Consider the following 52,642-nt stretch of genomic DNA (forward strand, 5'->3'; position numbering starts at 1 on the left):
GCACCCGCCGTTTTGGCGGGATGGGTCTCGGCTTGTTCCTCGCGTACAACATCGTCCGTGCGCACGGCGGTTCGATCACCGCCACGAGCGAGATCGGTCGCGGGAGCGTGTTTACCGTGCGCATCCCGCTCGTTAGTGAGTGACTCCACGCACGTGACGTTTGAGCGCGTTTTCCGCGTCGATTGTCAGTGCTGCCGGTCCGCCAAACAGCGTGAGGCCCGACGGGTCGCGCGCTTGGAGCCACACCGCGGCGGCTTGATCGGTTCGATCCCCCAAGATCAGTGGCTCGCGCCTACCCGCTAGAAACGGACCGGCCACGAGCGCGTCGACGAAGTTGACGCCCGACGCGATCCCAAGGCCGGTCCCGCCGAGAATCCCCTCCACCTTTGCCCACCCGGCGACTTCGCGCGCGGTCTCGTACCGGTCGCGTCCGGCGACCCGGGTCGGTGCTGGAAGCATGGCGGCGACATGCCGTGAGATCGCGAGTTCGCCGCCGATAACCATGGTGCGCTCGGTGCCGATTCCAACGAGTGCGTCCCGTGTCGTCTGCGGAAGCGCGTCGGGACGCGTGAGCAGGATTGGAGTGCCGTTCGCGGCAGCGGCAGGTGAGGCGGCCAGTGCGTCTGGCCACGCGACTCCAGACGCGACAAAGACGCGTCGGCCCGGTAGGCCGGTTGCGGCCGCAACGCGCGCGGCTATGAGTGCCGCGGTCTCGTAGCGATCCTTCCCGGCCACACGCTCTATTTGAGCTGAAGGGAGCAGCGAGCGTATCGCGGCCTCCACCGCAGGAGAGAGGGCGGCACTTCCACCGGCGATCACGACGCGTCGCGGTGAGAATCGCAGAAGCGCGTCGCGGGTCTCGACTGAAAGCCGATCGGGCCTCGTGATCAGCAGCGGTCCGCCGAGAGCGTACGCGAGCGGCCCGCCGGCGAGCGCGTCAGGCCAGGTGACGCCGCTGGCGAGCACCACACTTTCGACCGGGCCTGAGAATCCTGCTGTCGAGACGAGAGCGGCGGTCGCGTAGCGATTGCGGCCACCGAGACGTTCACTTGCAAGCGGAGCGCTACCGGAGGCGGTCTCGACGGAGATCGTCGTTGTCTCGGAGGGCCAACGGTTGGAAGCGTACGCACGGACCCATAGGTTGTTCGGGCCGTCGCGCGTGACGAAAAGTCTGGCCGAGCGTTGGGTGGTTGTGTACGTTGGACCGGGGACACTGCCGTACCGGTAGAAAACACCGGCAGCGCCTGTAGGCGCACTCCAGGAGAGTTCGTACTCAAATCCGCCGATCAGGGTGGCCCTGGCTTCGAGCGCGGGCATGGTGCTGATGCGCGAGCGCACCTCGTGTAGGGCCGCGAACGCGTCGATGCGTCCATGTCCCGTCTCAACGTCGAATCCAGGGAGGCTCCCCACTGAGCCATCTGCCGTTTTCACAAGGATGTCTGCGACCTCATCGGCGGAAAGACCTGGCATGAACGACCAGATAAGGGCCGCGGTCCCTGAAACGAGGGGTGTAGCGTGTGAAGTGCCGCTGCGCTGAGATATCTGGTCGTCCGCTCCGGCGGTCCAAAGACTGACACCCGGTGCGGCAAGGTCGAGCTCAGGACCGAAGCTCGAACTGGACCACCGCTTGCCAGCGTTGCCGCCCGTGTGCTCGATTGCGCCCACCGCAAGCGCACCCGGCGACGCCGCTGGATAGAAGACCCCGCGTGTTCCCGTGTTGCCCGCAGCAGCGACCACGATCGATCCTCGCGCGAGACACGCAGCGACTGCGGCGTCGAGAAGATCACGCTGCGCGGCGGTGAAATCGCTATTCGCGGGCGAGATTCCAAGCGAGAGGTTGATGACTCGCGCACCTCGCGAGGAGGCATCGAGCATCGCTTCGATCGTCCACGCCACGCTTCCCATACCCGTTGCTCCGAGCGTCTTATACACGAGGATGCGGTTGGTTGAGGCGTCGAGGACTCCCGCGATTCCAAAGGCGTTGTCACTCTGCGCGCGGATGATCGACGCTACGCGCGTCCCGTGACCAAGATCGTCGAGGGGCAGGTTGTCGGCGTTCACGTAGTCCCAGACCATGACGTACTCGCCGGTCTCTTCTCGCAAGCTTGGCGTGACGCCCGAGTCGATGACGGCAACCGTGACTCCGTCACGTTCTTGCGCAAGGGAGTGGACCCCCGTGCCAAATGCCGCTTCCCACACCGGCTCGATGTTGATGGCGTGCGGGTGGATCGATGTGGGGCCGAGGTACGTCCGCTGGCCAGTATTGGAGAGCAGTGCGGCTGGATAGTAGGGATCGTTAGGAGGGCTGAGCGCTGAGAGTTCGAAGTCGGGGGCGGCTGCGACGACATCTCGGCGAGCGGCTATCCGGGCTGCGAAGCGGCCGGGGTCGATGCCGTCAGGTGTCGTGACGAGCAGCATGCCTTGGCCGCGGAGTGTGACATCTTCGCTCGCAGCGCCGAGTGAGGCGATATCCTCAAACGCCCCGCGTGAGATGTGACCGTCGGAAAACAGAACGACGACGCGGCCGGCATCCCCGCCGGACGGTCCGCTTCCGTGTGCCGGTTGCTCGAGCCCACTCGTTGCATCCGGCGTGACGATCGGTCGCGCGCCCTCGGCAGGAAGCGCTGGAGCCGCCATCGCGGCGCACAGCAGCGCAATCGCGGCCCGCCTTCGTACATCCTTCACGCTGTTCCTTTCGACTCGAACTAGCCCTCTTCTCATCGCCCCAGATGACTGGTATCGTCTGAGGCGACCTTTTAACCCGGTCCCGTGAGGCCGGCAAGGGAATCATACCGATACACGTCACGAGCGACCTTCGTGCCGAATGTGGGTGTGCCTGCTTGCCGCCTCGGTGAGCAGGCTTATTTGTGCCTGGGACCTGACACGCATACGGCGCGCGGAGACTCCGCGCACGAAGGGAGGCGCATCGAACATGGCGTACCGCACGAAAGCGGTTGTCATGGACGGACCCGCAATCGACCGGGCGCTCACGCGCATCGCCCACGAGATCCTCGAAGCGAACAGTGGCAGCGGCGCCCTCGCGCTCGTCGGCATCGTGACTCGCGGGACCGTGGTGGCCACTCGGCTCGCCGAGCGGATCGAGCGGATCGAGGGCTCTCCCGTTCCCGTGGGAACCCTCGACATCTCGTTTTACCGGGATGACGTTGCTATGCGGCTCTCTCCTGAAGTGCATCGCACTGACATCCCCTTCGATGTCGAGGAGAGGACGATCGTGCTCGTCGACGATGTCCTCTACACCGGCAGGACTATTCGCGCCGCGATGGACGCGATCATGGATTACGGTCGTCCGCGCTCGATCCAGCTTGCCGTTCTCGTTGATCGCGGGCATCGCGAGCTGCCCATCAGGGCCGACTATGTGGGCAAAAACGTGCCCACCGCCCGAAAGGAACGGGTCACGGTCATGCTCTCGGATGTTGATGGAGCTAACTCAGTCGACATCCAGGAGGAGGTGGACAGCGAGTGACAGCGCTCTCGACCCGCCACATCATGACGATGGATGACCTGACCACAGACGACATCATGCTCATCTTGGACACGGCTGATTCGTTTGCCGAGGTAAACGAGCGCCGCATCAAGAAGTTGCCCACGCTGCGTGGGCGCACAGTGGTCAACCTCTTCCTCGAGCCTTCGACCCGAACCCGCACGAGTTTCGAAATTGCGGCAAAGCGCCTGTCGGCCGACGCGATCAACATGAGCGGCTCGGCGTCCGCGACCGTCAAGGGCGAAAGCCTTCGCGATACCGCTGCGACACTGTCGGCTATGGCGTGCGATCTGATAGTGGTACGCCACGCCTACGCGGGCGCCCCGCAAATTCTTGCTGAGTGCATGGACACGCACGTCGTCAATGGCGGCGATGGAATGCACCAGCATCCCACGCAGGCGTTGCTCGACCTGTACACCATCCGCAGACGTGCTGGTCGCCTCGAAGGCCTCACCGTGGGCATTGTGGGCGACATCAGCCACTCGCGGGTTGCGGGCTCCCTTGTGCCCGCCCTGCGCAAGGTCGGGGCGCACCCGGTCGTCATCGCTCCGCCCACACTTCTGCCCGCGCGGCCGGATGTGCTCGGCGCGGAAGCGGCGACCTCCCTTGATGACGTGCTGCCCGGCCTCGATGTCGCCTACATGCTCCGAATCCAGATGGAGCGCGCTGAAGGAATGCCGTTCCCGAGCTTGCGTGAGTACGCGCGGTTTTACGGCATGAACGCCGAGCGTCTTGCCGCGGCCCGGCCTGAGATGTTTGTCATGCACCCTGGACCGATGAACCGTGGTGTTGAGGTTTCCTCAGAGGTTGCGGATTCGCCGCGCTCCGTCGTGCTCGACCAGGTCAACGCGGGCGTCGCTGTCCGCATGGCCGTCATGTACCTGCTGTTGGGGGGCGAGGACCATGGCGCTGCTGCTTAAGCACGGACGCATCGTCGATCCGCAAACCGGGATCGATATGGTTGCCGACATGGTCATCCGGGACGGGCGGATCGTCGAGATCGGCCCCGATCTCACCATCTCCAAAGGTTCGACGATAGAGTGCGCCGAGAAGGTCATCGTACCCGGACTCGTCGATGTTCACGTGCACCTTCGGGAACCTGGCCGCGAGTACGCCGAGACGATCGCGAGCGGGACGAAGGCCGCCGCTCGCGGGGGCTTTACCGGTGTGTGCTCGATGCCCAACACGACTCCCGTGACGGATACCGGCTCGAAGGTGCGCTTCATCGTCGAGCGGGCAGCCGATCAGGGCGTTGTGCGCGTCCATCCACTGGGGGCGCTCACCAAGGGGTCAGCCGGCGAGTCGCTCGCGGAGATCGGAGACATGATCGCCGAGGGCGCCGTGGGATTTACCGACGACGGTCACCCCGTCGCGACCGCGGGGATGATGCGCACGTGCATGGAGTACGCACGTGGTTTCGACGCTGTGGTCGCGAGCCACTGCGAGGATCGCACGCTTGCCGGGAGGGGTGTTGTCAACGAGGGTGCTGTCTCGACTCGGCTCGGAGTTCCGGGACATCCCGCCGTGGCCGAGGAGGTGCAGGTCGCTCGCGATATCCGGCTCGCCGAGCTTACTGGATGCCGACTCCACCTGCAGCATCTCTCGACCGCGCGTTCGGTCGAGCTCGTTCGCGAAGCCAAGGGACGGGGCGTATCTGTTACGTGTGAGGTGACGCCACACCATCTGTTTCTCGACGAGAATGCCCTCACGACGCAGTACGACACGAACCTCAAGATGAACCCGCCGCTAAGGACCGCGTACGACCGAGAGGCGCTCCTCGGCGCGGTGCTCGATGGGACAGTCGATTGCATCGCGACCGATCACGCGCCGCACGGGGCGCACGAGAAGGCCCTTGAGTTCGAGCTCGCGCCGTTTGGAACGACTGGCCTGGAAACAGCGCTGCCGTTGGTTCTGACGCACCTGCTCCACCCCGGCGTGCTCGATTGGTCTGGGGTGATCCGGCTCATGGCGACAGGTCCGCGTGCGGTGTTCGGCCTTCCCGCGGTGCGTTTCGAGCCAGGTGCGGTCGCCGACATCACCGTGATCGATCCTGAGGCGCGCATCGAGGTCACCCGCGAGTGGTTCGTCTCGAAATCGGCGAACTCGGCCTTCTTGGGGGGTACACTCCTCGGAAAGGCAACCGATGTGCTTGTCGGGGGAGAGTTCGCGCTCAGGAGTGGAAAGGTGGTCGGCTGAGTGGCCGGAGCTACGCCAGCACTTCTCGCGCTCGAAGACGGGACTGTCTTTGCGGGTGTTGCGTGTGGTGCGCTTGGAGAGGCCGCCGGGGAGATCGTGTTTAACACATCGATCACTGGCTACCAGGAGGTTCTCACAGACCCATCGTACGCTGGACAGATTATCACCATGACCATGCCGCACATCGGAAACTACGGGGTTAATGGCGCGGACATGGAGTCGAGGGACGTATTCGCGAGCGGGCTTGTCGTGCGCGAGATGAGTGAGGCGGTCTCGAACTGGCGGGCCGAGGAATCGCTTCGAGACTTCCTCGTGCGCCACGGCGTGGTAGCGATTGAAGACGTGGACACGAGAAGGCTTACTCGCCACATTCGTGAGGCGGGTGCGATGCGCGCGGTGATCTCAACTACCGATCTTGACGAGCGTTCGCTTGTTGCCAAGGCTAAGGCGTCGCCTGGGCTTGTCGGCCGGGACTTGGTGGCGCAGGTGGCGGTGGGAGAACCGTACGTGTGGGGTGCCGAGGGCCCAGACGGCGTCTTGCCCGTTGACACGGGGGTGTTGCCCGCAACCCCGCGCTACCGCATCGTGGCGCTCGACTCAGGTATCAAGTACAACATCATGCGCCGGCTCGCTGAGGCCGGGTGTGAGATCATCGTCGTTCCGCCCACACTCTCTGCGCGAGACATCTTTGCCTACGAGCCTGACGGAGTGTTTCTCGCTAACGGCCCCGGGGATCCAGCCGCGGTCGACTACCTCTACGGCACGCTCCGCGAGATCCTCGGTGTTGTCCCAGTTTTCGGGATATGCCTCGGACACCAGATGCTCTCTCTCGCGGTCGGTTGCACAACATACAAGCTCAAGTACGGGCACCGAGGGGGCAACCAGCCCGTGGCGAACCTGCTGTCCGGACGTGTGGAGATTACGAGTCAGAACCACGGGTTCTGCGTTGATTTCGGTTCGATAGGACCGCTTGTCGCCGAGGAGAGCGCTGGACTGCCGTACGAAGCGAACGATCTCGGGGCGTGGGTGAGCGCGGGAGTCGCTCCGGTTGTGCGTTCTGAGGACTTTGGACGCGTCCAGCTCACGCACGTCAACCTGAACGACATGACGGTAGAGGGCGTGCGATTGCTCGATATCCCGGCGTTCTCGGTCCAGTATCATCCTGAGGCAGCACCGGGACCGCACGACTCCCGCTACCTTTTCGGGTCGTTCACCGCGCTGATCGATGGCCGTGACGACTACCTGACGGCGACCGGTTAAGGAGAGAACGGATGCTCAGGAACGTACTCCTCTCCGCCGACCTCACCCCCGAGTTTGCCTACGTTGCGGAGTTCGTGTGCGGCACGGAAGGGCTCGGGGTCAGACGGGTGGTGCTCGGCCACGTGATCGACGCCACCGGGATGGAAGGTCCGGTCATCGCCGCCGAGATTGATCGTGCGCGCGACGCGGTCCATGAAGCTGCGTCGGTCATCGAGTGCGCCGGCCTCGAGATAGAGACGCGCATATCGGCTGGTGACGAGGCGGCCGCGGAAGGCCTGCTCGCTCTCGCGACCGGTAGCGGGGTCGACGCGCTCGTCTGCGGGACGCATGGGAAAGGGCCCGTGGAGCGCTTCATCGCAGGTTCGGTCTCCGAGGAGGTGCTCGCCAACGCGGACCTGCCGGTTTTCATGGTGCGCTACGGACTTCTTCAAAGCGTGCCTGATCGATCGAGGTGCGCCGCCGATTTTGGGCACAGACTTGTGCTCACGACCGATTTTTCCGAGTCGAGCACCCGGGCGTTCATGGAGGTGCTCGAGCTCCCTCCAAGTTGTGTAGGCACGCTCTTCCTGCTGCACGCGGTCGATCCTTCGCTTGATGCTGCCAAGGCGCGCAGGGCCGAGGAGGGCGCGGAGTTTCAACTGAGCAACTGGGCGGCGATGGCCGAGCGCAAGGGGATGCTTGCGCAGCCCGTTGTACGCATCGAAGATCCCACCGCTGCCGCCCTGCGCGAGGTCGACGAGCGGCGCGCGACTGGTGTGGTCGCGGGAACGCGTGGCAGGGGGGCGCTCACGGAGGCCCTTCTCGGCAGTGTGTCGCTTACGCTCGTCCGTCAGGCCGCATGTCCCGTACTGATCGTCCCGTAAGATCCGGTAGCAAGGAGCGACGTGCCCCGTCGAGACGATATCGCGAAGATTCTCGTCATAGGCGCCGGGCCGATCATCATCGGCCAAGCGTGCGAGTTCGACTACTCTGGTTCGCAAGCGTGCAAGGTGCTGCGCGAAGACGGATTCGAGGTCGTGCTCGTCAACAGCAATCCCGCGACGATCATGACCGATCCAGGTTTGGCGCATCGCACCTATGTCGAACCGGTCACGCCAGAGTTTGTAGCGAAGGTCATCGAGAAAGAGCGCCCCGATGCGCTGCTGCCCACGCTTGGCGGACAGACCGGGCTCAACTGCGCGGTTTCCCTCGCCACATCGGGGATTCTCGATGAGTGGGGAGTGGAGCTCATCGGCGCGAAGCTCGACGCCATCAAGAAGGGGGAAGACCGCAAGCTTTTCGCCGAGGCGATGGGACGTATCGGCCTCGACGTGCCAAAAAGCGGCTACGTGTATTCGCTTAGGGACGCGGAGAAGCACGCGGCGGATCTCGGCTACCCGCTCGTGGTGCGGCCGAGCTACACGCTCGGCGGCGCCGGCGGCGGTATCGCGTACAACATCGAGGAGCTGCGCGATATCGTCTCTCACGGGCTTGCGCTCTCGCCAATCGCCGAGGTCCTCGTTGAGGAGAGCGTTCTTGGCTGGAAAGAGTACGAGATGGAGGTCATGCGGGACCGCAACGACAACGCGGTCATCGTGTGCTCGATAGAGAACTTCGATCCGATGGGCGTTCACACGGGGGACTCGATCACCGTCGCACCTGCGCAGACGCTCACCGACCGTGAGTATCAGATTATGCGCGACGCCTCCCTCGCGATCATGCGGGAAGTCGGCGTGGAGACGGGTGGTTCGAACGTGCAGTTCGCGATCGATCCAGCCAACGGACGGATGGTCGTGATCGAGATGAACCCGCGCGTGTCACGCTCGAGCGCGCTTGCCTCCAAGGCGACTGGCTTTCCTATAGCGAAGTTCGCCGCGAAGCTCGCGGTGGGCTACACGCTCGATGAGATCTCCAACGACATCACAGAAAAGACGCCCGCATGTTTCGAGCCCTCCATCGATTACACCGTCGTCAAGGTGCCGCGCTGGGCATTCGAGAAGTTCCCGGGCACCGACACGACGCTCACCACTCGGATGAAGTCTGTCGGGGAGGTGATGGCTATCGGGCGGACGTTTTCCGAGGCGTTTGGCAAGGCGATGCGTTCGCTCGAGAACGGTCGAGGCGGTCTCGGGGCGGATGGCCGCGACTCATTTTCCGAACTAAGGTTCGACGCGATGCTCTCTACTCCCACCGAGCAGCGTCCGTACTATCTCGCCGAGGCGTTCAGACGCGGTTACGCTCTCGAAGACGTGCATGCGCTTTCCCGAGTCGATCCGTGGTTTCTCGCGCAGATCGCACGGATGGTAGCTGTCGAGCGCGAGGTTCAGGCGGTTGCTCTCGCTGACATTGACGTTGCCCTCATGCGTCGCGCGAAGCGGCACGGACTTTCTGATGTCCAGATCGCGTACCTGACAGGTTCACGTGAGGTCGAGGTCAGAGAAAGAAGGCTCAACCTCGGGGTGAGACCGACATTCAAGGCGGTCGACACGTGTGCGGCGGAGTTCGAGGCGACCACGCCGTACTACTACAAGACCTACGAGGAAGAAGACGAGGTTATAGAATCGAACCGCCCAAAGGCGATGATCCTCGGCGCGGGACCCAACAGGATCGGGCAGGGAATCGAGTTCGACTACTGTTGCGTGCACGCCGCATACGCGCTTTCCGAAGCCGGGTACGAGACGATCATGGTGAACTGCAACCCGGAGACGGTCTCGACTGACTACGACACTTCGGACCGCCTCTACTTCGAGCCGCTCACGTTTGAGGACGTGATGGACATCTGTGACGTCGAGAAGCCCTCAGGGGTTGTTGTCACGTTCGGGGGTCAGACGCCACTCAAGCTCGCTCACGCCCTCGAAGACGCCGGTGTTCCCATCATGGGCACGAAGCCCGAAGCGATCGATCTCGCCGAGGACCGCCAGCGTTTCTCGGAAATCCTCGATCGTCTCGGCTTCGCGTATCCCGCGGCGGGAACCGCTTACACGCACGATGAGGCGGTCCAGGTTGCCCGGCGCATCGGGTTTCCGCTCCTCGTACGTCCAAGCTACGTCCTCGGGGGGCGGGGGATGGTGATCGCGTACAGCGAGGAGTACCTGGAGCGCTACATGAGTGATGCGAAGGGAGTGTCGCCGTCGCATCCCGTGCTGCTCGACCGCTTCCTCGAAGGCGCGATCGAGGTGGATGTCGACGCGGTGTGCGACGGTGAGTCCGTCTACATCGGTGGAGTCATGGAGCACATCGAAGAGGCGGGGATTCACTCGGGTGACTCGGCGTGTTGTATCCCGCCCTTCTCGCTTGGCGAAGCGACCGTGGAGACGATCGTGGCCCAAACGCGGACTCTCGCTCTTGAACTCGGCGTCTGTGGCCTTGTGAACATTCAGTTCGCCGTCAAGGACCAACGTGTCTACGTGCTTGAGGTCAATCCGCGCGCGAGCCGCACCGTTCCGTTTGTGAGCAAGGCGACCGGCGTCCCGCTGGCGAAAGTGGCCGCTCGCGTGATGGCCGGAGAGCGCCTTGCGGATATGGACCTTCCTGCCGAGGGGCGCGAGCTTGGCCGCTACTGCGTCAAAGAAGCGGTCATGCCCTTTGGCCGCTTCCCGGGCGCCGACTCGGTGTTGGGGCCGGAGATGAAGTCGACAGGTGAGGTCATGGGGGTCGCCGCTGATTTCCCCGCCGCCTACGCGAAGTCGCAGCTCGCCATCGATTACTCACTGCCAGCTGGCGGGACGGTCTTCATCAGCGTGTGTGAGCGTGACAAGCGAGCGATTGTGCCCGTGGCTCGACACCTGCATTCGCTTGGTTTCGCTGTGCTTTCGACTCGGGGCACGGCGCGTGCGCTTAAGGCGGCGGGCATCCCGGTCACTGAGGTGTTGAAGGTGCATGAGGGCAGACCCAACATCGTTGATGCCATGAAAAACGGCGAGGTCCAACTCGTGATCAACACGCCGTTTGGGCAGGAGACGAGGTCTGACGGGTACCACATCCGCGCGGCCGCCATCCGTCACGGCATCACCAACATCACCACCGTGCCCGCGGCTCACGCCGTCGTCAACGCAATCGAGGCGGTGGTCAGCGGCGATGGCAGACTCGATGTCGTTGCGTTGCAGGACTTCGATCGATGTGAGGATGATCGCTCGTGAGCATGTGCGGTTGCTCAGCACAGGGGGCGTCACCGTCGTTAGAGAACGTGCGCGTCGTCTCGAACGATCGCATCGCCGAGGGGGTGGGCTTACTCATTTTCGAGGCACCTCGTACAGCCCACCATGTCGCGCCGGGTCAGTTTGTGCACGTGAGGATCGCACGTGGCACCGATTTCATCTTGCGCCGCCCCTTCTCGGTCTATCGTGCACACGGCGACCATCTTGAGATTCTCTATCAGGTTGTCGGGCGTGGCACTCGCGAGATGGCTCACGCCCTTCCGGGTACCCAGATGGACCTTATCGGACCTCTTGGATGCGGATGGCGCATCTCCGAGACGATCGCGCACGCGCTTCTCGTCTCGGGCGGCCTCGGGGCTGCGCCACTCGGCATGCTTGCCGAGGAGTTGGCGCGGCGCGGCGTCGCGGTCACCGTGGCGATGGGTGCGCCGTGTGGCGAGAGGCTCGTGGGGCGCGATTTGTTCGAGCGGGTGGCTCGCCGGGTTGAGATCGCGACGGACGATGGTTCGTGCGGCGCCCCCGGTCTTGTCACGGGCGTGTGCCGCGATCTCATTTGCGCTGGCGGATTTGACGCCATCTACACGTGTGGGCCCGAGCCGATGCAGCGCATCGTCGCATCCCTTGCGGCTGAGGCGGGAGTTTCGTGTCAGGTCTCACTCGAGCGGCTCATGGCGTGCGGGATCGGTGCGTGTCTGTCGTGCGTCGTCGATACACGCTGCGGACTTAGTCGCGTGTGTGTCGACGGGCCGGTGTTCTACGCGACCGACGTTGTGTGGGAAACCGCGAACAGCGACGAAGGACCGAGCGGAGCGCACGGTCGCGGCGGGAATGGCGGGGAGAGATGAGCGGACGCGTCGATATGTCAGTGACGTTGGCTGGCATCACGTTGAAGGCGCCGGTGGTAACCGCTTCGGGCACATTCGCGAGCGGTCGCGAGTACTCGGATTTCGTCGATCTTGACCGGCTCGGCGCCATTGTGACCAAGGGTGTCTCATCTGAAGCGTGGCCGGGAAACCCGGGGCCGCGTATCGCGGAGACGGCGAATGGAATGCTCAACTCGATAGGTCTGCAGAATCCCGGCGTCGATTCTTTTTGCGTGAACGACCTCGTCTGGCTAGCTGACAACGTTTCGCAGCTACCCGTCATAGTCAATGTGGCGGGCCACTCGGTTGACGAGTACGTTTCTGTCATTGAGCGCCTCGAGTGGGAGCCGCACGTCACGGGATACGAGATCAACATCTCATGCCCCAACGTCGACGAGGGCGGCATGGCATTTGGCACATCGTGCGTCTCGGCGGCGGAGGTTACGCGAGCGTGCCGGAATGCGACCAAGCGTCCGCTCATCGTGAAGCTCTCACCCAACGTGACCGATATCGCCCAGATCGCGCGTAGTGTGGAGGCCGAGGGCGCCGATGCGCTCTCGCTCATCAACACGCTGCTTGGGATGGCGATCGATGTCGAGACGTTTCGTCCGAGGCTTGCGCGTGGAACCGGAGGGCTCTCGGGTCCCGCGATCAAGCCCGTCGCGGTGCGCATGGTGTGGCAGACCGCCCGTGCGGTGAAGATACCTCTCATCGGCATGGGTGGCATCATGACGGCGGCTGACGCCATTGAGTTCCTGCTCGCCGGGGCAACCGCGGTTGGGGTGGGTACAGCAAACTTCGTTGACCCTACGGCGACCATCCGCATTATCGACGGGATCGCCGAGTTCTGCCGCGCACGCGGTATCACTCGTGTGAGTGAGCTGACAGGTGCTCTGCGCGCATGACAGGAGATGTTGGGAAACACGGTGCGGCACAGGGAAAGGCGGGTTGGCTCAGTGCGTGACGCGATCATCGTCGCACTCGACACAGACGCCCACACGGCGCTCACGCTTGCGCGTACTTTGCGTGGGCACGTCCAGTGGCTCAAAGTGGGGATGACCCTGTACTACGCGGAAGGCCCGGATATCATCGTCCGCCTCCAGGCGATGGGGTTCCGGATATTTCTCGACCTCAAGTTGCACGACATCCCGCACCAGGTTGAAGGCGCCGCACGTCAGATAGCCCGTTTGGGTGTGGCCATGTTCACGGTTCACGCTTCGGGTGGACAGATGATGCTTGAGGCGGCGGTTCGAGGGGCGTGCGAGGGGAGTGGTGAGTGCGGTATCGATACGCCAGACGTGCTCGCGGTCACGGTGCTCACCAGCATGGATGCTGCGACGTTAGCGTCCACGGGGGTCATGTGCTCTCCCCGCGAACAGGTCGTCCGTCTTCTGTCGATCGCGCGCGATGCGGGTGTGCAGGGGGTGGTGTGCTCGCCGCACGAGGCGGCCTCAGCCCGGGCCGCGATCGGTCCGGAAGGGCTCGTGGTGACGCCGGGTGTCCGATTGCCGGGAGGCGACCCGGGAGATCAGAAGCGGGTGGCCACTCCGGTCGAGGCGCTTCGAGCGGGCGCGTCACACATCGTGATCGGGCGACCCGTCACGGGCGCCCCCAATCCGGTCACAGTCGTGCATGAGATGATCTCCAGCACCGAGAGCTAAACGAGGAGGGTACTACCTGATGCGAGGATTCGCTACAGACGCCAACGCCATGAGTGAACTCGATGTACGTGCGGCCTTGGAAGAAGCCGGCGCCATCCTGCGGGGTCATTTCCAGCTAACGAGCGGCCGCCACTCCGATACCTACGTGCAGTGCGCGCGCATTCTTGAAGATCCCGCGCTCACCACACGGCTCGCGGCGACTGCCGCAGCGCGTGTCGCTGATCGTGAGATCGATCTCGTCGCTTCGCCCGCGGTGGGAGGCATCGTAATCGGATTCGCTGTCGCGCAAGCCCTCGGGGTCAAGTTTATCTTCAGCGAACGCGTCGAAGGCAAGATGCAGTTCCGGCGGTCGTTCGATGTACCTGCTGGAACCCGGGTACTTATCGTAGAAGACGTGGTCACGACGGGTGGATCCGTTGCCGAGGTGGCCGCTTGCGTCCGGGCTTGCGGAGGCGTTGTCGCTGGCGTTGTGTCGATCATTGACAGGGGTGGCGAGAAGGCGTTTAGCGATGAACTCATCCCTCTGTTGAGACTTGAGGTCGAGTCTTGGGAGCCTGATGAGTGTAGCTACTGCGCCTGCGGATCCCCGATCGATGCGCCCGGCAGCCGCGGGTTGACGTAGGCACTTGGCATCTTCGCAGGTCAGGCGTAACATCTTCAGAGTGTCGTGGTTGTAAGCGGTACCAGGATGTGCGTACAATCGTCCGGTGTCGTACAAGCTCCGCCAAAGTTGACGAGGAGGAACGATGGCACTTCCCAATCTGTCGCCCGAGGATCGCCAGGCGGCCCTGAAGAAAGCTGCCGAGGCCCGGCAGAAGCGAGCCGAGCTCCGCGCGAAGATCAAGGCAGGCTCGTTGTCTTTCGCCGACGTGATGGCCAAGTCGGACGATCCGATCGTCGCCCGCATGAAGGTATCGACGCTTCTCGAGAGCCTTCCCGGCTACGGCAAGGCCAAGGCCTCAAAAATCATGGGCGACCTGGAGATTTCTGAGAGCCGTCGTATCCAGGGTCTCGGAGCCCGTCAGCGCGAGGCGCTCATGGAGAAGCTCGGCTAGGTGCCGGTCGATCATCTGACCGATGTTCAAGAAGAGGCCTGCCGGCATGAACGCCCAGGCGCTCTGTTCATAGTGTCCGGTCCCTCTGGGGCCGGTAAGGGAACCCTAGTTCGGGCGTTGCTCGACAGGGTTCCCGGCGTCTGGCTTTCGGTGTCAGCCACTACGCGCGGTCCTCGGCCGGGAGAGGTTGATGGCGTCCACTACGTGTTCCTTGCGGCCGAGGAGTTCGATCACCTTGTCGAGTGTGACGGTTTACTTGAGTGGGCCGAGATCCACGGTAACTGTTACGGCACGCCCCGGGAACCCGTCGAGGCGCATGTCGCTGACGGCAAGCTGGTCATGCTCGAGATCGACCCGCAAGGCGCGGCGCAGGTGAAACGCGCGTGGCCGGAGTCGGTGCTCGTCTTTATCGAAGCGCCGAGTATCGATGTGTTGCGCGACCGGCTTATCAAGCGCGGGAGCGAGTCACCTGAGCAGATCGAGCGGCGGCTGCGCACCGCGAAAGACGAGCTTGCGATTGCGGGCGCCTACGACTATGTGATAATTAATGACGATGTCGAGCAGGCAACAGACGAGCTCGTCGCGATCGTCACCACTTGTGCTCGCCGAGCGCATCCGGACAGAAGGACTGAATCTCTCCCATGGTAATTAATCCTGAGATCGACGTGTTGCTCTCCAAGGTCGACTCGAAGTACACCTTGTGCATCCTGGCCGCGAGGCGGGCCCGCCAGATCAATGACATGCTCCACGGAGTGCGTGATCAGGCGCTCCTCACGATGGCACCTTCACAGATAGTCCAGCTGACAAGCACCAAGCCGCTGTCTCTCGCGCTCGATGAAATCGCGGCTGGCGATGTCGGATACGAGCGGGTACAGGACAGCTACAAGTAGAGGGTGCGCCATGTTCGAGCGCGCCGCCCTCATCGGCTACCACGAGATCGGTCTCAAAGGCCGCAACAGGGCTGTGTTTGAACGCCAGCTTCGCGACAATCTTGATGCTGCACTCGCACACTACGATGTCACAGGCGCCGAGCGGTTCTCCAGCCGTCTCCTTGTGCGCGTGCGTGACCGCTCGCAGCTCGACGACGTCTGTGCGAGGGCCGCAGACACGCCGGGTGTGGCGTACGCGGCGGCTGCGTACATCACCTCCCGTGAAGCTCGAGACATGGACGCTGCCGCGTTGCTGGCCGTCCGGGAGTCGCCGGAAGCGCAAACGTTCGCGGTCGAAGCGCGCCGCTCCAACACTGATCACCCCGTTCGTTCGATGGACATCAACCGCCGCGCGGGTCAGTACATCGTCGACGCGACCGGTCTGCGGGTAGACCTGTCTCGTCCCGATGTCCGAGTCCATATCGAGGTCGTTCAAGGTGCGGCGTACGTGTTCAGCGACAAGCGCCGAGGAGTTGGTGGCTTGCCCGTAGGCACCGCCGGGATCGTGATATCGCTCATCTCGGCGGGGATCGACTCTCCAGTGGCCACGTGGCGAGTGATCAAGAGGGGCGCCGTGGCGGTGGGCGTCCATTTCTCGGGGCGGCCGCAGACCAACGACGCTTCAGAGCGTCTCGTCCGGAAGATCGGCGATAGGCTGTCGCGCTACGGAGGCATCGCACGGATCTACGTGGTGCCCTTTGGCGAGTTGCAGCGCGAGATCTCACTAGCGGCACCGCCAGACCTGCGCATACTGCTCTATCGCCGCCTCATGATACGCATCGCCGAGAAGTTCGCCGCAGTGGAGGGTGCAAAGGCGCTCGTGACCGGCGAGAGCCTCGGGCAGGTCGCGTCTCAGACGCTCGACAACATCGCGGTGGTTGACGACGCGGCGGCGCTGCCGGTCCTGCGCCCGCTCATCGGTACCGACAAGCTCGAGATCGTGACCGAGGCGCGCTCTATCGGCACGTACGAGCTTTCCATCGTCGAGCACACCGATTGCTGCACGCTCTTCATGCCGCGCACCCCGTCGACTCACGCAAGCGTTGCGGAGGTCCGCGCCGCAGAGAAGGCGCTCGACATCGACCGGATGGTCACCCAGGCGGTCTCATTGGCAGAGTTCTACGAGTATCCGTGCGTGGCATACCGCGCTCCAAAGCGGCTGCCGGAGGGTGTGACCCCAGCCGGACGAGCGTCTCGGTCGCGGGTTCAAGTAGAGAGTGAGGGTTCATGATCGAGACGATCGCAGGTGAGCTGGGAACTTCGCAGAGTGTCGTATGGCTACTGATTGGTGCGGTGTTTCTCCAAGTCGCGGTCCAAGTCACCGCCCTTATCGATCTGGCGCGCCGGCCGCGGGTCCGTTTCGACATGAAATGGGTGTGGGCGCTCATTATCATGGTGTTGGGCAACTCGTTCATCGGTCCGATCCTCTATGTGGCCTTTGGCCGGAGTGTGCCTGCGCAGGTGGACACCGCCGCTCCTTCGACCGGCTCGGCTGACGCATCACAACGCACCCGCCGCGCGGTCGACACTCTGTACGGCCCCGGTGAGGAGAAGTGAACGCCGCTGTCGAGATTACCGGTCTTACCAAGGTCTATGGAGTCGTTCGCGCGCTCGATGGAGTCGATCTGACGGTCCCGGAAGGATCGATCTTCGGGTTTCTCGGCCCAAATGGGGCGGGCAAGACCACCACGCTTCGCATTCTCATGGGGATGGCCCGGCCCACGTCGGGCGGCGCGAGGATTCTCGGCCACGATGTTGTTCACGCGAGTCACGAAGTGCGCTCACTCACCGGGTTCTTGCCTGACGTGCCTGGTTACTACCCGTGGATGACCGCCGAGGAGTTCGTGCGATTCGCGGGGAGGCTTGCGGGGGTCAAGGGCGCTACGCTCGACGCGCGCGTCTCCTCGCTGCTCGAAATGGCCGGGCTCGCTGGAGTGACACGGCGCATCGATGGCTTTTCGCGCGGGATGAAGCAGCGTCTCGGTGTCGCACAAGCGCTCATCAACGCGCCGCGGCTTCTCGTGCTCGATGAGCCCACGAGCGCTCTGGACCCTATGGGCCGCAAGGATCTTCTCGACATGATCTCGGCGCTCAAGGGCAAAACCACCGTCTTTTTCTCGACACACATCTTGACCGACGCAGAGCGCGTGTGTGACACCGTTGCCATTCTCGATCGGGGACGCGTTGTCCGGCAGGCTGCCATGGCCGAACTCAAACGGGAGGGCCATGCACGCAGGCTGGTCATTGAGGTTGCGGAGGGCGCTGAGGAGCTTACACGGGCTTTCGCCGAGCAACACTGGGCGGCGGAGTGCGTTCGTGACCGACAGGTCATCCGGTGCGTTGCAGCTGACCTTGACGCCGCGCGCCGGGCGATTCCCCAAATCGTCGCTGAAAGAAACCTCGCGCTCGTCCGGATGTCTGAGGAAGAGCCCACACTCGAAGAGGTCTTCGTCGAGCTGGTCGGAGGGCGGTCGTGATGCGGGGGTTTGGCGTGTTCCTCGGCAAGGAACTGACTGAGACGGTACGCACCTGGCGCCTGTACGTAATTCCCGGCATCTTGCTTGCGATTGGGCTGATGAGCCCCATACTTGCCGAAGTCACTCCGTCGCTCGTGGGTTCCATGCTTGATTCGGCGGGTAGCGGGATCGTGATCGAGATACCGCCAGCGACGACCGTGGATGCGTACCTGCAGTTCAGTAAGAACGCGATGCAGATCGCGCTCATCGCCGTGATCATCGCTACCGCCGGCGCCGTGGCAGGCGAGCGCAGGAGTGGCACCGCCCAGCTCGTGCTCGCCAAACCGTTGTCGCGGACCGCGATGATCGTCGCCAAGGCCGTTTCGAACTGGTTGCTTCTTTTGGCAAGCGTCGCGGTGGCGGCGGCGGTGTGTGTCGGAGTCACCTTGATCATCTTCGATGACGCGCACATAGTCCGGTTTGTTGCGTGGGCGGCGCTGTGGTGGGTGCTAGCCGCGTTCATCGTGGCAGTGGTCGTTTGCTTTTCTATCATCGTGAGATCACAGGCAGGTGCTGCGGGTCTTGGGATCGGCGTGTACTTCGCCATGTCGGTCGGATCGCTGTGGGAGTGGGCGCGCGATCATACGCCAATCGGGCTGTTCAGCGCCGGTGATCGGATACTGACCGGAGCAGCGGACGTTTCGTGGGCATGGCCGGTGGTTTCGGCCGTGCTAGGGGCAGCAGCTCTTGTGGCAATCGGCGCGGCGGTGTTCTCCCGGCAGGAGGTATAGCGGTAATGCGCATCTGGCCTCGTATCGGCATCAGCACCCTCGGTATGCGAACGCCAAGCCGTCAAGTTCGATGTGGTCGCTCTCGACCGCGCTGACGGCCTCAAACACCTCAGCGATGCGCGCGTTGGTCGCGCGCGTTGCGAATTCGCGGTACAGCCGAGACGCGCGACGCTCGCGCTCGACGGATTCTGCGATGTTGGCGCACCAGTCATCGGGGACATCCAGCGGGATCGAGAGATCGTCAGGTTTTGAGAGGTTGGCAAGCTCGCAGAACAGCTCGCAGTGCTCGGCCTCGATCTTCGCGAGACGCTTGTACGCCGATGCCAGGACGTGATCGTCGGTGTGCGTGGCCATGCCGAGGTAGAATCGCGTGTTGTCGCGCTCGAGCTCGATAGCCGATTCAAGGTCGTTGCGCTCGATCTCGGTTGGCTGCACCTGGTTGATCTGGGCTGGGTACTCCGGTGCGGGGACGATATGTTCGCGGTGCGCCCCGCAAAACGGGCAGTGTGATGGGGTCTCGCTGCCCAGGTAGGTCTCACCGCAGATTCCGCATCGCAACATCTTCATCTTGCATGCTCCTCTCGGAAGAGCCGACCAGCCCAATGGGTGCCGACTCCACATGAATTCCATGCGTAACGCGGCGGACGTATGAGACTATACCCGCTGGCGTTTGCGGGTCTCGGCGCGCGTCCGCAAGAACCCTCCCGTTCCCCTGGCGTGTGAGCGAAAGGAAGTGCTGCGTGGAAGCGATCGGCCGGATGACTCGAGTAGTCACGGACCGGTGGTTCGTGAAAGGCGTGTTCCTCGCCTTTTTTGTGTGGTCGTGCTGGCGGTTGTGGCAGTTCGCCGAGTGGGCGAGGGGACACGGACCTTACACACCACGGCCCGAGTCGGTCGCTGGAATTCTTCCCGTCGGTCACTTCACGAGCTTTTTCGCCTGGCTCAAGGGGGGAGGGTGGGACACGATCCTGCCGGCCGGCCTTGTCATCATCATCGCCGCGATCACGGTGTCGGTTTTGTTCAAGCGCGGGTTTTGCGGATGGATTTGTCCGGTCGGGACGATCTGGGAGGGTGCGTCGGCGCTTGGCAGACGCCTGATGGGCGGGCGAAACGTCCGGGTGCCTCGCTGGCTGGACATGACAGGGCTTGGCTTTCGCTATCTCATCGCCGCACTGTTCTTTGGATGGCTGGCGATCGTCTCTGTCGAAGAGGCGCTATGGTTCCGGGAGCTGCCCTACATGTGGGTGGCGGACATCAAGATACTCCAGGGATTCTTCGATCCGGTGTTCATCGCTGTGGCACTCTTCACATTCGCGTTCTCGATGATGTTTGGGCCCGTCTGGTGCAGGTGGCTGTGTCCGCTCGGCGGACTCTACGGAGCACTCGGTCTTGCCTCGGCGTGTTCGGTTGTGCGCGACGCGAAGACGTGCATCAACTGCTCGAAGTGCGCAGAGGTGTGTCACGCGTTCGTCGACGTCGAGCGTGCAAGTGACGTGCGCGCTGTTGAGTGCGATGGGTGCATGGATTGCGTAAGGTCGTGCCCGGTCGAAGGGTGCCTGACTCCACGAGTGTTTCGCACGGTGAGAATCCCGGCGTGGGTGTGGCCGACCATGGTGGTAGGGGTGTGGCTCATCATCTGGGGTGTTGCCGAGGCGACCGGAAACTGGGACACCACCGTTCCACGCGAGGTGTTCCAGCAGGTCATACGATCGGGCCTGCTCGAGGAGACGACCCCAGGGTTCTTCTAGGCGGTTCGCGCTTCGGGAAGACACAGTTTGTCTCTGTACCAATTGTGGTACACTCTTTACATGAGTGAGCCTGGCGACCAGAAGCCGTCGGCGTCGCGCGGGTGCTGTTCACGGTGGATGGCGGCACAATGGTTCTTCTCCATGGGTTCGTGAAGAAGTCCCAGAAGACGCCTGCTGCGGACCTGAAGACGGCCAAGCAGCGTATGGCTGACCTGCAGAAAGGGTGAGTTCCATGGCCAACAAGCATATCGGTGGGGACTTCGACGACTTCCTGCGCGACGAGGGTATTATTGGCGAAGCTGAGATCGTTGCAGCGAAGCGTGTCATCGCCTTCCAGATCGCGCAGGAGATGGAGAGCGCCCACATCTCGCAGACAGAGCTTGCGCGTCGGATGAAGACGAGCCGCTCGGCCGTCGAGCGACTGCTCGACCCGACGAACCCGTCGGTCACGCTCGCGACGCTTGAGCGGGCAGCAGCTGCCGTGGGGAAGCGACTCAAGATCCAGCTGACCAGCTAGGGTCTCTGCGGTGCCTAAGACGCGCTTCACTTGACGCGCAGGAGGTTGGCGTATCCTGTAAGGGCGAGCCGCGCGAGTTAAGCGCTACATCGTTAGGCAGGACGGTCGCCGCCGGAACACTTCGGCTACACTCGTCGAAGTCGTTGTCGTTCGAGGGGGGATTCGGATGGCGGTATACCAGGACAAGGCGCGCGACCGCATCGCTCGGGGATTGCGGAAGTACAAGAGTGTCGCCCAGAAGGCCCGCGCCAACGGCGCGAAGGAGAGCGACACCCGGATGATCCTTCATCGATCATCAGCGATGCCCTTGGTTGGGATGCGTTCGACAATCTCACTGGTGAGTATCGCATCAAGGGAAGCTTCGCGGACTTCGTTATCCGAAGGGACGGAAAGCACTTCGTCATCATCGAAGTCAAAGCTATCGCGTCGAAACTCAACGACAACCATCTCTACCAGGCGGTTTCCTATGCAGCCAGCGAGGGTGTCGAGTGGGTCATTCTCACGAACGGTGCAGAGTGGCGTCTGTATCGCGTGCTGTTCAGCAAGCCAGTCGCCCATGAACTGGTGTTCGAAGTCAGCATCATCGACGACACGATGAAGCCGAAGGAGAAGACCGATCTGCTGTACTTGTTGACGCCTGAGGCGCAACGCAAGGATGAGCTCGAGGTCTTCTTCCAGCGACAGCGTGCACTGTCCGCCACGAACATCGCGAAGCTGACGCTGTCCGAGTCGGTTCTCACTAAGCTCAGGGCCGAGATCAAGACCGATTCCGGTAACCGTGTTGCACTTGATGAGCTCGCCGAGATCTTGGTGCGGTGCGTGATTCGTGAGGATGCGCAGGGTGACCACGTGGACAAGCAACTCAAGCGAGTCCAGCGGGCAGCGCGCGCCCCACGCAAGACACCGGCAGCGTCCGCTGAAGCGGAAACGCGTTAACCATAGTGCGGGTACCGTAGTCGTCTTGCTGGCAAACGAACAGGTGTTCGTGTATTCTCGATAGGTGGAGCATGCGGCTATCGCGTCGCGTGCCCAGGAGCCTAATAGTATCCTGACGTATCCGTTCGTCGCGAGGGAGTTGGCATCTTGAGCCTGAGTTCGGTCGAGATCTGTTCGGGAGCTGGCGGTCAGGCCCTAGGGCTAGAACTCGCCGGATTCGACCATTCGGCGCTCGTTGAGATCGAGCCTGCGGCCTGCCAGACCCTGCGGCTCAATCGCCCGGACTGGAATGTCATTGAAGGCGATCTACACGCGTTCGATGCTACGCCGTACAAAGGAATCGATCTTCTCGCCGGAGGCGTGCCGTGCCCTCCGTTTTCCAAGGCCGGAAAGCAACTGGGCGCGGATGACGAACGGGACCTATTCCCTCAGGCCATTCGTCTAGTCGATGAATGTCGCCCTCGGGCCGTCATGCTTGAGAATGTACGTGGACTTCTTGACGCTGTGTTTGAGGACTACCGCAACAAGGTCGAACTCCAATTGAAGAGCCTCGGCTATGTGTCGGGATGGCGACTGCTGAACGCATCGGATTTCGGCGTTTCCCAACTGCGGCCACGGGTTGTCTTCGTGGGCATTCGGAAAGACGTTGCGGACCATTTCGAGTGGCCGGTTCCGCAGTCAATCGAGCCACCGACCGTCGGCGAATTGCTCTACGACTTGATGGCGGAGAACGGCTGGCGTGGTGTTGACCAGTGGCGTGAGCGCGCCAACTCCATCGCGCCTACCCTAGTTGGTGGCTCGAAGAAGCATGGCGGTCCGGACCTCGGCCCCACCCGCGCTCGTCGAGCGTGGGAGTCGCTCGGCGTCGACGGCCGTGGGCTTTGGGACGCGGCGCCGGGTCCCGACTTCGTCGGAATGCCCCGCCTCACAACACAGATGACCGCTCGTATCCAGGGATTCCCTCACGATTGGCAGTTCTCGGGTCGCAAGACCGCAGCGTATCGCCAGATAGGAAACGCTTTCCCGCCCCCGGTCGCTCGGGCCGTGGCGAGTCAAATCGGCCTTGCGCTCAACGCTAGTCGTAGCGTCAGGGTTGCCTGATGTACGGGCGTGTCGAGTTCGCAGAGGCCCGCAAGGCGTTCCACCATGCACTGCTGGAGAGTTGCCTGACCATTGACTCCCAGGGCAGGCCCAGCAACTGTGACGGATCCAATCAGACAAGCATTAGGATTGCAAAGGGAATCGCCGACCTTCTGAAAGCTGAGACGGTGGGTGAACGCTCCGCTGGCCAGACTTCGGGTAACCAGTTCGAGGCCATATGCGCGGATTTCGTGGACAGCACATTCCGGCAGCTCGGCCATCTCAGGCCTGGCAATTGGCAGGTCCAGCACGTCAAAGGGCGCAATCGGCTCGAGATCGCACGCTACGAACAGTATTCGCACTTGGTCGCGCTGGATCGCGCCGCCAAGAACGACCCGGAGCTTGCCGCCGCGCTCGGCAGTGATTACACGATTACCCCTGACGTTGTCGTAGTACGAAATGTGGAGAGCGACGCCGCAATCAACAGCCCAATCGTGCTTGTGGATGATAGCGTTGCGACCCTCGCGAGTCTCAGGGAGCGTGAAGGCGGGCTCCCGCTCCTCCATGCCAGCATCTCCTGCAAGTGGACGATTCGCAGCGATCGCGCGCAGAACGCAAGGTCGGAGGCGCTGAACTTGGTTCGCAATCGCAAGGGCCCGCTACCTCACATTATGGTTGTTACCGCAGAGCCCACACCCAGCAGGCTCGCGTCAATTGCCCTAGGGACCGGCGATGTCGACTGTGTCTACCATTTCGCGCTCTACGAGTTGCAGGAGACGGTGGCAGCGCTCGGCATGCATGACGCCGCGGATGCACTCGCCGTCATGGTCGAGGGCGACCGCCTGAAGGACATTTCGGATCTCCCGCTCGATCTCGCCGTTTAGGGCCGGTGCTCATCCGCCATCGCCCGGATCCGTCGGCTTTCACTCGGAAACCTCGGCGACGTCAAGCCTGGGGCGCGAGAGTCTCTACAAGGCGCTCTCGACTGACGGCAATCCTGAGGCGAGCGCATGGCTGTGGGCTTACTTGAGTTCCTCCTCAGGCCACGGGACGCGCCAATACCACTCGGCGATTACGACTCCGAAGGCGTCTGGCATCCACATCCGCAGCGAACTGAGTCATGCGTAAGACGCGCGTCCAGCAGACGCGCATCAGGTAGAATCGACCTGAAGGCAACTGGCGCGCAGCTCATGCGCAAGAGCGTTGGGTGGGCCTGATGGAGTCACCGACCACTGAGTTCGTTAAGGCCGTCGCTGCCCAAGCTGACCGGAGAGATCGCTATCGCCGCCGTCGGCGTGTTGGCCTTGTCGTTGGAGGACTCGTCGCATTCGCATTGGGTGGGATCCTCGCTCTGCTTGTCGGCCTGGTGATAATCGCCATCGCCAGGCACTTTGAGCGGTCGGCCGTGCCCTCGTGGCTCGACTGATGCGCGCGGGTTGTCGCCGACCTGAGTCCAAGTTTGAAGTGCACCGCTTCGATCGCGTCGAGATCGGTCTGCGTGAGGTGAGCCATGCTCTGGCCCTTGGGCAGGTACTGGCGGATCAGTCCGTTCGTGTTCTCGTTCAGAGTGCTGTCTGAGACGTGCAACAAGCATCGCGTACGACGATGTCGCATCCTGGGAGCTCACGGCACGCAGCTCATGCGCTACATTGTTGACGAGGGCGGGTACCTCGCTCCGGCTTGTGTCGAGTTAGCGTATCTGCTAACCTGAAGCCATGCCGTACACCGTCGACTACTTCAGCCATCGCGTCCGCGATGAGATCGAATCGTGGCCGGTTGGCGTATTTGCGGACTACGCACGGCTGGCCGAACTCCTGATCGAGTTCGGCCCCGATGTACGGATGCCGCATTCGCGCGTGATGGGCGACGGGCTCTTCGAGCTCAGGCCACTCCGAAGCGTGACCTTGAGATCGCTCGCAGACGCATGAAGGAGGTTCGCGATGGCCAGAAGTGAATACCGTCCTGTCTCGCACGATCACGAGGCCTTTGTCGAGCGTGCGCGCAAGCGCAAGGGGTTCGATGAGGCCTATGACGAACTTGAAGACGAGTATCTGCTCGTCTGCGAGTTGCTCTCCGCTCGCACTCATGCGGGCTTGACTCAGGAAGAGGTCGCCGCATCCATGGGGACGACGAAGAGCGCCGTTTCCCGCCTGGAGGGTGCCGGTAAGCATTCGCCTTCGGTGAGTACGCTCAAGAAGTATGCTCGAGCAGTGGGTTGCGACGTGGAGATCCGCTTGGTTCCCGCTCCTCGGCGAAGAAAAGCTTCGACCTGACATCCGCGGCCTGTAAGGTAATCTAGATTCGCCGCCGCCAATGGCCGCGGCTGCAGGTCGAGCCGAATGCGTTAGGCGCCCTCGCTTGACCAAGTCCGGAAGGGCGGACACGTGGAAACCATGGACTGGTACGACAGCCTGGCGAAGCCGGTGTGGACACCGTCGCCCAGCTTCATCGGCACGATGTGGACCGTGCTCTACCCAATCATCATCGTGACGTTCGCGTACATGATCTTCCGAGTAGCGCGCGGACAGGCGCCACCGTCTCTGCTCATACCGATCGCCATCAACGTCGTCTCCAACATCGCGTTCACGCCAATTCTGTTTGGCTTGCGCAACCTGCCGCTTGCCTCGGTCGACATCCTCATCGTCCTTGCAACGATTGTCTGGTGTATGGTGGCGTTTTGGCCGCACTCCCGCGTAGCGGCGCTGGCGCTCACGCCCTATCTCGTTTGGGTGGGCACGGCTAGCGTTCTGCAGCTCTCGATCACGTGGATGAACCGCTAGCAGGCAGCGGCGGCGTGCACGTGGATTCCGGATACGTTTCTGCTCATGCCAAATGCCTTAGCGGGACTCTTTGCTCTGCTCGGCGGTATGTAGCCTGATCCAGTCGGCCAATGCGTCTTCCTCGATCTCCTCGGATGCGAGTGCGACGATGGTTGTGACCACGTCGGCCTCGCTCGCAGTGAACTCGAGTCCGTTGAGCCCCAGGAACACCGCCATCACGACAAACGCCACACGCTTGTTGCCGTCGTTATAAGGGTGGTTGCGGGCAAGCCCGTAACCGTAGGCTGCGGCAAGCGTGGCGATGTCCGCACCAGCCGTGTAGGAGAAAAGCTGTCTCGGTCGCGCGAGCGCGGATTCGAGCAGGTTCTCATCGCGCAGACCCGGCTTCCCGCCGTGGGTGAGCAGCATGTCGGTCTGGATGGCGTCGGCAACGACGCGGGCGACCCATCTCGGTTCGCTGACGGGCATCAAGGACGCCTACTTGGCAAGCTCGCGCAGCGCGTTGCGGTAGGTGCGCCCAACTTCAGCGGCTATCGAAAGCGCTTCTTCAGTCTCCGCATCGTAGGGCGTGAGCAGGATGCCGCGCTCGGTCTCGATCGCGATCACCGTATCACCGGCGGCAAGCTTGAGCCTGTCGGCCATGTCTTTGGGCAAGGTGGCGGCGATCGATCCGCCGGCCTTGCGCAGCTTCACTCCCTGGCTCATTGCGTCCTCCGTGTGTGAGGGGTCATGACAAGTGTAGCATAGATGTGCTACTTCGAGCCCACTAACTGCGTGTGACGCGCACAAGCGGTCTGGAGCGCGAGCATTTCGCACCCGCTGCGGTAGCTGCAGCGGTGTAGGATTGGCAGAGAAGCAACACTCGACGCGCAGGAGCGCTCGGGCGCTTCCCGATGACAACGGGCGATGACCTGAGTGCCGATCTTTGGCGGCACTTCCGTTCGCGGAGTGGCAGGACACGGCAGCCACGTTACACATGTGGATGCAGATCGTGGGGAAGAGCCGGGTGGCGTGCGCTCCGTGAGTTGAACCACCAATGGCACGTCACCCTTCACCTGACTTCACGCGGGCTGACGAGTCGGCCGATCCCTTGGCGGGGCGGACGTTCCAGATGGACTTCGATTTTGTTGATCACATGGTCAGCATTCTGGTTTCGGACGGCTTGAAGGAGCAACTGGATCTGCGACCGCGAAGTGTCGCGGAGTTCTACCATGAGCTCATGGCGAAGTTGAAGCGGGTGGGGGTCGCCGTGGAGATACATGGTGTGCCCAATTCTGGGAGGCTTCTCGCGACCTGTACACCTGGCCGAGGAGTGATACGATAGGCAACCTGCTGGCGGTGGACAGAGTGACGGGACCGTCCCTATACTGTCCCAGGCGGCAGGAGCACGCCGCTCGTCCTGGAGCGAGAACCGCATCGTACCAGGTCAGCAACGTAACGGGCTGTGGCGCAGCTTGGTAGCGCACTTGACTGGGGGTCAAGGGGTCGCAGGTTCAAATCCTGTCAGCCCGACCACAGACTTGACGGGGCATGCAAACCGACATGCCATGCACGGAGAACAGGGCGGCCAAGCGGCCGCCCTGTTGTTGTCTTCGTAGAGGTCTCCGCCTGCGGTGAACTTCGGTAAACCTCGGTGAACCTCGGCGAGTCCGAGGTGACTCTGGGAGCCCGATGAGTGGTATATACGGACTGACCACCACGCTCACGAGCCCCGGGCTACGCGTATTCCCGTTCGGCTTGCTGGTTGGATACGTTTCGGGCATGTCGACTGGATCCACATGGGAGGTGCGGTGACGACAGGGCCGGATGCTCGGCACCGGGGAGAGACCCCGGAACACTTTCATGATGTCTGGACCGTGGCAAACATCGTCACGGTGTTGCGACTGCTCCTTATTCCGTTCTTCTTCTCGGTTCTACTTTCCGATCGTTCTGACTGGCTCGCCTTTGCGCTTTTCGCCGCGGCCGCGTCCACCGACTTCATCGATGGCATGATCGCGAGGCGCACCGGAACCGTGACCGCGATCGGTAAGGTCATCGACCCGCTTGTTGACCGCTTACTCATCGCGTCAGGCGTGCTCGGTCTCTACCTGATCGGGCGGTTGCCACTGTGGCTTGTCTTGGTCTTAGTGGCGCGGGACGTCTACCTTCTGTGGGGGGCATACCGCCTCGAGCGCTTTGGCGAGCGAATGCCAGTCACCTACATCGGGAAGGTGACGACAGCCGTCCTGCTGTCTGGGTTCTCACTGCTCATTCTCGGATGGCCGGAGTTTGTAGTTGCGGACCGGGCTATCTACCTGGGCACCCCGGTCATTTGGGTGGGGCTTTTCCTGTCCCTGGTGAGCGCGGCGCACTATACGGTCCTGGCACGGGCGATCGTGCGGGAGAGGACCGCGAGTTCAGCGTAGTGTTGGGCACGATGATCGTTAGGAGGCGGGGCTTGATGAAGGCGGTAGTGATGGCGGGAGGCGAGGGGACGCGATTGCGCCCTCTCACGAGCATGCAGCCCAAGCCGATGGTCCCGATCGTGAACCAGCCTGTGATGGAGCATATCCTCGGACTCGTCCGCCATCACGGCATCTACGAAACCGTCGCGACGCTGGCGTTTATGCCGCGCGTGATTGAGGACTACTTCGGGAACGGGGAAGAGTGGGGCATGTCCATCGAGTACGCGCGCGAGGAGACACCGCTCGGAACGGCTGGCTCGGTAAAGAACGCCGAGCACCTGCTGGGAGACGGTACGTTCATCGTAATCTCGGGCGACGCACTTACCGATATAGACTTGACCGAGGTCATCGCTTTCCACCACGCTCGCGGCGCGGCTGTCACGATCGCGCTCAAGAGCGTTGCCGATCCGCTCGAATTTGGAGTGGTCATCACGGGCGAAGACGGGCGGATCGAGCGATTCTTGGAGAAGCCGTCGTGGGGCCAGGTCTTCTCGGACACGATCAACACCGGAATCTACGTGATTGAGCCCGAGGTACTCGCGCACGTGCCCGCGGGAGAGCCGTTTGACTTCTCCTCTGACCTTTTTCCCGCGCTGATGGCTGCAGGATACCCGCTGTACGGTTGTGTGGTCGATGGCTACTGGTGCGATGTCGGCTCATTCGACACGTACGTCCAGGCGCACCGCGACATACTCGACGGCAGGGCGAAAGTATACATACCGGGGGTGCGCGCTCGCGAAGGCGTTTGGATCGGGGAAGGGTCCCGAATCGAACCCGACGCGGTTATCGGCGACAAGGTGGTGATCGGTCAGAACGTGACACTGCGTGCCGGGGCCGTCCTCAGGGATCACACTGTTGTAGGGGACAACTGCGTCATCGGCGAACAAGCCGAGGTGACGAGTTCGATCGTATGGTCTGACTGCTTCATCGGCCGTCAGGCAAGGGTGAGCGGAGCCGTGCTCTGCCGCAAGGTCGACGTGCGATCGGGCGCTGCCGTTGAGATCGGTTCGGTCATTGGCGATGAGACGAGCATTGGGCAAGGCGCGCGCGTGGCGCCACATGTCAGCGTGTATCCGCTCAAGCGCATCGAACCAGCCGCCGACGTGACGACATCGATCATCTGGGAGAGCACCGTCACCCGCGGACTGTTTGGTCAAAACGGCGTGACCGGGGTGATCGGTGCTGACATTACGCCCGAAATCGCTCTATGGGCGGCGCAGGCGTTCGGGTCACTCTTGCCCAAGGGGTCGCACGTCGTGGTGAGCCGTGATGGGAGCCGGGCCGCGCGGATGCTCAAGCGCGCAATGGTCGCTGGGCTCAACGCGGCAGCATGCCACGTGCGTGATCTACGCGCGGCGGCCCCCGCGCTCACCCGCTTCACCACACGCGACACCCGGTGCGTGGCGGGGATCCACGTCGCAAGTCTCGCCGGAGATCCGCAATCGGTGCGTATCGAGTTCTTTGACGCGAACGGACTCGATATTGCCCAGTGGGAAGAGAAAAAGCTGGAGCGCCTCTTCTATCGAAAAGAGTTCCGGCGCGCGTTTCTCGAAGACGTCGGGGAGATCGCCTACCCGCCCCGGTCACTCGAGTATTACGCCGCTGGCATGGCGCGTGCCGTCGATGGCTGCGTCCCGGCCGACGGCCCCCGGCGGACTGTGATCGCCGACCTCGACCACGGAACCGCCTCGCTCGTCCTGCCGCAGGTGGCGGCATCCTGGGGCATCAACCTGATCGCGTTCAACCCGTTTCTTGACGCCGAGAAGACCCAGGTGTCGCGGGCTGAGGTTGAAGACGCGGGTCGCTTGCGATACGCGGTCGAGCTGTTCGGTGCGGACCTGGGAGTCCGCTTCGACCCCTCCGGCGAACGAGTGGTGCTCATCACCCCGTCAGGACGCGAGCTCGACAGCCAGACCGCCCTGCACGCGGTAGTGGATCTGTGGTGCAGGACCGACACCGATGGCGGAGCGGTCGCGGTACCGTTGACCGCGTCGGTGGTCATAGACCACATCGCCGAGAAGTGCGGACGCGAGGTTCTTCGTCCCGGTATGACGAGACGTTCTCTCGCCACGCTCGTGCACGAAGGTGTGGCGGGACTCGCGGGAGCGGCTGACGGCGGATTCATGTTCGGGCGCTTTCTAGCCGCCTACGACGCCGCCATGTCAGTAGGGATGATCGCGTGCATGCTCGGACGCGCCGGTGTCACGCTTGACGACGTTGTTGACGGATTGCCTCCCTTCCACACGCGGGAGGTGCGCGTAGCCTGTCCCGCTCACCGGAAAGGGACGGTCATGCGGATTGTCTCCACTATCGCGGCGGAGCGTAGGACCGAGGTTTCCGAGGGGATTCGCATCGCGTATGACGATGGCTGGGCGCTCGTGGTCCCTCACTCGCGCGAACCGCTTGTCTACATCTGGGCCGAGGGATCGAGCGCGCCATCCGCTGAGTCAATCATCCGGCGTTGGACGGAGATCGTCGAGAACGCGATCTAAAGACAGACCGAATCGTCAGTCGTCCCCCGACATGGCATCCTACCTGCTACAATATGAATCTCAGCGTCTTGTCCACCAGGTCGTGTGAGAGCGGAAACATGCAGTCGTCCTCGCGTCGCCCTGCACTCGTGGCGGTATTCGCCGTGCTGGGGTTCCTCGTCGCCATAGCGTTTAACAGCACGACTCGCGCCGCCGAGATCCGTCCGGCGGGCCGTTCGAGCGACCTCGTTGCCGTGGTGAGGGAGATGGAGGTCGAGCGCGCCGAGCTCCAGGAGCGTCTCTCTGAGCTGCGAACTGAGATATCACTGCGTGAGCAGGAGGCCGCCGAGGAATCGGGCGTGGACCGCTCGTTTACTCAGGAGTTCGATCGGGTGAGACTCGCCGCCGGTCTTGTTGCCCTCGCTGGTCCCGGGATCGAGGTCACGCTCGCCGATAGCAAGGATGTTCCACAGGGGGCTGATCCCAACGACTATCTGATACACGACACCGATATCTCGGCGGTGGTAAACGCCTTGATGGTGGGGGGTGCGGAAGCGGTTTCCGTGAACGGCGAACGCGTGGTCGCCACCACGCCCATCCGCTGCGCTGGCACAACGATTCTTGTGAACGCGACCCGGCTCGGCAACCCATACGTGATTTCGGCGATCGGGGAAGCCGATGCCCTTGAGGCCGCGCTCGAGGGCGATCCGCACGCCATACTGCTGTTCGATACATACCGCACGCAGTTCGGGCTTGAGGTCTCAGTGATCCGCCGTCCCGAAGTCGTAGTCCCGGAGTTCAGAGGTTCGATGCGTCCGGCACACGCCGTGGCTGTAGGCGGGGGGATGTAGCATGCTCGCACTCGCACTCGCTCTTGCACTCGGCGTAACGCTCGGACTGCTCACCAACGTGAGCGTGCCACTGGCATCCGTGACGTACCTCGGGGTCGCAGTCCTCGCGGCCATCGACGCGTGCCTTGGCGGCATCAGGGCGAGTCTGGAGCGAACGTTTGACGACAAAGTCTTTGTGTCGGGGTTCCTCACCAACACCCTCATGGCCGCGTTCATCGTGTTCATAGGTGACCGGATCGGCGTCCGTGAGTTGTATCTCGCCGCCGTGGTCGCTTTTGGCATGAGGGTGTTTGACAACCTGGGCGCGGTTCGTCGCCTGATATTCCATCGCTGGGGGTGGGAGTGATGCGCGGGCAACACCTCCCGTCGCGCGAGAAACTTACAAACCTTAAGGAAGCGTCTGTCCGTACACTTCACGCGTCCGAAAAAGCGGTGAGCCGCTCATTCAACGAGGCGCGGCTTACGGCAAGCCTCGCGGTGGGATTGCTGCTAGTGGGATTTCTGCTTGTCGCCCAGTGGAGGGGAGTGGCCACATTCACCAAGTCGCTCGAGCGCCAATCGGACCAGAATCTTGCGATCATCATCCAGGAGCTGACCGGAGAGAACAACGCGCTGCGCTCCGAGATTGGTCGGCTCCAGCTCCGCCTCATCGAGTCTGGACAACAAGCCGAGGATCGCACGCGCGTACTCAACGAGGCCGTGAAGGAGATGCGCGCAGTTCGTGTCATCTCTGGAATCGAAGCCGCGTCCGGTCCCGGAATCACGGTCAAGATCGGTGATCCCGATAGAGTCCTTCTGCCTCAGGATTTCGTCAGACTCGTCCATGAACTTCGCGCTGGCGGCGCCGAGGCTATCGCGCTAAACGGCAAGCGCATCTGTGCGACGACCGGAATATCAGGCTCAGACGGAGACATTCGTGTGGGGGACGCGGAGTTTTCGCGGCAGTTTGAGGTGCGGGCTATTGGGGATCCGGGCAACCTCGCTCAAGCGCTCGAACTGCCCGGGGGGCTTCGCTCGACCCTCGTGACGTTCCCCGGAGTCAGTGTCATCGTGGAGCAAGCGGAGCAGATTGAGGTTCCCGCGGCTCCCGAGAGCGCCTTCACGTACGCGCGGACGTCAGGAGATAGGTAGTGAGCGAAACCGATGTACACGCCGAGTCCGCCGAAATCGACGGTCGTGTTCTGCTTGAGCAGGGCCGGACGGCTCGTGCGCAGCGTCGTGAGGACAAGACACTGAAATCCCGGCTCGCACGGTATTTTGAAGACAAACCGGTGTGGGCGAGATACGCGGTCGTGTTCACCGGACTGGTCACAGCTCTGTTATTTGCCGCGGTAGCGATAGACGTGGCCGCGTCGCACGGGCGCATTCACCCCGGAGTGTGGGTGGGCGACGTGAGACTCGGTGCGATGGCGCCTCAGCGTGCGGCCGAGCAGATCGATACGTCGTTTGGCCCGAGGGTCACGCAGCCCATCACCTTGATCCATGAGGAGTATTCGTGGGATGTAGACCCCGGTCGTCTCGGAGTCGTTTTGGAGACAGAGGCGATGGTCGAGGAGGCTATGTCGATCGGAAGAACCGGGTCGTTGGCGGACCGCGCGAGAACGCGCGCGCGACTGTGGTTCGCACCAGAGATACTTGCGGTCCGCGTCGCAGCTGAGGCTACTGCGGTTGCCGAAATTGTCGAGACCGTGGTCGGGACTGTCGAGCGCGAACCCAAGGACGCCTCGCTTGTGATCGAGGGTACCGAGGTGCGTCTCGAGTCGGCGGTATTGGGTGTGAGCGTGCGCCGTGAAGCACTTCGCGATGGGATACTCGCCGCGTTTTCAGCAGCCGATCGCGACGTTGAGGTTCAAGTTGAGTTCACGCCGGTTCGGGTGACTGACGAGGACGCGCGGCAGGCGTTGGCTGACGCGCGCGCGCTACTCGCTGGCCCGGCCGTGGTCAATCACGCGACGGAGTCCTGGGAGTTCTCGGTCGAAGAGATCGCCGGGTGGATCGATTTCAGGACGCGTCCCGTCACGTCGCAACCTGCCACCAGCGCCACATCGGCTGAGGTCACCGGTGCGAAGGGTGCACCCGCAGACCCCGGCGAAGGCGGTGTCCCGCTCGATAGCGATCGCGTCGTGCTCGAGGCATTCATCTCACCAGAAAAGGCAAGGGAACTGGTCATCGAGCGAGTCGGGAAGGCCGCGCGAGCGCCCAAAGACGCCCGCTTCAAGACAAGTGGCGGCACAGTAACGATCGTCCCGTCCGAGTACGGTGCTGGCCCGGATGTTGAAGCTCTCGCCGTCGAGCTGACGCGCGCGCTCACGACCGGGTCTGACCGGGTGGCGGATCTTCAGATGAGCCGGATCGAACCGGAGTTGACTACTGAGGAAGCCCAGGCGATGGGCATAAGCGAACGGATAGCGACGTTCACGACCACCTACGCGGCGAGTAACCGTCCGCGTGTCAACAACATCCATACCCTGGCGCGCGCGTTGGACGGCACGCTCGTGGGGCCTGGGGAGACGTTCTCGTTGAACGAGACTATTGGGCCTCGCACGGCCGCTCGCGGATATCAGGAGGCGCCTGCGATCATTAATGGGAGACTCGTTCCTTCGCTCGGCGGTGGAATCTGTCAGGTGGCAACCACCATCTTTAACACCGTGTTCGAATCCGGTCTTCCGGTTGTTGAGCGCAGGAACCACTCGTTTTACATCAGTTCGTATCCCAACGGCCGGGATGCGGCGGTTGCCTGGGGTGGACCCGATTTCAAGTTCAAAAACGATACCGGACACTGGGTGCTGATCGCCACGAGCTTCACCAACTCGTCGGTTACGGTTAGTTTGTACGGCACGGACCCCGAGTACACTGTCAAGGCGGTACCGGGGCCGTTCACGGATGTCGTGCCGTATACCACCGAAAAGATCGAGGATCCAAACTTGCCGTTGGGAACGAACGTCGTTGTGGATCCCGGTACCAATGGGCGCCGCATCGTGGTAAAGCGGACGGTCACCAGAAACGGCGATGTCATCAGGCAGGATTCGTTCACGTCGGTGTATCGTCCCAAACAACAGCTGGTTAGAGTCGGCACGAAAGTCGAGCAGTCGGTGGTGGGGACGGTCACGGCACCGCCATAGCGCACGTGACGGTTGTCGCTGACGGTTACGAGGAGGGTTCAGGGGATGTACCAACCACAGTGGGAGTCGATGCCCCGGGAAGCGCTTGAGGCGCTGCAGCTCAACCGCTTGAACGCGGTGCTCGCTCGCGTCTACGCTCATGTCCCGCTGTATCGCTCCAGATTTGATGAGGCTGGAATTGAGCCTGTTGTCGCCTCACTTGATGACGTGGGTCGTGTTCCTTTCACCGTGAAGGACGACATGCGTTCGTGTTATCCCTACGGGATGTTTGCCGCTCCGAGGCGCGATATCGTGCGCGTGCACGCGTCCTCCGGGACGACCGGTCAGATCACCGTGGTAGGGTACACCCGTGCCGACATCGACAACTGGGCGGATCTCATGGCCCGCACGTTTGTCTCGGCAGGGGCCACGCCCGATGATGTTGTGCAGGTGGCGTACGGGTACGGCTTGTTCACCGGGGGGCTCGGCGTACACTACGGTTCGGAGCGGCTTGGAGCGCTCACCATCCCGATCTCTGGCGGCAACACGAGGCGGCAGGTTCAAGTGCTGGTTGACTTTGGCACTACCGTGCTTGCGTGTACCCCGTCGTACTCGCTTCTGCTTGCGGAAACGGCCGAGGAGATGGGCGTCGACATTCGTTCGCTGCCGATTCGAGCGGGGGTGTTTGGCGCTGAGCCATGGAGCGAGAGCATGCGCACCCAGATCCAAGAACGTCTCGGTATCATCGCCACAGACATATACGGCCTGTCAGAGGTTCTGGGGCCTGGAGTCGCGAGCGAATGCTCGGAACAACACGGTCTTCACGTAAACGAGGACCACTTCCTCATCGAGATCGTCGATCCTGAGACCCTGGCGCCGGTTGCTGACGGTGAGTACGGAGAGGTGGTATTCACGACACTCACGAAAGAGGGGATCCCTGTCGTGCGGTACCGGACGCGCGATATCTCACGAATCATCCCGGGAGAGTGTGCGTGCGGCAGGACGTTCAGGCGCATGGAGCGCGTCTCGGGACGAACGGATGACATGCTCATCATTCGCGGTGTCAACGTGTTCCCGAGCCAGATCGAGCAGGTTCTTGCCGCAATCCCGGGTGTGGCTCCCCATTATCAGGTTGTACTCGGTAAGCGTGGGTCGATGGACACGGTCGAGGTGCACGTCGAGGTCGCGCAGGACGTTTTGTTCGATGAGATCAAAGAACTTGAAGAGATGCGGCGAAAGGTATGCGGAGAGATACAATCCGCGCTCGCTGTCTCGATCGCGGTCAAGCTCGTAGAGCCGCGCTCGATTGAGAGAAGCGAGGGCAAGGCACGCCGGGTCATCGACCTTCGCGACGAATGATTGGGGGAGTCCGGCCATGATCGAACAGCTGTCGGTGTTTCTTGAGAACCGTCCAGGGCGTCTTGCCGAGGCGTGCAGGGCGCTTGGCGACGCCCGGGTTAACATGCGGGCGCTCATGGTCGCCGATACCGAGCAATTCGGCGTGGTGCGCATCATCTGCGACCGTCCTCACGATGGAAAAGTAGCGCTCGAGACGCGCGGCTTCTCGGTGCAGGTCACCGGTGTTTTCGCTGTTGAGATTCCAGATGATCCCGGTGGGCTGGCCGACGTGCTCGAGACACTCGGGGCCGCTGGGATGAACGTGGAGTACGCGTACTGTTTTGTAGAGCCGGGTGCCGCTGCGGCAATCGACGTATTGAAGATCGATGACGAAGGCGCTAGGGCTGTTCTGGAGGTCGCTGGTTACCGGGTACTGAGCCCGTCTGATCTCTACGAACCGGACGCCGACTAGACATTCCGCGGATACGCGGCCGCGGCGGCGTTGAACTTTGTCAGGCGCCGGGGTCGCGCGCGGGCACTTGCAGGAGTTCGATGAGGCGCGAAACTTCCGTCCGGTCCTCGGGTACGCTGAGTACATGTGTGGACACGGATTCGGTCTTCGCGCCCAGGACGTCCGCTATGCCGGCGGCGATTCGCTCGGCGGCAACCAGTGCGCCTTCGTGGGGAGTGTGGGGGAGTACGACGAGGTACCTGCCGTCTTCGAGTCGACCGACCTCATCTACGAGACGGATGTCGTTTCGGATATGGTTCGCTATTCCTCTGACGAGCATTCGGTGGCGAGAGGGCCTAAGCTCAGCGGTCAACGCGGGCGCCACCTCGATGGCAATTACCGAGAATGGAGCGTGATACCGGTCGAAATGGCCGAGGGCGCTCTCGACGGCGCGGGTGATGAAGTGCTGGTTGTAGACCTGGCTCCACTCGTCGACGCTCGAAGAGCGTTCGAGACGCGCAAAGAGGTACTTGAGCCGGGAACAAAGTTCGCCGCCTACGATGCCTACGAGTCCGTACGAGAGGATACGCGTGGCCAGCAAGGCCGCGAGATCTCCCGTGAGCCCTTCGCTCTCGATGACAAGGGGGATTCGTATCACGATGTAGATCAGTGACGCCGCGAGGGCGGCGATGAAGCCGCCGTTGCGCCCCCAGTGGGCCGCTGCGATCAAGACGCCGAGAAGGAGGAGCTGCGCAACTATCTCTTCGAGTACGATTGGGCCGCGCAGCGAGAGGAGTATGCTGCCCGCGATCGCAGCGAAACCTACCGCTACGACGAGCTTCTCGAAGCGAGCGTACGGCATCACGTTCTCCTCCCGGTAGCGATCATCCTGCTTTCACCTGCCATGCTTCGGGCAGACAACGTGTTGTCCTCCTGCGTCCAGGAACAGGAGATACTCGTCTCCGGTCGGGCATGCCCGGACCGCGTTCCAGTTGACAGCGTATGGTGCGAGGTCGTCTAGCGTGCTGGGAGACGTGCCGTGGTCGATCCGGTACTCGGCAAGTGAGACCCGCTCGATGAAGCGCCGGTTGTTCTCGCACGCGACTGCGCCCGCTCGTTCGATCGACGCCGTGTAGGTGGCGATGGCTATGCCTACAAGTACCCCGACGATAACGATGATCGTCATGAGCTCTACGAATGAAAATCCCCCATCACGATGCCGTGACACACTCATGTGACTCCTGGTGCCCAAGAATACGGTGTGGTTCACTGACATGATCATTGTCGCACACGGTGCGAAGGCGCGCACCAGGATTATGAGGAATCGGATGGTGACTAGGCTCGCGCGATTGTCGCAGGTGATCCTGCTCGCCGTCGCTCTCGTGATGCCTTCGCACGCTCATGCGGAGGTGCGCACCTCCGACCGCATCGGCGATCGATCCGCCGCTGAGGCGCCACATCAACAAGCGGCATTTGCTCCGTCAGTCACCGCGGCCGCCGGTGTGCTCGTCACCGCGTCCGGTCGCACCCTGTGGGCTCGAAATGCCGATGAGCGGCGGGCGATGGCGAGCATCACGAAAGTGATGACGGCGCTCGTTGTCAGGGAGCGCACGTCGCTCGACGAGCTCGTGACGGTATCTTCACGGGCGGCGAGTGTGCGCGAGGCATCCGCACGCTTGCGTGACGGGCAGACGTATCCTGTTCGCACGCTGCTCGAGGCGATGCTGGTCCGCTCGGGCAACGATGCCGCTGTCGCGCTCGCCGAACACGTCGCGGGTGATGTGGGCTCCTTCGTCGAGCTGATGAACGTCCGAGCCGCTGAACTCGGCCTCGCTGACACCTTGTTTGCCAACGTCCACGGACTCGATGCCGAAGGCCACTACTCGAGCGCGTATGATCTCGCGACCCTTGCACGGTTCGCGATGCGCGACGCCGAGATCCGCCGAATGGTTCAGCTGAGCTCGCTAACCATCGACGCAGTCGGTGGGCCGACGGAGCTCGAAAACTCCAATCTGCTGCTAGGGACCGTAGAGGGCGCTACTGGGGTCAAGACCGGCTGGACGAGCCGTGCCGGCTTTTGCCTGGCGGCATCTGCCGAAAGGGGCGGAGAAGAGCTCTTCGCCGTCGTCCTTGGCACGGACAGTGAGACCGATCGCTTTCAAGAGGCGGGGCTGTTGCTCGAGTGGGGCTTCGCTCGCTATCGTGAAGAGCGCCTTGCCGAGCCGGGGGAGCTTATCGGCAGAGTCCCGGTGTCTGGCTATCTGGACGTGAGTGTCAGTGCGCTTGTGGGTGCCCCTGTGGCGGTTCGCGTGTTAGACATCGGCGGCCCGGTCGTTCGCCGAGTAACGCTTCGGCCATCACTTGAACCGCCGGTACATACAGGGGACCGCGTCGGCACACTCTCGTTTGTTCAGGGCGAGCGGCTGATCGCCCAAATCCCGCTTGTCTCTGAGGATAGTGTGAACCGTCCCTCGCCGCTGACGAGGGTCCATGTGGCTGCCGTACGCATCTGGAGGAGCGTGTTCGGTTCGCCGCCGGAAGCACAAGTGCCGGTACCGTGACCATTTCACTACCAGGAGGATGCGATGTCCACCGAGACGCTCCGTACGCCGCTTTATGAGGAGCACATCGCGCTCGGCGCGCGAATGGCGCAGTTCGCGGGCTTTTCGATGCCCGTCCAGTACTCAGGAATCATCGAGGAACACGGTGCGGTGCGTTCTTGTGCAGGCGTGTTTGACGTGTGCCATATGGCGCAGTTCCGCGTGTTCGGTTTTGACGCCTTTGACCTGCTGTCAGAGCTACTGACCAACGACCTTAGCGCGATATCGGCGCTTGGCGCCGCGCAATACACGCTCGTGTGCGATGAAGATGGGGGAATCATCGACGACGTGATCGTGTATCACACAGGTGATCTTGAATACTTGATCATCGCAAACGCGGCGAATCGCAAGACCGTCTACGACTGGCTCGTATCGCACCGTGACGCGAAGCATGGCGGGGATGGCCAGGCCCGCGAAGGCATGGTGGAGATCGCGGATGAGTCGGACCGGACGGGACTGATCGCACTTCAGGGCCCCCGCGCCCTTGATGTGCTTGCGCAGGTGGCCAGCGACGGATTCGAGCTGCCGCCGCGCTTCCACATTGCCGAAGCGCGGCTGGAATCACTCCCCGTGCTGGTGGCAAGGACTGGCTACACGGGAGAAGACGGTGTCGAGATCGTCTGCCACGCGTCGCACGCCGCCGCGCTATGGAGGGTGCTTCTATCGTTTCCCGAAGTGACTCCGTGCGGGCTGGGGGCGCGGGATGTGCTTCGGCTCGAGATGGGATACCACCTCTACGGGAGCGACATGGATCGCGGCGTGGACCCGATCTCGGCAGGGCTCGGATGGACTGTCGGAAGAAAGAAGGAGCGCTTCATCGGAAAGGAGGCCATCGATCGCATCCGCGCCGAAGGGCCTTCCCGTAAGCTCGTAGGCCTCGTGGTAAACGGAGGGATTCCGCGTCCTGGCTACGGTGTGTTGCGCAGTGGCGTCGAGGTGGGTAAGGTGGCAAGCGGTACGTACTCGCCGACACTGGCGACAGGAATAGCGACCGCATACCTGCCGGTCAGTCACGGTAATCCCGGTACAGAGGTTGAGGTGGCGATCCGGGGCAGAGTCGTCGGGGCGGTCGTGGTGCGGCCGCCGTTCGTCAAGCACACATCGTTATCGTTGCCGTGACATTCGAGAGGAGCCACAGGGTCATGTATCCAAACGACCTGAAGTACGACAAGGAGCACGAGTGGGTCCGGGTAGAGGACGGTGTCGCGATCATCGGCATCACTCACTTTGCGCAAGACCAGCTCGGCGAAGTCGTCTACGTCGACCTGCCGTCTGAAGGAGACCAGGTTTTGGCAGGTGAGACCTTTGGTGAGATCGAATCTGTCAAGTCGGTCTCCGAGCTCTATTCGCCGCTTGACGGCGAAGTCGCCGCGGTAAACGATGCCCTTTCCGGCGCACCTGAGACGATCAACGAGGATCCATATGGTGACGGCTGGATGATCAAAATCGAGCTGAGCGATCCGGCGCAGCTCGACGTGTTGATGTCTGCCGAGGAGTACGAGGCGTTCATCACCGAGGAAGCGTAAGCGAAACATGCGACACACTCCGGTCACCTGCGAGCAGCGAGCGGAGATGCTGCGCGTTCTTGGCGTCGCATCCGCAGAGGAGCTGTTTTCGGACGTGCCTGAGTCCGTCCGTCTGAATCGTCCTCTCGACATCCCCGAAGGAATGGGCGAGATCGAGCTGATGGCGCATGTGCGACGGCTCGCCGCCGCCAACATTCCCGCTGGTTCGATGGTGAGTTTCGCTGGCGCCGGCTGCTACGACCATTACACGCCGAGCGTCGTTGACCACGTGGTTCGGCGCCCCGAGTTCTTCACGGCATACACCCCGTATCAACCGGAAGTCTCCCAGGGGACACTGCAGGCGATCTTCGAGTACCAGACAATGACGTGCGAGCTCACCGGTATGGAAGTGGCGAACGCGAGCATGTACGACGGGGCTACCGCCTTTGTCGAAGCCGCTCTCATGGCGTGCCGGCTGACCAGGCGATCGCAGGTGATCTGTGTCGACTCGGTGCACCCAGAGTGGCAGCGGGTGCTCGCGACTTACGCTGACGCTGGACATCTTGAAGTCGCGACTGCGGGCCACGATGAAGCACCGGCCCTCCTCGCGTCAGGTCAGAGCGCGGCGCTGCTCGTGCAGTCCCCGGATTTCTTCGGGCGTCTTTGGGATGTGAGGCGGCTGGCTGACGCTGCTCACGCGGCAGGAGCGCTGCTTGTGGTGGCGGTCAATCCCGTGCTTCTCGGGGTACTCGAGCCGCCCGGCCGCATGGGGGCTGACATCGTCGTGGCCGAGGGCCAAACGCTGGGAAACACGATGTCGTTTGGCGGACCTGGGCTTGGCATGTTCTCGTGCCGCGAGGCGCACGTGCGGCAGATGCCCGGCCGCCTGGTGGGCAAGACACTCGACGCCGACGGGGCACTCGCGTACGTTCTTACGCTGTCAACACGCGAACAGCACATACGCCGCGAGAAGGCGACGAGCAACATCTGTAGCAACCACGCGCTCAACGCACTCGCCGCGGGCGCGTATTTGGCGGCGGTCGGCGCCACTGGGCTTGCGGAGATCGCGGGCGCGTGTGTAGCGAAAGCGCACTACCTGCGCGACCGGCTGCTCGAGACGAACGTCTTTTCTGCTCCGTGGGACTCGCCGTTTGCCAACGAGTTCGTGGTTCGCTATCACGGCGACGCGCTGGCTATGCACGATGCTTTGTTCAAGCGCGGATATGTCGCCGGAGTGATCATCTCAGAGTTGGATTCCGAGTGGCCCGCAGGGGCGCCAGTCGATACGGAGGGGCTCGTCATGTTCGCTGTCACGGAGAAGCGGACTCGGGATGAGATTGACGCATTCGTTGGCGAGGTTGCCGCATCGTGATCCCACGGAGTGAACATACGCCGTCCATCGCACCCGCGCGCGGGCCTCGGGAGAGTATCTTCGAGCTTGGCGCACCTGAGTCGGCGTGCGTTCTCGGTCCGGTGCTAGACGTGCCGGTGATCGATCTTCATGAGGCATTGTCGGGCATGGATCGCACCGCTTTGCCCCGACTGCCTCACGTCGCCGAGGTTGAGATCATGCGGCACTACGCGCACCTTGCGGAGATGAACTTCGGAGTTGACTCAGGGCCGTATCCGCTTGGAAGCTGCACGATGAAGTACAACCCGCGCGCGAACGAGGACGCCGCTCGTCTTGAGGGTTTCACTGGGCTGCACCCGTATCAGCCCATCGCCTCCGTTCAGGGGGTTTTGGAGCTGCTCGTCTGTTTGCAGGAGGCGTTTGGAGAGATCTCCGGATTGCCCGCGGTTTCCCTGCAGCCCTCGGCAGGAGCTCACGGTGAGCTCGCTGCGTTGATGTGCTTCAGGGCCGCCCACACAGCCAACGGCCACCCACGCACGACGGTGCTCATACCCGATACCGCCCACGGAACCAATCCCGCAACGGTCTCAATGTGCGGGTACAAGACCGTCACAATCCCGAGCGGCGTACACGGCATCGTCGACCTCGACGCGCTGCGTGACGCACTCGACCCTAGTGTGGCGGCGTTCATGCTCACTAACCCCAACACACTTGGTCTGTTCGAGCCGCAGATTGCCGAGATCACGCAGATGGTCCACTCGGCCGGGGCGTTCGCGTACTGCGACGGAGCGAATCTCAACGCAATCATGGGAGTGACCCGTCCGGGTGATCAGGGTTTTGACGCGCTGCACATCAATGTTCACAAGACGTTCTCGACGCCGCACGGTGGTGGCGGCCCAGGGGCGGGGCCGGTGTGTGTGACGCGAGAACTCGCTCGCTACCTTCCCGGTCCTCTGCCCGTGCGCCTAGACGACGGTTCGTACGGGCTCGTTAACCCCGAGGCGTCGATCGGCAGGGTCCGTTCGTTCCTCGGCAACGTTGGAGTGCTCGTAAGGGCGTACACATATGTTCGCGCACTCGGAGGGCATGGACTGCGCGAAGTGAGCGAGCAGGCCGTGATCTCGGCGAACTACCTCAAGAAGTTGCTCGACTCGGTGTATGAAGCCCCTTACGACCGCACCTGCATGCACGAGTTCGTGCTGTCGGGCTCCCGTCAGAAGCGAACGCATGGTGTACGGACGGTGGACATCGCCAAACGCCTGCTCGACTACGGATTCCATCCCCCCACCGTCTACTTCCCGCTCATCGTCGAAGAAGCGCTGATGATCGAGCCCACCGAAACTGAGTCGATGGCGGCGCTCGAGGCATTCGCTGAGGCGCTCATCGCAATCGACCGCGAGGCGGCGCACGACCCTGAACTCGTACGGGGCGCTCCCTATACGACGCCGGTGCGCCGGGTCGACGAGGCGCGCGCCGCGCGGGAGCCGGTGCTGCGCTGGTTTCCTGACGAGGGGTAGGGTGGTGTCACGGTGTCGACGGCGCGGGCATGGCGCCTGATCGTCGACGATCGGGCGCCGGGCGCGTGGAACATGGCTGTCGACCGCGCGATCCACATCATGCATGCGCGAGGTGACGTCCCTCCGACTTTGCGCGTCTATCGCTGGAACGGACCCACGGTGACACTCGGCGCGTTTCAGTCCGAGAGCGCTGTCGACGAGCGCGCGTGCCGCGAGCACGGTGTCAGCGTGGTGAGGAGGGCCACCGGAGGCAGGGGAGTGCTGCACGACGATGAGATTACGTACGCCGTAATTGCCGGTGTCCGCGACGGGGTTCCGCGCGGGGTGCGAGCGAGCTATGGGTACCTGTGTGCTGGGGTGTCAGCCGCGTTTAGCATCCTCGGCGTAAGGGCCGAGGTGAACGAGCGGGCCACGGCGTCCGTGCGTTCAAACGCGTGCTACTTGCACGCTACCGCGGCCGATCTCTCGGTTGGCTCACGTAAGCTTTCCGGAAGCGCTCAGGTGTGGAAGGGTGACTCGGTGCTGCAGCACGGCTCTTTCACCCGCACGCGAGATATCGATCGAGAGGCGGCGGTTTTCGCACTTGACGACCGCGAGCGCGCAAGCCTGGCTGGTGCCGCCACGACGATATCGGCTTGTCTCGCGCAGTGTCCGGAGTACTCGGCGATCACTGACGCGGTGATCGCGGGGTTTACGGCTGGCCTTGGGGTAGAGTTCGAATCAGGGCGCTTGAGTGATGCGGAGCGTGCGCTCGCACGAGTGTTTGAAGGAGAAACGGCTGTTCGCCTGAGTGGCGCGGCGCCGAGATGACGGGGGACGAGGGGTTTTCGGCGTCCACATCCTCAAGGACGGGGCGCAGGTTCCCGGTCGCATGTCACTGCCTCGGGGTATAGTGTAGGTAGAGGTCGGTTGAATGTCCGGTCTGATACAATCGACGCGCCGGTTGATACCGGGTCATCTCAGACAAGGGGGTGCGCGCGTGGGACACGAATACGACGAGGCACTTCTCGATTTGGAGCACAAGTCCAACGACGAGTTGCGCGCGATCCTCAACGGACTTCGGGATGAGGAACAGCGCATCTCGTACCGGAGGAGAGTTCTGCACGGCAAGATCGATATCCTTCGAGCCGAGTTGGTGCAGCGGCTGCAGGCTCAACATGAGTCAGGGGAGGACGTCATCTCGGGCCGGGATGTCGAGCGGCTGATCGATATCCTCGCGCGGGACCTGCGCGGCGTGTCAAACACAGACGTGGCCGCGGGCGACTCGGATCACGAAGCCGACGAAGGTGCGTAGTGTCCGCTCTACCTAAGGAGAATCATGTCCGCACTGTCTGACAAAATTCAGAAGTTCATGGACGATATCGCATCAGACGCGATTGAAGAGCGCGTGGTCGACTACGTGATCAAAGAAGTGCAGAATGGGCGCTCGCTTAGTGAGGTTTTCAAAGACCCATATGTGAAGAACCGCCTGAGTGAGGAGAAGCTTGCGAAGGTGCTGGAGAACCCTGAGATCATAGGCGCGCTCGAGAGCCAGATCGCGGCTTCGTTCAAGCGCAGAGAGCTTGACTTCTAGACGGCTTGAGTGAAGGGCGCGAGATCTTTAGAGAGGAACGGTGTTATGAACACGTGCCCAGTCTGCGGAGAGGACATCGGCCACAGCGTGTCTTCAAAGTGCACACGATGCGGTGCCCGGCAGGGTGCGACCGAGTCCTTCAAGCCGGTTTCCCTCGCCGACTCGATTTCCGCAAGCGGGTCACCATCGGTCGCGACCACGGGCGAGACGCCCATGCTCCTCGTGCGCAAAGGCGCGGAGACGGGCGAGCGGTTTACCATAGACCGGGCCCGTCTTTCTATCGGGCGCGACCCATTGTGCGACATCTTCTTAAACGACGTGACCGTCTCTCGGTCCCATGCGGTGCTTGAGTACGGTTCGGCCGGGGTGACAATCGAAGACACGGGGTCGCTTAACGGCACCTACGTCAACGGAGTCAGGGCTGACAAGGCCATTCTCGCCAGCGGTGATATCGTTCAGATTGGCAGATTCCAGATGGCGTTCATCCACGGCGCGGGAGACACGACACCGTGAGGTCGCGTGAGTACATGACAATAGGAGAGGTCGTCGAGACGCTCTCGCCTGCCTACCCTGATCTTTCGATCTCGAAGGTACGGTTTCTTGAAGAAGAAGGCCTGGTCGCTCCCGAACGCACTCAAGGGGGATACCGCAAGTTCACTGAGAAGGATCTCGCACGGGTTGAGATCATCTTGCGACTGCAAAAGGAGCACTTCCTGCCGCTGGCGGTCATTCGAGAGAAGCTCTCGGAGTACGATCGCGGAAAGATTCCAGCGGAGCTTGAAGAAACCTCGGCCGTCCCCGATCCGGCGACCTTGCCCTTCGTCGACGAACCACCGGTCCTCGTCGCCGAAGCACACTCGGCTCTCGGCATTCCCGAGTCGTTCATCCGGGAGTTGGCCGAGTACGGCTTGGTCGTCATCGTGCGTGGCGATCAAGGCGAGGAGATCGCTCCGGTTGATCGAAGGATCGCTCACGCCGCTTGGGATCTGCGCCGCTACGGCATCGAACCGCGTCACCTTCGCATGTACGAGACGTTCGCTGAGCGAGAGGCCGCGTTTTTCTCGCAGGCTCTTAAGCCGGCGTTCAGGCACCGCACCCCAGAAACTCGCCAGAGGCTCGTTGAAACGCTCGGCGAGTTGACCGGTTTGACGCACGACTTGAAGAATCATCTGTTGCGCCGGGCGCTCGCCCGTGTGTTCGAGGACGTCGTGTAGGAGAGCATGTCCGGCCAGACAGCACACGGTACCTCCGCCGCCGGAAGCGGCAAATCGTCCCCACTAGAGTTCGCGCACCCCAGCGAACGGGTTGCCGCGGAGATTCTCGATTTCTACCGGATCAGATGGGAGTACGAGCCGACCAGCTTTCCGATCGAGTGGGACAGCGACGGCGAGGTGATCGCATCGTTCACCCCCGACTTCTACCTGCCGGACTTCGATCTCTACATCGAGCTCACTACGATGAGTCAGAAGTTGGTCACGAAGAAGAATCGAAAGGTTCGCCGCCTGAAAGAGCTGTATCCCGATGTCAATATCAAGATCTTCTACCAGAAAGACTTCCGCCGTTTGCTTCAGCGCTTTGGCGTCGCGGTGGCGGAGCGCCCGTTCTCAGACGGCGGCGGTCTAGAGGCCGGAGGGCCGGCGGAGGAGAGCGGTGAGCGACCGTGAGCGGGTACTGTGGTGAGGAGGTCGTCGAGAGGATTCTGATCTCACCTCAGGCCATCGCGTCACGGGTCGCAGAACTCGGATCGGCGATCGCCGAGGAGTATCGCGGTGCCGACGTGCGTCTCATCACCCTTCTGCGTGGCGGTACCTTCTTCACGGCTGACCTGTGCCGCGCGATCGACGCCCCGGTGCGCCTCGACTTCATGGCGGTGAGCACGTATGTCGGCGGGCGCGGCGGTGCGGTGCGGATAACTAAAGACCTCGACGACTCCATCTCGGGCGCGTCCGTCATCGTGGTCGAGGACATCATCGATACCGGCCTCACGCTCAACTATGTACTGGGCGTCTTGCGCCAAAGAGCGCCCGCGACCGTCGAAGTGTGCACACTGCTCGACAAAGATGTTCGGCGCATTGTCGATCTTCCCATAACGCGCAAGGGATTTTCGGTCCCAGACAGGTTCCTTGTGGGCTACGGCCTTGATCTGAACGGACGCCTTCGCAATCTTCCGTACGTGGGCACCGTACGCGAGGACGTGCTTGCACCTTGACGATGGCGTATCCTGACTCTTCGTACCATCACACTTGGAGGCGTAATGAATCTTGAGACCTACATCCGAGACATCCGCGATTTCCCCAAAGAGGGGATCGTGTTCAAAGACATCACCCCGCTACTTGCGAGCCCAGACGGGTTTCGGCAGGCAATCGACACGATTGCCGATGAGTTCTCGGACGTAGGTGTGACCAAGGTCCTGGGCGCGGAGGCTCGGGGATTCATATTTGGCGGCGCTCTCGCATACAAGCTGGGCGCAGGATTTGTTCCGGCCCGCAAGCCGGGAAAGCTGCCGTGGCAAACAACTAAGGCCGAGTATGCCCTTGAATACGGCATGGACTCGCTCGAGATGCATCTGGACGCAATCGGGCCTGACGATGTGGTGCTGATCGTTGATGATGTGCTCGCTACAGGCGGCACCGCGGCTGCAAAGGGCAAATTAGCGGCGAGCACCGGCGCTTTCGTGGCGGGGTACGCATTCCTCATTGAGCTCGATTTTCTCGCTGGGCGAAGCAAGCTGGAGGGCGCGAAGATCGTCTCACTCATTCACGTGCGGTAGAGTTTCGCCCGACGCGAACCGAGCAGGCGAAAGTGATCGAGTGAGTGCCGCTACGGCTCGATGGGCTCCACATACTCGACGTGGACCGTCGCCAGCCCCGAGAACCCCAGCGCTTCAGCCGCGGCCCTCGACAGGTCGAGGTCTCGTCCCGCGATGAACGGGCCTCTGTCGGTGATGACGACCACGATGCGCCGCTCACCGCGCGTGAGAGCCAGACGGGTACCGAACGGTAGCGTGCGCGATGCAGCGGTGAAGTCGTTCTGATTGTAGATCTGCCCGGATGCGCTGAGCCGTCCGTGGAACTCATTGCCGTACCATGAGCAGAAGGCCAGTTCGGTACGGCCGAGCGAGCGATACCGTCTGGGATGGTGCTCGGAGACCAAGTACACTCGATCGGTGTACGGCTCTACGACGCCGGGTACTTTGCGGATCGGATCGTCAAGAGGGATCGATGATTCGAGCCACTCCCTGCGCGTCTTTGCGTTGGCCGTCCTTCTCACCTGCAGGAGCTGGCGTGATTCCTCGGTTAATCGTGCAATCAGTCCGCGTTGCTCCTCGAGCGCGGCGGTGAGCTCACTAAGTCCCTTCGCGCGGACTTGGCGGAGCGCGAGATCCTGAGCTTTCAGGTCGTCAAGGTAGTTGGCGTGGAACTCAGCCGCCGCGGCGGCTATCGTCGCGGCCTCTAGTACGCTCTGGTCACGCATCACGATACGGGTGAGCAGGGCGATGCGCGCGTAGAGATCTCCCATCGTCTCGGCATTTAGTATCATGGAGAGCGGATTGTGTATCTGAGACTTGTATATGTCGATCACGCGGTCACGGTAGACGCCGCGCGCGCTCTCAAGAGCTTCACGCGCTGCGGCGAGCGTGTCTTGCTGCTTGATGATCCGGATGTTGACTACAGCGAGCCGTTGCTCGATGGCTATCGACTCGGCCCGGTACTCCTCGATCGTCTGTTCGAGCTCTAGGGCGCGTGCGGTCGCTTGGTCGAGGGTGGGAGCGGCGGACTGTGTGGCGGCTGCCGACGGTTGGGCGTACGTGGGGGTGATCGCCGCGGAACCGCAAAGAACGATCGCGGCGAGAATGATCATGACCGTCACGATACGGCGCATGCGCAGCCTCTCGTCGACTCGATTCATGAGCGGATGTAGCAGAGACGATATGATATCATGAGTAATGTCTACGTGGTGTTGCATGCGCGACGCCGTGGCCTCGACCGTTGAATCCGACTTAGCAGGAGGACATGTGCGGATCGTAGACGGCAGACGATGGTTGTGCGCGGCGCGCGTGACGCTTGCGCTGTTGTTATCGTTTGGCGCGACTAGCGCCTTCGCCACTCCGGTAACACCGGAGATTGAGGCGAAGCGTGAAGAGGCGCGCGCCGTTCAAGCACAGATCGAAGAGCTTGCCGCACTCGTTGAGTTGCGAGGCGAGGAGTACGCGCAGATCAACGTCGCGCTCGAGCAGACCCGTCTCGATATTGCCGAGGCCAGGCGCGCTCTCGAGTCCGCTGAGCGTCAGTTGTCCGATGCTCAAGCGCGTCTTGAGGGCCGGGTCGATTCGATCTACCGGAACGGCTCAGTTCACATATTCCAGGTGTTGCTCGAGACACATTCCTTCACCGACTTCATCACGCGAGTTGAGTGGCTGCGGCGAATCGGGGAGAGCGATGCGGCTCTCGTTGTCAACGTGCAACACGCGCGTGACCGGGTCATTGAGGCCGAGGCTGCCCTGACACGCAGGGGTGAAGAACAGCAGGTGTTGCGCGCTCAAGCCGCGTCGAAACTCGCTGAGGTCGAAGCGGCTCTCGATCGCGAAGAAGCGTACCTTGCGGGAGTGAATTCGGAGATCGCCGCGCTCGTGGCAGCCGAGGAGGAGCGTCTGAGGCGAGAGGCGGAGGAGCGGGCCCGGCAATCCGCGATCGATGCCGCGCGGCGCGCGGCTGAACTTGCGGCAGGTAGTGCCGGAGGTGGATCGCGGCGGACAGCCGTTGCCAATGACCGCGTCTTTGACTCGGCGGCCCTCGGCCCTGGTAATCCAGCCGCGGTCCAGATTGGGATGGGTTACCTCGGCGTCCCGTACGTCTGGGGCGGATCAACGCCCGCGGGCTTTGATTGCTCGGGGCTCGTCCAGTACGTCTTCCGGCAGATCGGCGTGTCGCTGCCTCGTACGAGCCGTCAGCAGTTCAGAGTCGGCGCTTATATCCCGCCGGATCGAGTCGATCTTCTCCTCCCAGGTGACCTCGTATTCTTTGGGTTCGGCGGAGATCCGGACCAGGTCCACCATGTAGGCATCTACGTGGGCGGGGGAGACTATCTCCATGCGCCGAGAAGAGGTCAACCGGTGCGGGTTGATTCGTTGACCAGCCGCATCGAGCGGCGCGGGGACTATGTTGGGGCGACGAGGCCGTAGTTCCTGAGCGGATAGGTTGAGCGACGCGCATCCACCACTACGCACGTCGTTGCCGGAACACGCCGTCTGGGCGATGCCGTGTGGTATTATCCCTGGAATCGTTGCACCAGCATCTTCCTGCGTTATTTTGCCGAGCGATGCGCTGCGACGTGATAGAGGGCTGGAATAATCCGTTCGCGGCGGGACCCGGCCCGAGGGTGCTCGATTTTGATGCGGCGGCGCGTGGTACGGGAGGAGAGTGGCTTCAGTGAAGGTGCGTCAGCTATCGGTCTTCATAGAGAACAAGGCTGGTCGTGTCAGTGAGGTCACCGCGTTGCTCGGCTCGGCAGATATCAACATTCGTGGATTTGCGGTATCAGACACCGCGGACTATGGAATACTGCGTCTCGTGGTAGACAAGCCCGACGAGGCCGCCACGCTTCTGAAGCAAGCCGGATTCACCGTCAAAGCGAGCGATGTCATCTGCATCGACCTGCCGGATCAGCCAGGTGGCCTGGCGGGCGTGCTGAAGATCGTGGCAGACGCGGGCGTCAACATCGAGTATGTCTACTCGCTCGTTGCGACATACGTAGTTCTCAACGTCGCCGATGTAGAGCGGGCGATGCGGCTCCTTTCTGACAAGCCCGTGCGGCTCGTCGGGCAAGAGGAGATATCGGGGTCCTGATCGGCGCGCGACGGGCGTGCCGTGGGAGCGAAAGCGTAAGGGAGGCGAGGACACATGGCAGGAGCGAACGGACGTATCGCACTGCTGGTCGCGCTGGTCGTCGCAATCGCCATCGTGCCGGTGGTTGGTTGCGCTCCTCAGGCGCCTGACACTAGGCCGGCAGATGAGGGTGCAGCGGTCGGGGAACCCTACCGCATTGGGGCGGTGTTGTCGTTGAGCGGCACTCTTGCGGGTTTGGGAGAGCCAGAGCGCAACACGATCCTGATGGAGGTCGAGCGCATCAACGCGGCTGGTGGAGTGAATGGCCGCCCGATTGAGGTGCTGATCGAAGACGACGCAAGTGACGCGGAGACAGCGGTCGCGGCCACATCGCGGCTGATCGAACGCGAGGAGATCATCGCCGTAATCGGCGCGACAGGCACCGGTGCGACGATGGCGATGCGCAGCGAGATAGATCGCGCACGCATACCACAGGTGTCTGTGGCAGGCGGGACCGTGATCACCGCCGAGTTCCATCCGTACGTCTTCCAGACACCGTGGTCGAACAGCATAGTGGTGCCGTTCACGCTGCGCTACATCGAGGATCAGGGAATCTCGCGGATCGCTGTCATTGCGGACGCGGGGGGATTTGCCCAAGACGGAGTCGCTGTCATGAAGGAAGCGCTCGGGCAGACCTCGATAGAGATCGTCGCCGAGGAGACGTTTAATCCCGGTGATAAGGACATGACGAGTCAACTCACCAAGATCATGGGAAGCGATGCAGAGGCGGTCGTGCTCTGGAACGCCGGCGCAGAGGCGGCGACCGTTGCCAAGAACATGGCCACGCTCGGTTTTGAGATTCCGCTCTTCGGAAGTCATGGCAACGCCCGTGTAGAGTTCATCGACGGTGCGGGAGCGGCCGCGGAGGGATTTCGCTTCGCGGCCGGGAAGGTGCTCGTTCCGGAGGCATACGGTGAAGGAACCCCAGAATATGAGGTAGCGACCGATTTCATAGAGCGCTACACCGAGCGCTTCGGGAAGGCGCCTGACACGTTCGCCGGTCACGCGTACGATGCCCTCCATCTTATCGTCGAGGCTATGAAGCGTCTGCCAGAGGGCTTCTCGGCATCCGATCTTCGCGACGAGATCGAGGCGACGGATGGTTTTGTGGGAATCGGCGGCACGTTCACATTCTCGCCGACTGACCACAATGGTATGTCCGAGGAAAACCTTGTGATGTATCAGATCAAGGACGGTGCGTGGACACTCGCCGAGTAGTGCGGCGTGAGAGGACATCGGTGAGTCTGATCGGGGTGATCGGGATGAGCGAGGGCGCAAGAGCGCGCGTCGCGCGGTTGATGCTGACGGTCATGTTGGTGTCGATGGCAGCGGCGGTCGCGCTGCTTGCCGGGTGCGGACAAAGGGCCGGCGATCGTGCCGGAGAAGATGCCGCAAACGGCGCTGCGGCTGGCGAGCCAGTCAAGATCGGCGCCGTGCTCTCGCTTTCCGGATCCCTTTCCGGGCTTGGGATTCCCGCGAGGCAAGCGATAGAAGTCGAGGTCGAGCGCATCAACGGCGAGGGTGGCGTCAACGGCCGTCTGGTTGAGGTGGTGTTCGAAGATGACGCGAGCGACGAGGCAAAGGCCGTGGCCGCGACCACCCGCCTCATCGAGCAAGAAGACGTTCTCGCGGTTATCGGCGGGGG

62 protein-coding genes and 1 tRNA gene are annotated in these 52,642 nt (G+C 62.4%); 56 read left to right on the top strand and 7 right to left on the bottom strand.

Translation table 11 applies throughout. The annotated features are described in order from the left end of the window. Positions 1 to 143, top strand: a 143-nt coding sequence (locus tag KGZ40_05430) for a two-component sensor histidine kinase (GenBank protein ID MBS3956950.1), incomplete at its 5' end; no start/stop codon positions are given. Here KGZ40_05430 and KGZ40_05435 read toward each other — a convergent pair. Continuing rightward, on the bottom strand, positions 133 to 2,685 hold the full coding sequence (locus tag KGZ40_05435; protein MBS3956951.1) for a cell wall-binding repeat-containing protein: 2,553 nt from the start codon (positions 2,683 to 2,685) through the stop codon (positions 133 to 135). The two genes, KGZ40_05430 and KGZ40_05435, sit on opposite strands and share 11 nt — an antisense overlap. Positions 2,686 to 2,932: 247 nt before the next feature. On the opposite strand from KGZ40_05435, the gene pyrR reads away from it, so the two are divergent. From pyrR to KGZ40_05520, 17 genes are all read left to right on the top strand, one after another. After that, positions 2,933 to 3,484 (top strand): bifunctional pyr operon transcriptional regulator/uracil phosphoribosyltransferase PyrR, encoded by a 552-nt coding sequence (gene pyrR / locus KGZ40_05440; protein ID MBS3956952.1) that lies wholly within the window; start codon positions 2,933 to 2,935, stop codon positions 3,482 to 3,484. Between the two features lie 23 nt (positions 3,485 to 3,507). Beyond that, positions 3,508 to 4,422, top strand: a complete 915-nt coding sequence (locus tag KGZ40_05445) for an aspartate carbamoyltransferase catalytic subunit (GenBank protein MBS3956953.1) — start codon at positions 3,508 to 3,510, stop codon at positions 4,420 to 4,422. Further along, positions 4,406 to 5,698, top strand: coding sequence for a dihydroorotase (locus KGZ40_05450; GenBank protein ID MBS3956954.1), 1,293 nt, complete (start codon positions 4,406 to 4,408; stop codon positions 5,696 to 5,698). Before KGZ40_05445 ends, KGZ40_05450 begins: the two co-directional genes overlap by 17 nt. After that, a complete protein-coding gene (gene carA / locus KGZ40_05455) occupies positions 5,699 to 6,958 on the top strand; it encodes a glutamine-hydrolyzing carbamoyl-phosphate synthase small subunit (GenBank protein ID MBS3956955.1) in 1,260 nt (419 codons plus the stop codon). Between the two features lie 11 nt (positions 6,959 to 6,969). After that, positions 6,970 to 7,821, top strand: coding sequence for a universal stress protein (locus tag KGZ40_05460; protein MBS3956956.1), 852 nt, complete (start codon positions 6,970 to 6,972; stop codon positions 7,819 to 7,821). A gap of 21 nt (positions 7,822 to 7,842) precedes the next feature. Next, complete coding sequence (carB, locus tag KGZ40_05465; protein ID MBS3956957.1) at positions 7,843 to 11,076, top strand: carbamoyl-phosphate synthase large subunit; 3,234 nt, start codon at positions 7,843 to 7,845, stop codon at positions 11,074 to 11,076. Further along, positions 11,073 to 11,939, top strand: coding sequence for a dihydroorotate dehydrogenase electron transfer subunit (locus KGZ40_05470; GenBank protein MBS3956958.1), 867 nt, complete (start codon positions 11,073 to 11,075; stop codon positions 11,937 to 11,939). Before carB ends, KGZ40_05470 begins: the two co-directional genes overlap by 4 nt. Beyond that, on the top strand, positions 11,936 to 12,862 hold the full coding sequence (locus KGZ40_05475) for a dihydroorotate dehydrogenase (GenBank protein ID MBS3956959.1): 927 nt from the start codon (positions 11,936 to 11,938) through the stop codon (positions 12,860 to 12,862). Before KGZ40_05470 ends, KGZ40_05475 begins: the two co-directional genes overlap by 4 nt. A gap of 51 nt (positions 12,863 to 12,913) precedes the next feature. Continuing rightward, positions 12,914 to 13,618: an orotidine-5'-phosphate decarboxylase gene (gene pyrF / locus KGZ40_05480; GenBank protein MBS3956960.1), complete on the top strand. Its 705-nt coding sequence runs from the start codon at positions 12,914 to 12,916 to the stop codon at positions 13,616 to 13,618. A gap of 49 nt (positions 13,619 to 13,667) precedes the next feature. Beyond that, a complete protein-coding gene (gene pyrE / locus KGZ40_05485) occupies positions 13,668 to 14,240 on the top strand; it encodes an orotate phosphoribosyltransferase (GenBank protein ID MBS3956961.1) in 573 nt (190 codons plus the stop codon). A 124-nt stretch (positions 14,241 to 14,364) separates the two neighbouring features. Further along, positions 14,365 to 14,673, top strand: coding sequence for an integration host factor (locus tag KGZ40_05490; protein ID MBS3956962.1), 309 nt, complete (start codon positions 14,365 to 14,367; stop codon positions 14,671 to 14,673). Positions 14,674 to 14,688: 15 nt separating this feature from the next. Further along, positions 14,689 to 15,321 (top strand): guanylate kinase, encoded by a 633-nt coding sequence (gene gmk / locus KGZ40_05495; protein MBS3956963.1) that lies wholly within the window; start codon positions 14,689 to 14,691, stop codon positions 15,319 to 15,321. Continuing rightward, entirely contained in the window at positions 15,315 to 15,563 is a 249-nt protein-coding gene (gene rpoZ / locus KGZ40_05500; GenBank protein MBS3956964.1) for a DNA-directed RNA polymerase subunit omega, read from the top strand. The genes gmk and rpoZ overlap by 7 nt, the downstream gene beginning before the upstream one ends. A 10-nt stretch (positions 15,564 to 15,573) precedes the next feature. Beyond that, a complete protein-coding gene (gene thiI / locus KGZ40_05505) occupies positions 15,574 to 16,833 on the top strand; it encodes a tRNA 4-thiouridine(8) synthase ThiI (GenBank protein MBS3956965.1) in 1,260 nt (419 codons plus the stop codon). Then, entirely contained in the window at positions 16,830 to 17,159 is a 330-nt protein-coding gene (locus KGZ40_05510) for a PLDc_N domain-containing protein (protein ID MBS3956966.1), read from the top strand. Before thiI ends, KGZ40_05510 begins: the two co-directional genes overlap by 4 nt. Next, the gene (locus KGZ40_05515; GenBank protein MBS3956967.1) at positions 17,156 to 18,079 is read left to right on the top strand and encodes an ABC transporter ATP-binding protein; all 924 of its coding nucleotides are present in this window, start codon (positions 17,156 to 17,158) and stop codon (positions 18,077 to 18,079) included. The genes KGZ40_05510 and KGZ40_05515 overlap by 4 nt, the downstream gene beginning before the upstream one ends. Next, positions 18,079 to 18,849, top strand: a complete 771-nt coding sequence (locus KGZ40_05520) for an ABC transporter permease subunit (GenBank protein MBS3956968.1) — start codon at positions 18,079 to 18,081, stop codon at positions 18,847 to 18,849. Before KGZ40_05515 ends, KGZ40_05520 begins: the two co-directional genes overlap by 1 nt. Positions 18,850 to 18,879: 30 nt before the next feature. On the opposite strand, the gene KGZ40_05525 is transcribed toward KGZ40_05520, so the two are convergent. Continuing rightward, a complete protein-coding gene (locus KGZ40_05525; protein ID MBS3956969.1) occupies positions 18,880 to 19,416 on the bottom strand; it encodes a hypothetical protein in 537 nt (178 codons plus the stop codon). A gap of 173 nt (positions 19,417 to 19,589) precedes the next feature. On the opposite strand from KGZ40_05525, the gene KGZ40_05530 reads away from it, so the two are divergent. The 11 genes from KGZ40_05530 (at position 19,590) to KGZ40_05580 (ending at position 25,910) form a co-directional block, all read left to right on the top strand. Further along, positions 19,590 to 20,597: a 4Fe-4S binding protein gene (locus KGZ40_05530; GenBank protein ID MBS3956970.1), complete on the top strand. Its 1,008-nt coding sequence runs from the start codon at positions 19,590 to 19,592 to the stop codon at positions 20,595 to 20,597. A gap of 113 nt (positions 20,598 to 20,710) precedes the next feature. Continuing rightward, the gene (locus tag KGZ40_05535) at positions 20,711 to 20,824 is read left to right on the top strand and encodes a type II toxin-antitoxin system RelE/ParE family toxin (protein ID MBS3956971.1); all 114 of its coding nucleotides are present in this window, start codon (positions 20,711 to 20,713) and stop codon (positions 20,822 to 20,824) included. A gap of 5 nt (positions 20,825 to 20,829) precedes the next feature. Continuing rightward, the gene (locus tag KGZ40_05540; protein ID MBS3956972.1) at positions 20,830 to 21,114 is read left to right on the top strand and encodes an XRE family transcriptional regulator; all 285 of its coding nucleotides are present in this window, start codon (positions 20,830 to 20,832) and stop codon (positions 21,112 to 21,114) included. Between the two features lie 174 nt (positions 21,115 to 21,288). Then, positions 21,289 to 22,050, top strand: a complete 762-nt coding sequence (locus KGZ40_05545) for a type I restriction enzyme HsdR N-terminal domain-containing protein (protein ID MBS3956973.1) — start codon at positions 21,289 to 21,291, stop codon at positions 22,048 to 22,050. Between the two features lie 144 nt (positions 22,051 to 22,194). Continuing rightward, on the top strand, positions 22,195 to 23,151 hold the full coding sequence (locus tag KGZ40_05550) for a DNA cytosine methyltransferase (GenBank protein ID MBS3956974.1): 957 nt from the start codon (positions 22,195 to 22,197) through the stop codon (positions 23,149 to 23,151). Beyond that, positions 23,151 to 24,014 carry a type II restriction endonuclease gene (locus KGZ40_05555; protein MBS3956975.1) on the top strand — a complete coding sequence of 288 codons (864 nt, stop codon included), beginning with the start codon at positions 23,151 to 23,153 and terminating at the stop codon, positions 24,012 to 24,014. The genes KGZ40_05550 and KGZ40_05555 overlap by 1 nt, the downstream gene beginning before the upstream one ends. Positions 24,015 to 24,346: 332 nt before the next feature. Next, positions 24,347 to 24,556, top strand: a complete 210-nt coding sequence (locus tag KGZ40_05560) for a hypothetical protein (protein MBS3956976.1) — start codon at positions 24,347 to 24,349, stop codon at positions 24,554 to 24,556. 84 nt (positions 24,557 to 24,640) lie between these two features. Further along, complete coding sequence (locus tag KGZ40_05565) at positions 24,641 to 24,841, top strand: hypothetical protein (GenBank protein MBS3956977.1); 201 nt, start codon at positions 24,641 to 24,643, stop codon at positions 24,839 to 24,841. Positions 24,842 to 24,845: 4 nt separating this feature from the next. After that, complete coding sequence (locus tag KGZ40_05570; GenBank protein MBS3956978.1) at positions 24,846 to 25,058, top strand: type II toxin-antitoxin system RelE/ParE family toxin; 213 nt, start codon at positions 24,846 to 24,848, stop codon at positions 25,056 to 25,058. 12 nt (positions 25,059 to 25,070) lie between these two features. Beyond that, positions 25,071 to 25,403, top strand: a complete 333-nt coding sequence (locus KGZ40_05575; protein MBS3956979.1) for a helix-turn-helix transcriptional regulator — start codon at positions 25,071 to 25,073, stop codon at positions 25,401 to 25,403. Between the two features lie 120 nt (positions 25,404 to 25,523). Further along, the gene (locus KGZ40_05580; GenBank protein MBS3956980.1) at positions 25,524 to 25,910 is read left to right on the top strand and encodes a tryptophan-rich sensory protein; all 387 of its coding nucleotides are present in this window, start codon (positions 25,524 to 25,526) and stop codon (positions 25,908 to 25,910) included. A gap of 57 nt (positions 25,911 to 25,967) precedes the next feature. On the opposite strand, the gene KGZ40_05585 is transcribed toward KGZ40_05580, so the two are convergent. Further along, positions 25,968 to 26,378: a type II toxin-antitoxin system death-on-curing family toxin gene (locus KGZ40_05585; GenBank protein MBS3956981.1), complete on the bottom strand. Its 411-nt coding sequence runs from the start codon at positions 26,376 to 26,378 to the stop codon at positions 25,968 to 25,970. Between the two features lie 9 nt (positions 26,379 to 26,387). Next, entirely contained in the window at positions 26,388 to 26,615 is a 228-nt protein-coding gene (locus KGZ40_05590; GenBank protein MBS3956982.1) for an AbrB/MazE/SpoVT family DNA-binding domain-containing protein, read from the bottom strand. A gap of 331 nt (positions 26,616 to 26,946) precedes the next feature. On the opposite strand from KGZ40_05590, the gene KGZ40_05595 reads away from it, so the two are divergent. The 10 genes from KGZ40_05595 (at position 26,947) to KGZ40_05640 (ending at position 36,587) form a co-directional block, all read left to right on the top strand. After that, positions 26,947 to 27,234 carry a hypothetical protein gene (locus KGZ40_05595; protein MBS3956983.1) on the top strand — a complete coding sequence of 96 codons (288 nt, stop codon included), beginning with the start codon at positions 26,947 to 26,949 and terminating at the stop codon, positions 27,232 to 27,234. 114 nt (positions 27,235 to 27,348) lie between these two features. Continuing rightward, positions 27,349 to 27,425, top strand: a tRNA-Pro gene (locus tag KGZ40_05600). A 275-nt stretch (positions 27,426 to 27,700) separates the two neighbouring features. After that, positions 27,701 to 28,315, top strand: a complete 615-nt coding sequence (locus tag KGZ40_05605) for a CDP-alcohol phosphatidyltransferase family protein (protein ID MBS3956984.1) — start codon at positions 27,701 to 27,703, stop codon at positions 28,313 to 28,315. A 35-nt stretch (positions 28,316 to 28,350) separates the two neighbouring features. Beyond that, positions 28,351 to 30,846 carry an NTP transferase domain-containing protein gene (locus KGZ40_05610; GenBank protein MBS3956985.1) on the top strand — a complete coding sequence of 832 codons (2,496 nt, stop codon included), beginning with the start codon at positions 28,351 to 28,353 and terminating at the stop codon, positions 30,844 to 30,846. Positions 30,847 to 30,944: 98 nt separating this feature from the next. Continuing rightward, a complete protein-coding gene (locus KGZ40_05615; GenBank protein ID MBS3956986.1) occupies positions 30,945 to 31,676 on the top strand; it encodes a DUF881 domain-containing protein in 732 nt (243 codons plus the stop codon). Between the two features lies 1 nt (position 31,677). Beyond that, entirely contained in the window at positions 31,678 to 32,022 is a 345-nt protein-coding gene (locus KGZ40_05620) for a small basic family protein (GenBank protein ID MBS3956987.1), read from the top strand. Beyond that, positions 32,022 to 32,807 carry a DUF881 domain-containing protein gene (locus tag KGZ40_05625; protein ID MBS3956988.1) on the top strand — a complete coding sequence of 262 codons (786 nt, stop codon included), beginning with the start codon at positions 32,022 to 32,024 and terminating at the stop codon, positions 32,805 to 32,807. The genes KGZ40_05620 and KGZ40_05625 overlap by 1 nt, the downstream gene beginning before the upstream one ends. Next, entirely contained in the window at positions 32,807 to 34,798 is a 1,992-nt protein-coding gene (locus KGZ40_05630) for a VanW family protein (GenBank protein MBS3956989.1), read from the top strand. Before KGZ40_05625 ends, KGZ40_05630 begins: the two co-directional genes overlap by 1 nt. A 45-nt stretch (positions 34,799 to 34,843) precedes the next feature. After that, positions 34,844 to 36,136 carry a phenylacetate--CoA ligase gene (locus tag KGZ40_05635; protein MBS3956990.1) on the top strand — a complete coding sequence of 431 codons (1,293 nt, stop codon included), beginning with the start codon at positions 34,844 to 34,846 and terminating at the stop codon, positions 36,134 to 36,136. Positions 36,137 to 36,152: 16 nt separating this feature from the next. Beyond that, on the top strand, positions 36,153 to 36,587 hold the full coding sequence (locus KGZ40_05640) for an ACT domain-containing protein (protein MBS3956991.1): 435 nt from the start codon (positions 36,153 to 36,155) through the stop codon (positions 36,585 to 36,587). 40 nt (positions 36,588 to 36,627) lie between these two features. On the opposite strand, the gene KGZ40_05645 is transcribed toward KGZ40_05640, so the two are convergent. Together KGZ40_05645 and KGZ40_05650 are read right to left on the bottom strand one after the other, a co-directional pair. Then, positions 36,628 to 37,428, bottom strand: a complete 801-nt coding sequence (locus KGZ40_05645; protein MBS3956992.1) for a hypothetical protein — start codon at positions 37,426 to 37,428, stop codon at positions 36,628 to 36,630. Between the two features lie 33 nt (positions 37,429 to 37,461). Further along, positions 37,462 to 37,800 carry a prepilin-type N-terminal cleavage/methylation domain-containing protein gene (locus KGZ40_05650; GenBank protein ID MBS3956993.1) on the bottom strand — a complete coding sequence of 113 codons (339 nt, stop codon included), beginning with the start codon at positions 37,798 to 37,800 and terminating at the stop codon, positions 37,462 to 37,464. A 94-nt stretch (positions 37,801 to 37,894) separates the two neighbouring features. On the opposite strand from KGZ40_05650, the gene KGZ40_05655 reads away from it, so the two are divergent. From KGZ40_05655 to KGZ40_05715, 13 genes are all read left to right on the top strand, one after another. Continuing rightward, the gene (locus KGZ40_05655; protein ID MBS3956994.1) at positions 37,895 to 39,127 is read left to right on the top strand and encodes a D-alanyl-D-alanine carboxypeptidase; all 1,233 of its coding nucleotides are present in this window, start codon (positions 37,895 to 37,897) and stop codon (positions 39,125 to 39,127) included. A 24-nt stretch (positions 39,128 to 39,151) separates the two neighbouring features. Continuing rightward, on the top strand, positions 39,152 to 40,285 hold the full coding sequence (gcvT, locus tag KGZ40_05660; GenBank protein MBS3956995.1) for a glycine cleavage system aminomethyltransferase GcvT: 1,134 nt from the start codon (positions 39,152 to 39,154) through the stop codon (positions 40,283 to 40,285). Between the two features lie 23 nt (positions 40,286 to 40,308). Continuing rightward, positions 40,309 to 40,692: a glycine cleavage system protein GcvH gene (gene gcvH, locus KGZ40_05665; protein ID MBS3956996.1), complete on the top strand. Its 384-nt coding sequence runs from the start codon at positions 40,309 to 40,311 to the stop codon at positions 40,690 to 40,692. 7 nt (positions 40,693 to 40,699) lie between these two features. Further along, a complete protein-coding gene (gcvPA, locus tag KGZ40_05670; protein ID MBS3956997.1) occupies positions 40,700 to 42,043 on the top strand; it encodes an aminomethyl-transferring glycine dehydrogenase subunit GcvPA in 1,344 nt (447 codons plus the stop codon). 56 nt (positions 42,044 to 42,099) lie between these two features. After that, the gene (gene gcvPB, locus KGZ40_05675) at positions 42,100 to 43,539 is read left to right on the top strand and encodes an aminomethyl-transferring glycine dehydrogenase subunit GcvPB (GenBank protein ID MBS3956998.1); all 1,440 of its coding nucleotides are present in this window, start codon (positions 42,100 to 42,102) and stop codon (positions 43,537 to 43,539) included. 12 nt (positions 43,540 to 43,551) lie between these two features. Beyond that, entirely contained in the window at positions 43,552 to 44,349 is a 798-nt protein-coding gene (locus tag KGZ40_05680; GenBank protein ID MBS3956999.1) for a lipoate--protein ligase family protein, read from the top strand. Positions 44,350 to 44,518: 169 nt separating this feature from the next. Further along, the gene (locus KGZ40_05685; GenBank protein MBS3957000.1) at positions 44,519 to 44,833 is read left to right on the top strand and encodes a hypothetical protein; all 315 of its coding nucleotides are present in this window, start codon (positions 44,519 to 44,521) and stop codon (positions 44,831 to 44,833) included. Positions 44,834 to 44,857: 24 nt separating this feature from the next. Next, the gene (locus KGZ40_05690) at positions 44,858 to 45,112 is read left to right on the top strand and encodes a hypothetical protein (protein ID MBS3957001.1); all 255 of its coding nucleotides are present in this window, start codon (positions 44,858 to 44,860) and stop codon (positions 45,110 to 45,112) included. A gap of 45 nt (positions 45,113 to 45,157) precedes the next feature. Next, on the top strand, positions 45,158 to 45,625 hold the full coding sequence (locus KGZ40_05695) for an FHA domain-containing protein (protein ID MBS3957002.1): 468 nt from the start codon (positions 45,158 to 45,160) through the stop codon (positions 45,623 to 45,625). 14 nt (positions 45,626 to 45,639) lie between these two features. After that, positions 45,640 to 46,326: a MerR family transcriptional regulator gene (locus KGZ40_05700; protein MBS3957003.1), complete on the top strand. Its 687-nt coding sequence runs from the start codon at positions 45,640 to 45,642 to the stop codon at positions 46,324 to 46,326. 6 nt (positions 46,327 to 46,332) lie between these two features. Then, the gene (locus KGZ40_05705; GenBank protein ID MBS3957004.1) at positions 46,333 to 46,776 is read left to right on the top strand and encodes a hypothetical protein; all 444 of its coding nucleotides are present in this window, start codon (positions 46,333 to 46,335) and stop codon (positions 46,774 to 46,776) included. Further along, positions 46,773 to 47,321 (top strand): hypoxanthine phosphoribosyltransferase, encoded by a 549-nt coding sequence (gene hpt / locus KGZ40_05710; protein MBS3957005.1) that lies wholly within the window; start codon positions 46,773 to 46,775, stop codon positions 47,319 to 47,321. The genes KGZ40_05705 and hpt overlap by 4 nt, the downstream gene beginning before the upstream one ends. 45 nt (positions 47,322 to 47,366) lie before the next feature. Continuing rightward, positions 47,367 to 47,882 carry an adenine phosphoribosyltransferase gene (locus KGZ40_05715; protein MBS3957006.1) on the top strand — a complete coding sequence of 172 codons (516 nt, stop codon included), beginning with the start codon at positions 47,367 to 47,369 and terminating at the stop codon, positions 47,880 to 47,882. Between the two features lie 50 nt (positions 47,883 to 47,932). On the opposite strand, the gene KGZ40_05720 is transcribed toward KGZ40_05715, so the two are convergent. Further along, on the bottom strand, positions 47,933 to 48,994 hold the full coding sequence (locus KGZ40_05720) for a septal ring lytic transglycosylase RlpA family protein (protein MBS3957007.1): 1,062 nt from the start codon (positions 48,992 to 48,994) through the stop codon (positions 47,933 to 47,935). Positions 48,995 to 49,127: 133 nt separating this feature from the next. On the opposite strand from KGZ40_05720, the gene KGZ40_05725 reads away from it, so the two are divergent. The 4 genes from KGZ40_05725 to KGZ40_05740 all read left to right on the top strand — a co-directional run. Next, complete coding sequence (locus KGZ40_05725; GenBank protein MBS3957008.1) at positions 49,128 to 50,294, top strand: C40 family peptidase; 1,167 nt, start codon at positions 49,128 to 49,130, stop codon at positions 50,292 to 50,294. Between the two features lie 247 nt (positions 50,295 to 50,541). After that, the gene (locus KGZ40_05730) at positions 50,542 to 50,958 is read left to right on the top strand and encodes an amino acid-binding protein (GenBank protein MBS3957009.1); all 417 of its coding nucleotides are present in this window, start codon (positions 50,542 to 50,544) and stop codon (positions 50,956 to 50,958) included. Positions 50,959 to 51,012: 54 nt separating this feature from the next. Then, on the top strand, positions 51,013 to 52,215 hold the full coding sequence (locus tag KGZ40_05735) for an ABC transporter substrate-binding protein (protein MBS3957010.1): 1,203 nt from the start codon (positions 51,013 to 51,015) through the stop codon (positions 52,213 to 52,215). 20 nt (positions 52,216 to 52,235) lie between these two features. Further along, positions 52,236 to 52,642 (top strand): ABC transporter substrate-binding protein (locus KGZ40_05740; protein MBS3957011.1); only part of this gene is annotated, 407 nt, incomplete at its 3' end.

Source organism: Clostridiales bacterium, from assembly GCA_018333995.1.
Lineage (GTDB): Bacteria > Actinomycetota > Coriobacteriia > Anaerosomatales > SLCP01 > JAGXSG01.

Coding starts and splice junctions, on each gene's coding strand:
- pyrR (MBS3956952.1), top strand. CDS start 2,933: ATGGCGTACCGCACGAAAGCGGTTGTCATGGACGGACCCGCAATCGAC.
- KGZ40_05445 (MBS3956953.1), top strand. CDS start 3,508: ATGACGATGGATGACCTGACCACAGACGACATCATGCTCATCTTGGAC.
- KGZ40_05450 (MBS3956954.1), top strand. CDS start 4,406: ATGGCGCTGCTGCTTAAGCACGGACGCATCGTCGATCCGCAAACCGGG.
- KGZ40_05460 (MBS3956956.1), top strand. CDS start 6,970: ATGCTCAGGAACGTACTCCTCTCCGCCGACCTCACCCCCGAGTTTGCC.
- KGZ40_05475 (MBS3956959.1), top strand. CDS start 11,936: ATGAGCGGACGCGTCGATATGTCAGTGACGTTGGCTGGCATCACGTTG.
- pyrE (MBS3956961.1), top strand. CDS start 13,668: ATGAGTGAACTCGATGTACGTGCGGCCTTGGAAGAAGCCGGCGCCATC.
- KGZ40_05490 (MBS3956962.1), top strand. CDS start 14,365: ATGGCACTTCCCAATCTGTCGCCCGAGGATCGCCAGGCGGCCCTGAAG.
- rpoZ (MBS3956964.1), top strand. CDS start 15,315: ATGGTAATTAATCCTGAGATCGACGTGTTGCTCTCCAAGGTCGACTCG.
- thiI (MBS3956965.1), top strand. CDS start 15,574: ATGTTCGAGCGCGCCGCCCTCATCGGCTACCACGAGATCGGTCTCAAA.
- KGZ40_05510 (MBS3956966.1), top strand. CDS start 16,830: ATGATCGAGACGATCGCAGGTGAGCTGGGAACTTCGCAGAGTGTCGTA.
- KGZ40_05520 (MBS3956968.1), top strand. CDS start 18,079: ATGCGGGGGTTTGGCGTGTTCCTCGGCAAGGAACTGACTGAGACGGTA.
- KGZ40_05525 (MBS3956969.1), bottom strand. CDS start 19,416: ATGAAGATGTTGCGATGCGGAATCTGCGGTGAGACCTACCTGGGCAGC.
- KGZ40_05540 (MBS3956972.1), top strand. CDS start 20,830: ATGGCCAACAAGCATATCGGTGGGGACTTCGACGACTTCCTGCGCGAC.
- KGZ40_05555 (MBS3956975.1), top strand. CDS start 23,151: ATGTACGGGCGTGTCGAGTTCGCAGAGGCCCGCAAGGCGTTCCACCAT.
- KGZ40_05560 (MBS3956976.1), top strand. CDS start 24,347: ATGGAGTCACCGACCACTGAGTTCGTTAAGGCCGTCGCTGCCCAAGCT.
- KGZ40_05565 (MBS3956977.1), top strand. CDS start 24,641: ATGCTCTGGCCCTTGGGCAGGTACTGGCGGATCAGTCCGTTCGTGTTC.
- KGZ40_05570 (MBS3956978.1), top strand. CDS start 24,846: ATGCCGTACACCGTCGACTACTTCAGCCATCGCGTCCGCGATGAGATC.
- KGZ40_05575 (MBS3956979.1), top strand. CDS start 25,071: ATGGCCAGAAGTGAATACCGTCCTGTCTCGCACGATCACGAGGCCTTT.
- KGZ40_05580 (MBS3956980.1), top strand. CDS start 25,524: ATGGACTGGTACGACAGCCTGGCGAAGCCGGTGTGGACACCGTCGCCC.
- KGZ40_05585 (MBS3956981.1), bottom strand. CDS start 26,378: ATGCCCGTCAGCGAACCGAGATGGGTCGCCCGCGTCGTTGCCGACGCC.
- KGZ40_05590 (MBS3956982.1), bottom strand. CDS start 26,615: ATGAGCCAGGGAGTGAAGCTGCGCAAGGCCGGCGGATCGATCGCCGCC.
- KGZ40_05595 (MBS3956983.1), top strand. CDS start 26,947: ATGGCACGTCACCCTTCACCTGACTTCACGCGGGCTGACGAGTCGGCC.
- KGZ40_05610 (MBS3956985.1), top strand. CDS start 28,351: ATGAAGGCGGTAGTGATGGCGGGAGGCGAGGGGACGCGATTGCGCCCT.
- KGZ40_05615 (MBS3956986.1), top strand. CDS start 30,945: ATGCAGTCGTCCTCGCGTCGCCCTGCACTCGTGGCGGTATTCGCCGTG.
- KGZ40_05620 (MBS3956987.1), top strand. CDS start 31,678: ATGCTCGCACTCGCACTCGCTCTTGCACTCGGCGTAACGCTCGGACTG.
- KGZ40_05625 (MBS3956988.1), top strand. CDS start 32,022: ATGCGCGGGCAACACCTCCCGTCGCGCGAGAAACTTACAAACCTTAAG.
- KGZ40_05635 (MBS3956990.1), top strand. CDS start 34,844: ATGTACCAACCACAGTGGGAGTCGATGCCCCGGGAAGCGCTTGAGGCG.
- KGZ40_05640 (MBS3956991.1), top strand. CDS start 36,153: ATGATCGAACAGCTGTCGGTGTTTCTTGAGAACCGTCCAGGGCGTCTT.
- KGZ40_05645 (MBS3956992.1), bottom strand. CDS start 37,428: ATGCCGTACGCTCGCTTCGAGAAGCTCGTCGTAGCGGTAGGTTTCGCT.
- KGZ40_05650 (MBS3956993.1), bottom strand. CDS start 37,800: ATGAGTGTGTCACGGCATCGTGATGGGGGATTTTCATTCGTAGAGCTC.
- KGZ40_05655 (MBS3956994.1), top strand. CDS start 37,895: ATGGTGACTAGGCTCGCGCGATTGTCGCAGGTGATCCTGCTCGCCGTC.
- gcvT (MBS3956995.1), top strand. CDS start 39,152: ATGTCCACCGAGACGCTCCGTACGCCGCTTTATGAGGAGCACATCGCG.
- gcvH (MBS3956996.1), top strand. CDS start 40,309: ATGTATCCAAACGACCTGAAGTACGACAAGGAGCACGAGTGGGTCCGG.
- gcvPA (MBS3956997.1), top strand. CDS start 40,700: ATGCGACACACTCCGGTCACCTGCGAGCAGCGAGCGGAGATGCTGCGC.
- KGZ40_05690 (MBS3957001.1), top strand. CDS start 44,858: ATGTCCGCACTGTCTGACAAAATTCAGAAGTTCATGGACGATATCGCA.
- KGZ40_05695 (MBS3957002.1), top strand. CDS start 45,158: ATGAACACGTGCCCAGTCTGCGGAGAGGACATCGGCCACAGCGTGTCT.
- KGZ40_05700 (MBS3957003.1), top strand. CDS start 45,640: ATGACAATAGGAGAGGTCGTCGAGACGCTCTCGCCTGCCTACCCTGAT.
- KGZ40_05705 (MBS3957004.1), top strand. CDS start 46,333: ATGTCCGGCCAGACAGCACACGGTACCTCCGCCGCCGGAAGCGGCAAA.
- KGZ40_05715 (MBS3957006.1), top strand. CDS start 47,367: ATGAATCTTGAGACCTACATCCGAGACATCCGCGATTTCCCCAAAGAG.
- KGZ40_05720 (MBS3957007.1), bottom strand. CDS start 48,994: ATGCGCCGTATCGTGACGGTCATGATCATTCTCGCCGCGATCGTTCTT.
- KGZ40_05735 (MBS3957010.1), top strand. CDS start 51,013: ATGGCAGGAGCGAACGGACGTATCGCACTGCTGGTCGCGCTGGTCGTC.